General features: G+C 35.7%; 55 protein-coding genes (2 of these 55 only partly in view). 50 read left to right on the top strand and 5 right to left on the bottom strand.

What is annotated here, in order from left to right; genetic code table 11:
• The 5 genes in view from carB to pyrE are tightly spaced (each overlapping or abutting the next) and all read left to right on the top strand, a layout consistent with a single transcriptional unit that may run on beyond the window.
• Positions 1-1,149 carry the final stretch of a carbamoyl-phosphate synthase large subunit gene (gene carB, locus DM447_RS08350; RefSeq protein WP_112180782.1) on the top strand. Its footprint begins 2,052 nt before the window's first position, so only the last 1,149 of its 3,201 coding nucleotides appear in the window; its start codon lies beyond the left edge, outside the window; the stop codon is at positions 1,147-1,149.
• Positions 1,146-1,916: a dihydroorotate dehydrogenase electron transfer subunit gene (locus DM447_RS08355; RefSeq protein WP_112180783.1), complete on the top strand. Its 771-nt coding sequence runs from the start codon at positions 1,146-1,148 to the stop codon at positions 1,914-1,916. The genes carB and DM447_RS08355 overlap by 4 nt, the downstream gene beginning before the upstream one ends.
• Positions 1,913-2,851: a dihydroorotate dehydrogenase gene (locus DM447_RS08360; RefSeq protein ID WP_112180784.1), complete on the top strand. Its 939-nt coding sequence runs from the start codon at positions 1,913-1,915 to the stop codon at positions 2,849-2,851. The genes DM447_RS08355 and DM447_RS08360 overlap by 4 nt, the downstream gene beginning before the upstream one ends.
• The gene (pyrF, locus tag DM447_RS08365; RefSeq protein WP_112180785.1) at positions 2,823-3,536 is read left to right on the top strand and encodes an orotidine-5'-phosphate decarboxylase; all 714 of its coding nucleotides are present in this window, start codon (positions 2,823-2,825) and stop codon (positions 3,534-3,536) included. The genes DM447_RS08360 and pyrF overlap by 29 nt, the downstream gene beginning before the upstream one ends.
• Complete coding sequence (pyrE, locus tag DM447_RS08370; protein ID WP_112180786.1) at positions 3,523-4,146, top strand: orotate phosphoribosyltransferase; 624 nt, start codon at positions 3,523-3,525, stop codon at positions 4,144-4,146. The genes pyrF and pyrE overlap by 14 nt, the downstream gene beginning before the upstream one ends.
• A 254-nt stretch (positions 4,147-4,400) precedes the next feature.
• Here the strand turns inward: pyrE and DM447_RS08375 are convergent, their stop codons facing one another.
• A complete protein-coding gene (locus DM447_RS08375) occupies positions 4,401-4,835 on the bottom strand; it encodes a PH domain-containing protein (RefSeq protein ID WP_332871721.1) in 435 nt (144 codons plus the stop codon).
• 67 nt (positions 4,836-4,902) lie between these two features.
• Between DM447_RS08375 and DM447_RS08380 the strand changes: the two genes are divergently transcribed.
• Entirely contained in the window at positions 4,903-5,376 is a 474-nt protein-coding gene (locus tag DM447_RS08380; RefSeq protein ID WP_112180787.1) for a GNAT family N-acetyltransferase, read from the top strand.
• Between the two features lie 425 nt (positions 5,377-5,801).
• Here DM447_RS08380 and DM447_RS08385 read toward each other — a convergent pair whose 3' ends face one another.
• Complete coding sequence (locus DM447_RS08385; RefSeq protein ID WP_112180788.1) at positions 5,802-7,298, bottom strand: sigma-70 family RNA polymerase sigma factor; 1,497 nt, start codon at positions 7,296-7,298, stop codon at positions 5,802-5,804.
• Positions 7,299-7,442: 144 nt separating this feature from the next.
• Positions 7,443-9,155: an Rqc2 family fibronectin-binding protein gene (locus DM447_RS08390; protein ID WP_112180789.1), complete on the bottom strand. Its 1,713-nt coding sequence runs from the start codon at positions 9,153-9,155 to the stop codon at positions 7,443-7,445.
• 105 nt (positions 9,156-9,260) lie between these two features.
• On the opposite strand from DM447_RS08390, the gene DM447_RS08395 reads away from it, so the two are divergent.
• The 15 genes from DM447_RS08395 (at position 9,261) to spoVM (ending at position 26,283) form a co-directional block, all read left to right on the top strand.
• On the top strand, positions 9,261-11,921 hold the full coding sequence (locus tag DM447_RS08395) for a calcium-translocating P-type ATPase, SERCA-type (RefSeq protein ID WP_255421348.1): 2,661 nt from the start codon (positions 9,261-9,263) through the stop codon (positions 11,919-11,921).
• A 956-nt stretch (positions 11,922-12,877) separates the two neighbouring features.
• Positions 12,878-13,756, top strand: a complete 879-nt coding sequence (locus DM447_RS08405; protein WP_157967302.1) for a YicC/YloC family endoribonuclease — start codon at positions 12,878-12,880, stop codon at positions 13,754-13,756.
• A 107-nt stretch (positions 13,757-13,863) separates the two neighbouring features.
• A complete protein-coding gene (remA, locus tag DM447_RS08410; RefSeq protein WP_112180793.1) occupies positions 13,864-14,124 on the top strand; it encodes an extracellular matrix/biofilm regulator RemA in 261 nt (86 codons plus the stop codon).
• Between the two features lie 44 nt (positions 14,125-14,168).
• Positions 14,169-14,789, top strand: coding sequence for a guanylate kinase (gene gmk / locus DM447_RS08415; RefSeq protein ID WP_112180794.1), 621 nt, complete (start codon positions 14,169-14,171; stop codon positions 14,787-14,789).
• The gene (gene rpoZ, locus DM447_RS08420; RefSeq protein ID WP_112180795.1) at positions 14,786-15,001 is read left to right on the top strand and encodes a DNA-directed RNA polymerase subunit omega; all 216 of its coding nucleotides are present in this window, start codon (positions 14,786-14,788) and stop codon (positions 14,999-15,001) included. Before gmk ends, rpoZ begins: the two co-directional genes overlap by 4 nt.
• Before the next feature lie 108 nt (positions 15,002-15,109).
• Positions 15,110-16,315, top strand: a complete 1,206-nt coding sequence (gene coaBC / locus DM447_RS08425; RefSeq protein WP_112180796.1) for a bifunctional phosphopantothenoylcysteine decarboxylase/phosphopantothenate--cysteine ligase CoaBC — start codon at positions 15,110-15,112, stop codon at positions 16,313-16,315.
• Positions 16,312-18,720: a primosomal protein N' gene (gene priA, locus DM447_RS08430; RefSeq protein ID WP_112180797.1), complete on the top strand. Its 2,409-nt coding sequence runs from the start codon at positions 16,312-16,314 to the stop codon at positions 18,718-18,720. Before coaBC ends, priA begins: the two co-directional genes overlap by 4 nt.
• Before the next feature lie 14 nt (positions 18,721-18,734).
• Positions 18,735-19,673, top strand: coding sequence for a methionyl-tRNA formyltransferase (gene fmt, locus DM447_RS08435; protein WP_112180798.1), 939 nt, complete (start codon positions 18,735-18,737; stop codon positions 19,671-19,673).
• A gap of 1 nt (position 19,674) precedes the next feature.
• On the top strand, positions 19,675-21,021 hold the full coding sequence (gene rsmB, locus DM447_RS08440; RefSeq protein ID WP_112180799.1) for a 16S rRNA (cytosine(967)-C(5))-methyltransferase RsmB: 1,347 nt from the start codon (positions 19,675-19,677) through the stop codon (positions 21,019-21,021).
• An 86-nt stretch (positions 21,022-21,107) separates the two neighbouring features.
• On the top strand, positions 21,108-21,866 hold the full coding sequence (locus tag DM447_RS08445; protein ID WP_112180800.1) for a Stp1/IreP family PP2C-type Ser/Thr phosphatase: 759 nt from the start codon (positions 21,108-21,110) through the stop codon (positions 21,864-21,866).
• Entirely contained in the window at positions 21,860-23,917 is a 2,058-nt protein-coding gene (pknB, locus tag DM447_RS08450; RefSeq protein ID WP_112180801.1) for a Stk1 family PASTA domain-containing Ser/Thr kinase, read from the top strand. The genes DM447_RS08445 and pknB overlap by 7 nt, the downstream gene beginning before the upstream one ends.
• Before the next feature lie 8 nt (positions 23,918-23,925).
• On the top strand, positions 23,926-24,807 hold the full coding sequence (gene rsgA, locus DM447_RS08455; RefSeq protein ID WP_112180802.1) for a ribosome small subunit-dependent GTPase A: 882 nt from the start codon (positions 23,926-23,928) through the stop codon (positions 24,805-24,807).
• Between the two features lie 3 nt (positions 24,808-24,810).
• The gene (gene rpe / locus DM447_RS08460; RefSeq protein WP_112180803.1) at positions 24,811-25,464 is read left to right on the top strand and encodes a ribulose-phosphate 3-epimerase; all 654 of its coding nucleotides are present in this window, start codon (positions 24,811-24,813) and stop codon (positions 25,462-25,464) included.
• A gap of 26 nt (positions 25,465-25,490) precedes the next feature.
• Positions 25,491-26,165 carry a thiamine diphosphokinase gene (locus DM447_RS08465; RefSeq protein WP_112180804.1) on the top strand — a complete coding sequence of 225 codons (675 nt, stop codon included), beginning with the start codon at positions 25,491-25,493 and terminating at the stop codon, positions 26,163-26,165.
• Positions 26,166-26,202: 37 nt separating this feature from the next.
• Positions 26,203-26,283 carry a stage V sporulation protein SpoVM gene (gene spoVM / locus DM447_RS18660; RefSeq protein ID WP_112182698.1) on the top strand — a complete coding sequence of 27 codons (81 nt, stop codon included), beginning with the start codon at positions 26,203-26,205 and terminating at the stop codon, positions 26,281-26,283.
• 118 nt (positions 26,284-26,401) lie between these two features.
• Here the strand turns inward: spoVM and rpmB are convergent, their stop codons facing one another.
• The gene (rpmB, locus tag DM447_RS08475; RefSeq protein ID WP_112180805.1) at positions 26,402-26,590 is read right to left on the bottom strand and encodes a 50S ribosomal protein L28; all 189 of its coding nucleotides are present in this window, start codon (positions 26,588-26,590) and stop codon (positions 26,402-26,404) included.
• A 443-nt stretch (positions 26,591-27,033) separates the two neighbouring features.
• Between rpmB and DM447_RS08480 the strand changes: the two genes are divergently transcribed.
• From DM447_RS08480 to rnc, 11 genes are all read left to right on the top strand, one after another.
• Complete coding sequence (locus tag DM447_RS08480; RefSeq protein ID WP_112180806.1) at positions 27,034-27,396, top strand: Asp23/Gls24 family envelope stress response protein; 363 nt, start codon at positions 27,034-27,036, stop codon at positions 27,394-27,396.
• Between the two features lie 81 nt (positions 27,397-27,477).
• A complete protein-coding gene (locus tag DM447_RS08485; protein ID WP_198663106.1) occupies positions 27,478-29,145 on the top strand; it encodes a DAK2 domain-containing protein in 1,668 nt (555 codons plus the stop codon).
• A gap of 477 nt (positions 29,146-29,622) precedes the next feature.
• Entirely contained in the window at positions 29,623-30,285 is a 663-nt protein-coding gene (sdaAB, locus tag DM447_RS08490) for an L-serine ammonia-lyase, iron-sulfur-dependent subunit beta (RefSeq protein ID WP_112180807.1), read from the top strand.
• 75 nt (positions 30,286-30,360) lie between these two features.
• Entirely contained in the window at positions 30,361-31,245 is an 885-nt protein-coding gene (sdaAA, locus tag DM447_RS08495; protein WP_112180808.1) for an L-serine ammonia-lyase, iron-sulfur-dependent, subunit alpha, read from the top strand.
• Between the two features lie 5 nt (positions 31,246-31,250).
• Positions 31,251-33,284: an ATP-dependent DNA helicase RecG gene (gene recG, locus DM447_RS08500; RefSeq protein ID WP_112180809.1), complete on the top strand. Its 2,034-nt coding sequence runs from the start codon at positions 31,251-31,253 to the stop codon at positions 33,282-33,284.
• 119 nt (positions 33,285-33,403) lie between these two features.
• Positions 33,404-33,997: a transcription factor FapR gene (gene fapR / locus DM447_RS08505; protein WP_112180810.1), complete on the top strand. Its 594-nt coding sequence runs from the start codon at positions 33,404-33,406 to the stop codon at positions 33,995-33,997.
• Positions 33,981-34,982: a phosphate acyltransferase PlsX gene (plsX, locus tag DM447_RS08510; protein ID WP_112180811.1), complete on the top strand. Its 1,002-nt coding sequence runs from the start codon at positions 33,981-33,983 to the stop codon at positions 34,980-34,982. Before fapR ends, plsX begins: the two co-directional genes overlap by 17 nt.
• 1 nt (position 34,983) lies before the next feature.
• Positions 34,984-35,931 (top strand): ACP S-malonyltransferase, encoded by a 948-nt coding sequence (gene fabD / locus DM447_RS08515; protein WP_112180812.1) that lies wholly within the window; start codon positions 34,984-34,986, stop codon positions 35,929-35,931.
• A complete protein-coding gene (gene fabG, locus DM447_RS08520) occupies positions 35,931-36,671 on the top strand; it encodes a 3-oxoacyl-[acyl-carrier-protein] reductase (RefSeq protein ID WP_112180813.1) in 741 nt (246 codons plus the stop codon). Before fabD ends, fabG begins: the two co-directional genes overlap by 1 nt.
• Before the next feature lie 43 nt (positions 36,672-36,714).
• The gene (locus DM447_RS08525) at positions 36,715-36,948 is read left to right on the top strand and encodes an acyl carrier protein (RefSeq protein WP_112180814.1); all 234 of its coding nucleotides are present in this window, start codon (positions 36,715-36,717) and stop codon (positions 36,946-36,948) included.
• 687 nt (positions 36,949-37,635) lie between these two features.
• A complete protein-coding gene (gene rnc / locus DM447_RS08535) occupies positions 37,636-38,313 on the top strand; it encodes a ribonuclease III (RefSeq protein ID WP_112180816.1) in 678 nt (225 codons plus the stop codon).
• A 72-nt stretch (positions 38,314-38,385) separates the two neighbouring features.
• Here rnc and DM447_RS08540 read toward each other — a convergent pair whose 3' ends face one another.
• Positions 38,386-38,607, bottom strand: coding sequence for a DUF1128 domain-containing protein (locus DM447_RS08540; protein ID WP_112180817.1), 222 nt, complete (start codon positions 38,605-38,607; stop codon positions 38,386-38,388).
• A 144-nt stretch (positions 38,608-38,751) separates the two neighbouring features.
• On the opposite strand from DM447_RS08540, the gene smc reads away from it, so the two are divergent.
• The 18 genes from smc to xerC form a co-directional block, all read left to right on the top strand.
• Positions 38,752-42,324 carry a chromosome segregation protein SMC gene (gene smc, locus DM447_RS08545; RefSeq protein ID WP_112180818.1) on the top strand — a complete coding sequence of 1,191 codons (3,573 nt, stop codon included), beginning with the start codon at positions 38,752-38,754 and terminating at the stop codon, positions 42,322-42,324.
• A 26-nt stretch (positions 42,325-42,350) separates the two neighbouring features.
• Positions 42,351-43,340, top strand: a complete 990-nt coding sequence (gene ftsY / locus DM447_RS08550; RefSeq protein WP_112180819.1) for a signal recognition particle-docking protein FtsY — start codon at positions 42,351-42,353, stop codon at positions 43,338-43,340.
• An 85-nt stretch (positions 43,341-43,425) separates the two neighbouring features.
• Entirely contained in the window at positions 43,426-43,752 is a 327-nt protein-coding gene (locus tag DM447_RS08555) for a putative DNA-binding protein (RefSeq protein ID WP_198663107.1), read from the top strand.
• Positions 43,753-43,765: 13 nt separating this feature from the next.
• Positions 43,766-45,118, top strand: a complete 1,353-nt coding sequence (ffh, locus tag DM447_RS08560; protein ID WP_112180820.1) for a signal recognition particle protein — start codon at positions 43,766-43,768, stop codon at positions 45,116-45,118.
• An 81-nt stretch (positions 45,119-45,199) separates the two neighbouring features.
• Positions 45,200-45,472, top strand: coding sequence for a 30S ribosomal protein S16 (rpsP, locus tag DM447_RS08565; RefSeq protein ID WP_112180821.1), 273 nt, complete (start codon positions 45,200-45,202; stop codon positions 45,470-45,472).
• A gap of 14 nt (positions 45,473-45,486) precedes the next feature.
• Positions 45,487-45,714: a KH domain-containing protein gene (locus DM447_RS08570; protein ID WP_112180822.1), complete on the top strand. Its 228-nt coding sequence runs from the start codon at positions 45,487-45,489 to the stop codon at positions 45,712-45,714.
• Between the two features lie 501 nt (positions 45,715-46,215).
• Positions 46,216-46,602 carry a YlqD family protein gene (locus DM447_RS08575; protein ID WP_112180823.1) on the top strand — a complete coding sequence of 129 codons (387 nt, stop codon included), beginning with the start codon at positions 46,216-46,218 and terminating at the stop codon, positions 46,600-46,602.
• Between the two features lie 12 nt (positions 46,603-46,614).
• Positions 46,615-47,133 carry a ribosome maturation factor RimM gene (rimM, locus tag DM447_RS08580; RefSeq protein ID WP_112180824.1) on the top strand — a complete coding sequence of 173 codons (519 nt, stop codon included), beginning with the start codon at positions 46,615-46,617 and terminating at the stop codon, positions 47,131-47,133.
• On the top strand, positions 47,133-47,867 hold the full coding sequence (gene trmD / locus DM447_RS08585; RefSeq protein WP_112180825.1) for a tRNA (guanosine(37)-N1)-methyltransferase TrmD: 735 nt from the start codon (positions 47,133-47,135) through the stop codon (positions 47,865-47,867). Before rimM ends, trmD begins: the two co-directional genes overlap by 1 nt.
• A gap of 140 nt (positions 47,868-48,007) precedes the next feature.
• Positions 48,008-48,352 carry a 50S ribosomal protein L19 gene (gene rplS / locus DM447_RS08590; RefSeq protein WP_112180826.1) on the top strand — a complete coding sequence of 115 codons (345 nt, stop codon included), beginning with the start codon at positions 48,008-48,010 and terminating at the stop codon, positions 48,350-48,352.
• A 128-nt stretch (positions 48,353-48,480) separates the two neighbouring features.
• On the top strand, positions 48,481-49,044 hold the full coding sequence (lepB, locus tag DM447_RS08595; RefSeq protein ID WP_112180827.1) for a signal peptidase I: 564 nt from the start codon (positions 48,481-48,483) through the stop codon (positions 49,042-49,044).
• A 12-nt stretch (positions 49,045-49,056) separates the two neighbouring features.
• Positions 49,057-49,905 (top strand): ribosome biogenesis GTPase YlqF, encoded by an 849-nt coding sequence (ylqF, locus tag DM447_RS08600; protein ID WP_112180828.1) that lies wholly within the window; start codon positions 49,057-49,059, stop codon positions 49,903-49,905.
• 124 nt (positions 49,906-50,029) lie between these two features.
• Entirely contained in the window at positions 50,030-50,797 is a 768-nt protein-coding gene (locus DM447_RS08605; protein WP_112180829.1) for a ribonuclease HII, read from the top strand.
• A 10-nt stretch (positions 50,798-50,807) separates the two neighbouring features.
• On the top strand, positions 50,808-53,054 hold the full coding sequence (locus DM447_RS08610; protein WP_112180830.1) for a hypothetical protein: 2,247 nt from the start codon (positions 50,808-50,810) through the stop codon (positions 53,052-53,054).
• Positions 53,051-53,344, top strand: a complete 294-nt coding sequence (locus DM447_RS08615) for an EscU/YscU/HrcU family type III secretion system export apparatus switch protein (protein ID WP_112180831.1) — start codon at positions 53,051-53,053, stop codon at positions 53,342-53,344. Before DM447_RS08610 ends, DM447_RS08615 begins: the two co-directional genes overlap by 4 nt.
• 260 nt (positions 53,345-53,604) lie before the next feature.
• Positions 53,605-54,531 carry a DNA-processing protein DprA gene (gene dprA / locus DM447_RS08620; protein WP_112180832.1) on the top strand — a complete coding sequence of 309 codons (927 nt, stop codon included), beginning with the start codon at positions 53,605-53,607 and terminating at the stop codon, positions 54,529-54,531.
• Between the two features lie 158 nt (positions 54,532-54,689).
• The gene (topA, locus tag DM447_RS08625; protein WP_112180833.1) at positions 54,690-56,768 is read left to right on the top strand and encodes a type I DNA topoisomerase; all 2,079 of its coding nucleotides are present in this window, start codon (positions 54,690-54,692) and stop codon (positions 56,766-56,768) included.
• Between the two features lie 342 nt (positions 56,769-57,110).
• A protein-coding gene (gene xerC, locus DM447_RS08630; RefSeq protein ID WP_112182701.1) for a tyrosine recombinase XerC crosses the window boundary here: on the top strand, positions 57,111-57,671 show its 5' portion. 360 nt of this gene lie beyond the right edge of the window; only the first 561 of its 921 coding nucleotides appear in the window; the start codon lies at positions 57,111-57,113; its stop codon lies beyond the right edge, outside the window.

Raw genomic sequence — 57,671 nt, forward strand, 5'->3', positions numbered from 1 at the left:
AAAAGTGTTCGTCATTTAGATCAAGCAATAGAGACAGCTAATGAAATTGGTTATCCAGTCTTAGTGCGACCATCTTATGTAATCGGTGGAAGCCAAATGGAGATTGTTTATAACGAGAATGAACTAGCACATTACTTACAAAAAACAACACATATTAAACATAAACATCCTGTATTAATCGACAAATATATGACTGGTATAGAAGTAGAAGTAGATGCGATATGTGATGGGGAGACAACTATTATCCCTGGTATTATGGAACATATCGAACGGGCTGGTGTCCATTCTGGTGACTCGATTGCAGTTTATCCAACACAACGTATCCAACCAAAAGTCAAACAGCAATTAATAGATACGACAATTAAAATTGCAACTAAATTACAAGTCATCGGTTTAGTTAATATTCAATTCGTTGTTCATAAAGATCAGGTATTTGTAATTGAAGTAAACCCACGTGCGAGTCGAACAATTCCATTCTTAAGTAAAATCACTGGGGTAACGATGGCAAATCTTGCAACAAAATGTATTGTCGGTCAGTCACTTAAAGAAATGGGTTATACAAGCGGCTTACTACCTGAACCAAATCATGTTTCTGTTAAAGTTCCAGTCTTCTCTTTTGAAAAATTACGTAGTGTCGATACGATACTTGGACCAGAAATGAAATCAACAGGTGAAGCAATTGGCCGTGACAAAACGTTAGAGAAAGCATTGTATAAAGGTTTACTAGCTTCTGGACTATCTATTCCAATGGAAGGAGCGGTACTATTAACTGTTGCTGATAAGGATAAACAAGAGATTGTAGAAATTGCAGAAAGATTTCATCAGCTAGGTTTTCACTTATACGCAACAGAAGGTACAGCAGAGTTTATTCAGAGTCAAGATTTACCGGTAACAGAAGTTGGGAAAATAGGTGCTGAAGGAAGAAATGTGCTGTCTATTATCGAGAACGGAGAAGCACAATTTGTTATAAATACACTTACTTCTGGGAAACGTCCTAGATCGGATGGATTCAGAATTCGCCGTGAAGCTGTAGAACATGGAATTGCTTGTTTAACAAGTCTTGATACGGCATTAGCAATTTTGAATGTCATTGATTCCACAACATTTACCGCACAAGCTGTCGTTGCGAATAAGGAGGTCATCAGGTGATCACAAAGTCTATTGTTAAGATCGAACAAATAAACGAAATTGCTTTGGACACAATTGAAATGAAACTAAAGACGCCAATTTCATTGGAAGAGGTAAATCCAGGACAGTTTATTCATGTTCGAATTGGCAGTGATCATGCACATCAATTAAGAAGACCTATTTCCATTGCAGACCTTGATAAAGTCAATCAAATCATGACAATCGTATTTAAAATAGTTGGTTCTGGTACAGAAATATTAGCGCGGGCTAAAGTGGGAGAGGAATTAGATGTTCTCCTTCCATGTGGAACTGGCTATCCGATTGATAAACTTGAGGTACCAAAAGCACTACTTATTGGTGGGGGTATAGGTGTCCCCCCTTTATATTATTTAGCAAAACAATTAGTTGAAAAAGGTACAGAAGTAACGGCTATCCTAGGCTTTCAAGCAAAAGAACATGTATTTTATGAAGAAAAATTTAAGGCACTTGGAAATTGTCATGTTGTCACAAATGATGGTAGTTATGGACATCAAGGTTTCGTAACAGATGTGATTGACATAGAATCTCCAGAATTTGATTACTTTTTCTCTTGTGGACCAACACCAATGCTACGTGCAGTTTCTACTAAATTAGAGAATAGTAATGGTTATATTTCTTTAGAAGAACGAATGGGATGTGGAGTTGGTACTTGTTTTGCTTGCGTGATCCCGGTGCCTGGTTCCGCTACTGATTACAAAAAGATTTGTAGCGATGGACCTGTATTTGAAGCAAGTGAGGTGGCACTATGAGTAATCTTGCGGTTGAACTCCCAGGTTTATCTTTAAAAAATCCAATTATGCCCGCTTCTGGTTGTTTTGGGTTTGGACGTGAATATAGTAACTTTTATGATTTGAGCAGGCTTGGTGCAGTAATTATTAAAGCGGCGACTGGAGAAGCACGATTTGGAAATGCTACACCACGAGTAGCAGAAACCGCATCTGGCATGTTAAATGCGATTGGTCTACAAAATCCTGGTGTAGAGAAAATTATTGCAGAACAACTTCCTTTCTTTCGGAATTACGACACGCCTATTATTGCAAATGTGGCAGGTAGTACGATTGAAGAATATGAGTTAGTCGCAGAGGCTATCTCAAATTCACCTGATATTGCAGCAATTGAACTAAACATCTCTTGTCCTAATGTGAAAGAGGGAGGGGTCCAGTTTGGAACTGATCCTGTTTTAGCAAGTGAAGTAACAAGACGTGTGAAAGCAAAAAGTAAGGTTCCGGTATATGTAAAATTATCACCGAATGTAACGAATATCGTAGACATTGCGACAGCAGTAGAAGCGGCTGGTGCTGATGGTTTATCGATGATAAACACTTTAACAGGTATGCAAATAGATTTAAACGCGCGTAAACCAATACTTGCGAACAAAATTGGTGGTTTATCTGGACCAGCTATCAAACCAGTAGCAATTCGAATGATATACCAAGTAAAACAACATGTTTCGATTCCGATTATTGGTATGGGTGGTATTACAACAGCAGAAGATGTGTTAGAGTTTTTGCTTGCGGGATCAAGCGCTGTTGCAATTGGGACAGCTAATTTTCAAAACCCGCTCATTTGTCCAGAAATAATTGAAGCATTACCAGCTGTACTAAAAAAATACGGTTTTTCATCTATACAAGATGCAATTGGAAAGGGGCATGAACATGCAACAGCCAATATATCTCGCACTTGATTTTCCAACATGGGAGCAAACAGATCATTTTTTAAAAGTAAATGAACTAGATGGTGTCCCAGTAAAAGTAGGAATGGAATTATTTTATCGAGAAGGTCCAGCTGTGATCGCTTATCTCAAAAAGAAAAATCATCCGATTTTTTTAGATCTTAAATTACATGATATTCCAACCACGATTTATAAAGCAATGCGTAATCTAGCAAACCTAGGTGTCGATGTAGTCAATGTCCATGGACTAGGAGGAAGTGCAATGGTTGCTGCGGCTAAACAAGGATTGATCGACGGAAGTAATCAAATTCAGACTCCAAAATTATTAGTGGTAACCATGTTAACCTCAATGGATCAAGAGACAGTCGAACAAGAATTGGCGATACAGCAACCGATCGAAACGATTGTCACAAATTTAGCTCTATTAGGAAAAAATAATGGAGCGGATGGTGTTGTTTGTTCTGCACAAGAGGCACGAGCAATCAAACATGCCTGCGGAAACGAGTTTTTAGCAGTAACACCAGGGATTAGATTAACGAACACTGCAAATGATGATCAAAAAAGAATTGCAACACCTACTTTCGCAAAAGCAGAAGGGGTAGATGCACTTGTGATAGGTCGAAGTATAACTGCTGCAGCGAACCCAAAAGAAACCTATAAGCAAGCTGTAAAGGAGTGGAATCATGTCTCTAGCTAAACAAATTGCCAATGACTTATATAAAATAGAAGCGATTCAAATTAAACCAGATCGTTCATTCACTTGGACATCTGGTATCAAGTCACCGATTTATTGTGATAATCGACTAACGATGTCTTATCCAGAGATTCGAACTAATATAGCGGAAGCTTTTGTTGAAAAAATTAAAGCATTACCCGTGCAACCGGATGTAATTGCAGGTTGTGCAACAGCAGGTATTCCACATGCAGCATGGCTAGCAGAAAAGCTGGGCTTACCAATGATTTATGTTCGTGCAAAGGCTAAGGCGCATGGTAAGGGGAATCAAATTGAAGGAAAAATAGAGGCAGGTCAAAAAGTAATTGTTATCGAAGATTTAATTTCAACTGGTGGTTCTTCGCTTAATACAGCGTTAGCGCTTCAAGAAGAGGGGATAGAGGTGTTAGGTGTGATGGCAATTTTTACATACGGACTAGAACAAGCAAAAAACGAATTTGCTGCCAAACAAATAGACTTGTCTACCATAACAACTTTTGATATTTTAATTGGGCAATTGCTAGAAGCAAAAGCAATTACCAAAGTAGAAGAAGAAAGTCTGCTAGAGTGGCGCGATACATTAACACTTGGATAAATATTTCTTGAAAAGTCATAGCGGAATGATCGCTATGATTTTTTGTGGATATGTAAGAGTTAGATTTTATTACCCGCTTCTCAAATGAAATTGACTCCCTTTCCGTAGGCACGGCTTCAGCTGTTCCTACTGGACAAGGAATGCTTCGACAGCATTAACATCGCACGAGAAAATGACTTCATATTTTCGAGGAGTGTCGCTAATTTCATTGGATGCGCTATTTTTATAGATATCTGGATAACTAGTCCTGTAATTTAATCTCTGTATTGGGACATCGCTTTTTTAATTCGGTGATAAACTCGGGATTTATTCTTTGGTGAAATTTTTATACTACCAAGGATTGTTGAACTGTAAAATATTTCAATTCCATTCTTTGATGATAAAATTCTATAACCAGTAAATATATTATTCGTTAGAGATATTTTTGTTATAGCTTGATAAGGGACTTTACTCCTAAATGGTCCACCTTTCACTAATAGATAATCCTCATTAAAAATGTACTTAATAGAAAAGGCTGACCATAATATAAAGCCTACCGAAATAATAAAGATAGCGGACATAATGATTACGATAGATATTGTTGCTTCTTTATCAATTAACAGAGGTAAATACACTACAACACCCATTAGTAACACCGTTATAGAAATAAATATTATGAAATAAGTATCTACTTTTGAACGAAAAATCATATAGTGATCACATCCTTCTAATGCTAAAAGTGGTATACTCATTAAAAATTCAACTGGGGTGATATTGATGGAAATAAGCAAGACTAGAGATTATGCGTTAGTTGCAAAATTAAACAAGCCAGTTCATGATTTGCATTTTTCTCTATATCCAAAGTATTTCAAAGCATATAACTATGAAGAAATCAAAGAAGTATTTAAAGAACTAATAGTTAATGAAAATTTTGCTTTTCTGCTATTAGAAGACTATAAAGAAGCGGTTGGTTATGCTTGGATAGAGATTAGAAATTACCAGGAAAACGCGTTCAAGAAAGGTTATAAATCCGTTTATGTGCATCAAATTAGCATTGTTCAAACACAAAGACAAAAGGGATTTGGAACAAGCTTAATGGACTATATCTATAACTTCGCAAGTGAAAAAGGAATAGACTTGATTGAATTAGATTATTGGTTAGATAATAAAATTGCGAAAGAGTTTTACAAAAAGCACGACTTTGTAAAATATCGTGAGTTTGTATATAAACAGCTCAACTTTCTCACCTGAAAAATAAGCACTGATCGTTGGCTACTATGAGTTTGTAGTGTGTTCATTATAAAGCTTGACACTATTTAAAAAAGTTGTTTAATACTGAATAACCATAGACTATGCGGTAACTGCCATGTTGATTTCCGCTACAGGCAGTCGCTTTCCGCGGGCAAGTCTTCAGCTAACTTCGTAAAGCGGTTTTCTTTACAGAATTAGCTGAAGCCGTGCCTACGGAAAGGGAGTCAATTTCATTTGAGGAGCGGGTAAGAACTTTATGCCTCTTACCGCAGAGTTTCTCTCGAGTATAAACAACAATTTATAAAGAAGTCTAAATAATGATGATGAACACTTAAGTTAATCTCCGTTAATTTTGCAGTTTTAATCAATTAATAGAAGGTTTATGTCAAAGATAATGCTATTCTATTCGAATCTATCATTTCGAATTAGTCCACTTGTTTTAAAAATTCTAATAGCTCATCTATTTCATACGTCTTGTAAATCATTTCTGTGTCATCAAAGACAACATATGCAGGAGATTTTTCTAAATTCAGAAATTGATATTGTTGATTCGCACTTTCCAAGGAATCAATAGTTTGGGCAGAGGTGACATTTTTAACACCCTCTTGATCCAGTATATCGTAGTCAAAAGATGTCCTATTATCAACGACAAAAAGCGCATATTCATCCTCGTTTTCAGCAATTAAAGGATAGACTTCATCAAAATTAAACGCTTCTAATGTTCTGTTGACCTCACCATTTTCATTAAATAAGCTAACCTTAACCGGTTTCTCATTGCTCAAATAGATATAATAATCATCATGGAGATGACTGCTTAGCTTCATATTGCTTGTTTCTATGATCGCTTTCTCTGAAAAAGCACTACCAGAACCAAAGCCAACACCCTCGGTTTCATCATACCAGTGAAAGTAGTCAGCATTATTTTCGTAACTCAGTGTTAACAATCGTTTTGAATAGGCGTTATTTTCTTGTTTCACTTCAATTAATGCATAATAACCTGGAAACGACATTTCAAATTGAACAAGAACAATCCAACGGTCGATTTGTTTAACCGACGTCAACAATGTGATATTATCTATATCTTCTTCGAGCATTTGATCGCCTAATTGTTCTTCTATTACTTCTGCTAATTGGTCTGTCTCAACAGGTGATTCTGCGTATCTGAATGTATCATCGATATTGGTATCTGTACTAGGATCAGTTTGTGTCAAAGGTGAATCATTGAATTGAAAATATAGAAAGACAAAGAAAATCATACAGACAATTCCTACTGACCAAAATTTAATAGCAGCGGGCGATAAAATAAATCGCCGCTTTCTGTTTGACTTTGGCAAATCATCAAGAGTTTGTTCTATAGACTTTTTGATGATTTCAGAAGGTTCATCATTCTCTTTCTCGTTTTTCTCCACTTGATCTATTTTCAAATAGCTTGCAAGGTTATTGTGCGCATAATTAAGTCTTGATTTTACAGTACTTTCATTAATATTTAAAATAGTAGCAATATCTTGAATATTAAATTGTTCATAATAAAATAGAGTTATGATTACTTTATGAGTAATACTTAAATTATCCATGCCTTTGGACAACTGATCATACACTGTTGCTTCTTCTTGATCAATTAATTGTATTGGATAATCTAACGGTTCAGAAGAGATAACTTTATCCTGTTCTTTTAAATGAGCATAGCATTGATTAATTAATAGTTGTGTTAACCAAGTTTTAAAATCTTGTTGTTTCTTTAACTTATCAACAGAATAGTAACTTTTCTTAATCGTTTCTTGAATTACGTCTGCACAGTCATCATCATGCTTTAATATCACTTTTGAAACACGATACAAGGTGTTTTGACATGCAATAATTAGACGTAAAAATGCATCTTTATCGTCTGCTTTTGCTAAATTCACTTCACTCTGATCGATCATGTTAGTTGATTCCTCCTATACATATTAGACTTATTAAAATGATGAAACGTTCCATTTGATTTTCATGAATGATTGAAAACAGATATAAAGTTATTAGAAATATAAAATAACCTCTCCAAGGGCTACACATTGGAGAGGTTATGCTTATTTTTTCGGTCTTAATTGCTTGATTAGGGCGCTATCTGGTGTGACGAATAATGTTTTTTGGTTATCGTATGTCACATAACCTGGTTTTGCCCCGTTCGGTTTTTTGACATGCTTAATTTGTGTGTAGTCAACGGGCACAGATGAAGAATCCTTAGCTTTACTAAAAAGGGCTGCTAACTGTGCTGCTTCTACTAATGTTTCTTGATCGGGATTTGGGTCACGAATGACGACATGCGATCCTGGTATGTCTTTGGTATGTAACCAAATTTCATTACGTGCTGCTAAACGCATCGTTACATACTCATTTTGTTTATTGTTTTTACCAACTAATATAGTTGTTCCATTGCTTGCAATAAATGTTTCAGGCTCAGGTTTTTTCGCTTTCTTCGGCTTTTTACGATGTTTTGTTTTCGTTTTTAAATAACCCTGTTCACGTAACTCTTCTCTTATTTCCTCAATGTCTTGTACACGAGCTTCTCCAATTTGTTGAATCAATTCATCAAGATAAATAATTTCTAACTTAGCTTTTTCAATTTCTAAAATAACCATTTGTTTTGATTTTTTTAACTTTTGGTACGTTTTAAAATAGCTTTGTGCATTTTCACTAGGGGTTTTATTTGGATTTAATTCAATCGTTATTTCCTTTTGATCTGGATCGTAATAGTCAATAACTGTTGCAAGTTTATCTCCAAATTTGATCGCATGCATGTTAGCAGTAAGCAGTTCACCATTTCGTTGATACATGGGCGCTTTTTCAGCCTTTTTTAAAGTTTGCTCTTGTTTTTTTATTTTACGTACATTTTTTTCGCGTTCATTTTTCAGGAAACGCAATAAGTCTCCAGCTTGTTGTTTAACAAGATCTCGTTCTGCTTTACCTGAATAGAATGCATCAAGCATGGCACTTACACTAGGAAAAGTTTCTTGCTCAGCTTTGATGTGTGTTAACGGCAAGACATAGAAATCTTCTTTGACTTCTTTAAATATAATTGGTTGATATTCATGAGCTTGAAGTATAGTTTTTATGTCTTTAAAAGCATTCTCATAGGTTTCAAGTGATCCTAAGTGGGCACGAGAAACTATCTCTTTAGCTAATAAAGGAGATACCCCCATAAAAGTCAGCACTATTTGTTGATCTAGTTTTCCGGCGTTTAAATCCATTTTCTTGCGGAACGTGTCGTTATCAGTCGTAACTGGATTCAATTTCCCTTGATCAGGCGGTAATACATAAGCTTGCCCTGGTAATATTGTCCGGTGTCTATTTTGTGCGGGTGGTACGTGTTTAATGCTGTCTAGAATATGTCCTTTTTCATGATCGATTAATAAAATATTACTGTGCTTACCCATAATTTCAATTACTAACGTTTTTTCCGTTTCATCGCCTATTTCATTTTTCCCTTTAATATGAATCGTGACAATGCGTTCGTTTTCATGTTGTTCTATGCTAGTAATAAAACTCCCTGTTAAGTGTTTTCGTAAAAGCATACAAAACATGGAAGGTTCACTCGGGTTTTGATACGAATCTTCCGTTAAATGAAAGCGCGAATAACTTGGATGCGCGGATAATAGCAATGTTTTATTCTTTCCTTGTGACCGAATAGTAAAAACTAATTCGGTTTGTGTTGGTTGATAAATCTTCAATATTCTTCCCGATTTTAAATCTTCTTGGAGCTCATGTGTAATTGCTCGGGTAACAACGCCATCAAATGTCATAGTTAATCACCTCTTTGTTCTATTGGAACATTTCCTATTATAGCATTTTTTTGCGTATGTCTGCATAGATATGATTACGAGCGAAAGTAGATGGAGGAATGCGATGTGAATTGGTATCAGTTAAGTGAAGGAGAAGTCTTGGACAAGCTCGCAGTGAATCAAAAAGTTGGACTAACAAAAGAAGTTGTAACAGAACGCTTAAAGAAAACGGGGCCCAATCAGCTAGATGAAAAAAAGAAAGCATCTTTAATTTTTCTTTTCATAAAACAATTTCAGGATTTCATGGTATTTGTTCTGCTGGCTGCTACACTATTATCAGGCCTACTCGGTGAATATGTAGATGCAATTGCGATTATTGTAATTGTAGTAATTAATAGTTTTATAGGTTTTTTTCAAGAACAAAAGGCCGAGAAATCATTAACTAAATTAAAAGAATTGTCTGCCCCAGTAGCACACGTTCTACGAGATAAAGAATGGATGACTATTCCGTCCCAACAAGTAGTGATTGGGGACATTATTAAACTAACAAATGGGGATCGAATTGTTGCAGATATTCGAATCTGTCAAGGTGAAGGGTTAGAAATTGAGGAATCAGCTTTAACAGGGGAATCTGCACCCGTGCATAAAAAGGTAGCAAAGATTGCAACGGAAGAACTTGATTATGCTGACCAACAAAACATGGCTTTTATGGGAACGTTAGTGTCAAAAGGTACGGGTGTTGGTGTAGTTGTTGCGACTGGTATGCAAACAGTGATGGGTCAAATTGCTGATCTATTAGTACAAACGAAAGCCCAGCCAACACCGTTAGAAAGGAGATTGGCTGATTTAGGTAAAATACTTATTGTAATTGCTTTAATACTTACAGCTTTTGTTGTTTTTATTGGTGTATGGCAAGGGCATCCATTATACGATATGTTCTTAGCTGGGATATCGCTAGCAGTAGCGGCAATTCCAGAAGGATTACCAGCAATTGTTACAGTTGCCCTTTCTCTAGGTGTCCAACGAATGATTAAGAAGAAAGCAATTGTTCGAAAGTTATCTGCAGTAGAAACATTAGGGAGTACAACCGTAATTTGCTCAGATAAAACAGGAACAATGACTGAAAACAGAATGACAGTAAGACAAATATACACAAATCAACGTTTAATAGAAGTGACAGGCGAGGGTCACGCATTAACTGGTGCGTTTCAGGTAGAGGAAAAAAGTGTACCCGACAGGTTACTACGTGATGTTTTATTATATGGTATGGTCTGTAATCATGCAGCGCTGGCTAAAAAAAAGAAACACTGGCAGGTTGATGGCGATCCAACGGAAGGTGCTTTACTAATTGCAGCGCACAAAGCCCATCTTTCGGAAGACGATCGAAATGATTTCAAAATAATCAAAGAAATACCATTTGACTCAGATCGTAAGCGAATGACTGTTATTGTGGAAGATAAGCAAAAAAGACGTTTTGCGATTACAAAAGGAGCACCTGACGTATTACTTCCTCGTATTAATTATATGATGGATGATGGGGAACGTAGGCCTTTTACAAGTAAAGATAAAAATAGAATAGAAGAAAAATTAGATAGGATGACAGAACAGGCTTTACGAACAATTGCTATCTGCGTAAAACCAATTAAAACTGATATGTCTTTTGATCATACGTCAATTGAAAATAATCTTACTTTCGTTGGCTTAGTTGGAATGATGGACCCACCACGCAAGGAAGTGAAAAAGGCAATAAAGGCTTGTAAAAATGCTGGAATCAAAACAGTAATGATAACTGGAGATCATGCAAAGACTGCAGAGGCAATCGCAAAGCAGTTAGATATACTGCCTTTAGGTGGACAAGTCCTAAATGGATATGAACTAAATCATATGTCTGAAATGGAATTAGCTGACAGAGTTGATAATGTCTACGTATTTGCTCGTGTAACGCCTGCACACAAATTAAAAATCGTCCAAGCTTTACAGGCAAAAGGTCATATAGTAGCGATGACAGGTGATGGAGTTAATGACGCACCAGCAATGAAAGCAAGTGACATTGGTATTAGTATGGGTAAATCTGGTACTGACGTTGCCAAAGAAGCCTCTGCATTGGTATTACTTGACGACAACTTTGCGACGATTGAGGCAGCGATTGAAGAGGGAAGAAATATATACGAGAATATCCGGAAATTCGTACGTTATCTACTAGCCTCAAACGTTGGGGAAATATTGGTCATGTTATTTGCGATCGCTTTAGGCTTTCCATTACCACTAATTCCAGTCCAAATATTATGGGTTAACCTTGTAACAGATGGTTTGCCTGCTATGGCATTAGGACTTGACCAAGCAGAGAATAATGTGATGAAAACAAAACCTCGACCAGTAAAAGAAGGTATTTTCTCCAGAGGATTAGGTGTTAAAATATTAACACGTGGTTTACTGATCGGTGTCGTTACGCTAATAGCATTTATGACTGCCTATCAAAACGATCCGGCACATTTAACGTATGCTAGAACAATCGCCTTTACAACACTCGTAATGGCACAGCTCATTCATGTTTTTGATTGTCGAAGTGAACGTTCAATTTTTTCACGTAATCCATTTCAAAACATTTATTTGTTAGGTGCAGTATTTTCTTCCGTTGTTTTACTGATGGTTGTTATCTATTACCCGCCATTGCAAGTTGTTTTCGAGACAGTCGATCTTCATTTACGTGACTGGATATTTATCTTATCACTTAGTGCAATTCCGACAGTCTTATTTGGATTCACCAAGAACACAGCTAAGTCGTAAGAAATTATAACTTTAAACAAAAAGTAAATAAGGCAATCAAATAACCGAGCTATAATAGATGATAATTCAACTATAGTTCGGTTTTTTGATTTAGTTTAGAAAAGTAGACATTTATTATGAAATACTCAACTTTCTCAATTAAAAAATAAGCACTAAGCGTTTGCTGTTATAAGTTTGGCGTGTGTTCATTATAAGCTTGACACTAATTAATTACTGAATAAACATAGACTCTGTCGTAAATAAGAATTTCTAGAACCGCTCCTCAAATGAAATTGACTCCCTTTCCGCAGGCACGGCCTCAGCTAACTCGGATAAGCAAAGATCGCTTTCCGAGTGGATATTCAGCCCGTGGGATTGCGATTACTCATCCCATCGAAAACATGTGCTGTTCCTGCAGGAGTGTCGTCAATTTCATTTGATACGCTGGTTTTAGTCCATGAATTAAAAATTGTGTAAAATGCTGCTTTATTATTTGTAATTAAAGGGTAACTAAAACACGAGTTAGACTCAATAAACAGCGCTTTATCACCTGTTTCAAAAAAAGGTACGCTATCCAGCGAAGGTAGCAAATGGTTGACACTCCTGTGGGAACAGCGCAAACCGAAGATCCTCTATAGAAGCGTTCTTTGCTTCTATAGATAGCTGAGGTTGTGCCCACGGAAAGGGAGACCATTTGCTACTGTAGCGTGTCTAAGGTTGTAAGATACCTTATGTCACAGTTTCTCTCACGTGCGCCAGATCAAACGCACTTATGATTACCAAAGAGGTGTGAAGTCAACTTTAAGACTATCTTGTTATACCAAGAATTAAGTGTCTGTTTTACAGATTGAAAGTTGAGTTATATATTAAGAATTAGTGAATTTCGTTATGTTCCGTCTCATTTTTATATTCATGCCTTTTTTTGCTATACTACTATTATATATTTAAGAATGAATTATAAAATTGGATGTGATGATGTGACAAATAGTATGACGGGATTTGGTAGAGAAGTTAGAATTGTAGATGGTACTGTCATCGCCGTAGAAATCAGAAGCGTGAACCAACGTTTTCTTGATATCTCACTAAAACTACCACAAGCTTTTTCTATGTTTGAAGATAAAATCAAAAAAAATGTCCAACGTTATTTTTCACGGGGGAGAATAGAAGTCTTTATTTCAATAGAAGGTAAAGGATTTGTCAAACGTGATTTACAAGTGGACTGGAACCTTTTTGATCAATATATTACTATGTTTCACACGGTGCAGTCACGTTATGATTTAGCAGATGATGTGACGGTCGCGATGATACCGAAACTAAATGAAGTTTTAGCCGTTCAAGAAACAGATCAAGAAACGGATGAGTTAAAAGATGCAATTTTAGTCAGCGTTGAAAAAGCATGTCAACAAGTTTGGGATATGCGTATAAAAGAAGGCCAGGCATTAAAGGAAGATATGGTAACAAGAATAGAAAAAATAGAAAAAATCATAAATATGTTGGGTGAACGACGAGAAACTGTTATAATAGAATATCGGGAGCGAATTCAAAATAGAATCAAGTCCTACACACTGGAAATGCTTCCTGATGATAATAAAATATATCATGAAATTGCCTTGTTAGCTGAAAAGGGAGACATAACAGAAGAAGTTACACGATTACATAGTCATCTCAAACAGTTTAGCATGACGGTTGATCAAGAACAGGTAATGGGTAGGAAATTAGAATTTATTTTACAAGAAATGCTTCGCGAAACAAATACAATAGGCTCTAAATCAAATGATTCATTAATTAGCGAGTGGGTTGTGACGTTAAAAACAGAAATGGAGAAATTGAAAGAACAAATTCTTAATGTTGAATAAATATTTTCATCATATGCTAAATTGTACTATAATATATAGGAATACAAAGTAAAAGTAGATTAAGATTAACCGTACACGGAGATGATGTACATAGAGGGGGAGCAAGATTGAGTTTAAGATTGATAAACATAGGATTCGGGAATGTCGTCTCGGCTAACCGTATTATCTCTATCGTATCACCAGAGTCTGCACCAATAAAGAGAATTATTACGGTTGCGCGAGATAATAATAAATTAGTAGATGCAACTTATGGCCGTAGAACAAGAGCTGTAATTATTACAGATAGTGATCATGTTGTCTTGTCAGCTGTTCAACCTGAAACTGTAGGTCAACGTGTTCTAAGTCATGAGGAAATGATAGATGAATAAACAGTAGACATGAATGAAAATTCGTGCAAACAGGAGGATGTATGTTGATCAAGGAGAAAGGTATTTTATTTGTATTATCAGGTCCGTCAGGTGTGGGAAAAGGAACCGTTCGTAAAGCGTTATTTGAAAGAGATACAGCTTTACAGTATTCTATTTCAATGACTACGAGACAAAAACGTGTTGGTGAACAAGAAGCAGTTGATTATTTTTATCGGACAAAAGATGAATTTGAATCAATGATTAAAGACAATCAATTATTAGAATATGCCGAATATGTTGGTAATTATTATGGTACACCACGTGAATATGTAGAAGAGACTTTAGAACTTGGAAGAGATGTATTCTTAGAGATTGAAGTACAAGGTGCACTACAAGTTAAAGAAAATTTCCCTGAGGGTGTTTTTCTTTTCTTATCACCACCTAGTCTAGAAGAATTAAAAACACGTATTGTTAACCGCGGTACGGAAAGCGATGCATTAGTTGCAAATAGATTGGATGCGGCCAAAGAAGAGATTGAAATGATGGACGCTTATGACTATGTTGTTGTAAATGATCAAGTCGAAGTGGCTGTGGATAAAGTCCAGGCAATTGTAAAAAGTGAACATTGTAAGAGAGAACGTGTGGCAAAACAATATAAGAAAGTGTTGGAGGTTGATTCATTATGATGTTAGAACCGTCTATTGATAAGCTACAATTAATCATTAATTCAAAATACACATTAGTAACGTTAGCGTCTCGACGTGCGAGACAAATTCAGGTAACGAAAAAACATCAGTTAGAAAATCCTAACTCATTTAAACAAGTTGGAATTGCTTTAGAAGAAATTCAAGCAGGTAAGCTTACTTACATTGCAACTGATGTTAAGGAAAGAAGATAAACACAGACTATTCTTTAGTATTCCCTCGTTTGCACTCTGCAGGCGAGGGTTTCTTCTATAAATAATCATCCAATAAGATATAAACTGTTTTTTGAAAGGAGAAATGACATGCTAAATGGTTTACATGTTGTACTCGGAGTAACAGGCGGCATTGCTGCGTATAAAGCTTGTGCACTAACAAGTAAATTGGTCCAAAAGGGTGCAGAAGTAAAAGTTATTATGACAGAAAGTGCACAGGAGTTTGTCAGTCCGTTAACTTTTCAGGCATTATCTCGTAATCCAGTTTACACAGATACATTCGATGAAAAAGACGTAGAAAAAATAGCTCATATTGATTTAGCAGATTGGGCTGATTTATTTATTCTAGCACCCACAACAGCGAATATGATTGGTAAAATAGCTAATGGGATTGCTGATGATATGTTATCCACTACTGTTACTGCAACAGAAGCAGATGTTTATATAGCACCGGCAATGAACGTACATATGTATGCACATCCTGCTGTAGTTGACAATATGAAGAAATTAGACGCATGGGGTTATAAATTTATTGAACCAGGTGATGGTTACCTTGCATGTGGGTACGTAGGTAAAGGAAGATTAGAAGAACCAGAAACAATCATAGCTGTTTTGGAAGAAACCAGAAAGACGGGTCAACCGTTAGCAAATCAAAAGGTTTTAATTTCAGCGGGTCCAACGCAGGAGAAAGTTGATCCTGTTCGTTTTTTTACAAATCATTCTTCTGGTAAGATGGGTTTTGCTTTAGCTGAAGTAGCAGCACAATTAGGTGCAGAGGTAACCCTTATTTCAGGACCTGTAGAATTAGATACGCCGGCTAATGTAAATCGTGTGGACATTGTATCAGCTAGTGAGATGCATGAGCAAATGAATCATTATTTTACCGCTAGTGATATTGTAATTAAAGCAGCTGCAGTTGCAGATTATCGACCTAAAACAACGTATGACAAAAAGATGAAAAAGAAAGACGGCGACTTAATACTTGAATTAGAACGGACGACAGATATCTTAAAAGAATTAGGTAGTAATAAAACCAATCAATTTTTAGTGGGATTCGCTGCTGAAACAGATAATGTCCTCGATCATGGCCAAAAGAAATTAGCGAGCAAAAACTTGGATGCGATTGTTATTAATGATATTCAAGCTAAAGGTGCTGGTTTCAAATCAAATACAAATGATGTAACGTACGTGCATCGTTCTGGTGCTGCTACGCATTTTGCTTTGGCGTCAAAAAAGGAAATAGCAAAACAAATTTTAGAACAAATAATCAACGATTTAAAGGCTGATGAAAAGTGAATATTGCTAAAGTAGTAGTTGATGTGCCTGCCTCCCAAACTAACCGTGTATTCGATTACGAGATACCAGAAAAGTTAAATGGGTCGATACATCGAGGCATGCGTGTCATTGTTCCATTTGGACCTAGAAAGATTATGGGGTATGTCCTAGAGCTTACAGACCATTCTGATTTCTCTCCACTAAAGAAGATTGTAGAATTAATGGATATCACCCCTGTGTTAACAGATGAATTATTGGATTTAGGTAAATGGTTGGCTGAACATACGATAAGTTTTTATATTTCCACCTTTCAGGCAATGCTACCACAAGCTTTAAAGGCGTCCTATAAAAAAACGTTGCATCGTTTAACTGATGAGAAGCTATCTGATGAGTTAGAGGTATTGTTTGCTGATCGTGATTACCTAGAGTATGAAGAGTTTGTTGAAAGATCGGGATCCCATAAATACTTGCAACAAGCAATAAAAACAGATCTAGTAGAGATGATTTACCAAGTAAACTCGAAAGAAACATTTAAAAAACAAACAATGATCGAAGCTGGTAAAGATCCGTTAGAATTAGAAGAAATAATTGCTGATTTACCAAAGCAAGCAAAGAAAAAAATAGAAATTCTCCGTTATTTTCAAGATAACAGAGAAATAATCTTAAAGCGTGACTTCTTGAAAAAGTTGCATACAACACAGGCAACAATAAAACCATTAATAGATGAAGGTTTATTAATAGAAAAAAAGCAAGAGATATACCGAAATCCTTTCAATGATGATGAAGTAGAGCGCACCAATGCACTTCCTTTAATGAAACAACAAGTTAAAGTAATGGAGCCGATAGTTGAGTCACTTGATACGGCTAGTCACGACGTTTTTCTTTTGCATGGTGTAACAGGAAGCGGGAAGACAGAAGTTTATTTACAGTCTATTCAGCATGTATTAGAACAAGGGAAAGAAGCTATCGTTTTAGTGCCAGAGATCTCATTAACACCACAAATGGTTACGAGGTTTAAAGGTAGATTCGGCTCACAAGTTGCTGTCATGCATAGTGCGCTATCAAAAGGTGAAAGATTTGATGAGTGGCGTAAAATTCAACGTAAGGAAGTAAATGTGGTTGTTGGTGCAAGATCGGCTATTTTTGCACCATTTGAAAATGTTGGCCTTATTATTATAGATGAGGAGCACGAAACGAGCTATAAACAGGAAGAACATCCACGTTATCATACCCGTGATGTGGCGATTTATCGAGGGGAATATCATCAATGTCCTGTCATTTTAGGAAGTGCGACACCAACATTAGAATCATATGCAAGAGCTGGTAAAGGTATATATCAGCTGTTATCGATGCCAGACCGAATGAATGAAACAAAAATGCCAGATGTACATATTGTTGATATGCGAGAAGAACTTCATGCTGGAAATAGAACAATGTTTTCTAGACAATTAAAAGAAGAAATTGAAAAGCGTATCGAACGAAAAGAACAAATAGTCTTATTTTTAAATCGTCGAGGGTATTCAACCTTTGTAATGTGCCGCGATTGTGGATACGTCATTAATTGTCCGCATTGTGATATTGCATTAACTTATCATCGGAAAACAGAAAAGTTAAAGTGTCATTATTGCAGTTATGAAGAAAAGATGCCTGATAAATGTCCAGATTGCTTAAGTGAAACAATTCGCTATTTTGGTACTGGTACACAAAAGGTGGAAGAAGCAATTCAAGAAATGATTCCTGCAGCACGCGTGATTCGGATGGATGTTGATACGACAAGACGTAAGGGTGCACATGAAAAGTTATTAGATCAATTTGGCAATCATGAAGCGGATATTTTATTAGGTACACAAATGATTGCAAAAGGTTTAGACTTTGCTAATGTTACATTAGTTGGTGTGCTAGCTGCAGATAGTTTGTTACATTTACCTGATTTCCGTGCTTCTGAAAAGACATTTCAACTTTTAACACAAGTAAGTGGACGTGCGGGAAGACATCATCTACCAGGAGAAGTTGTCATTCAAACTTATACACCAGATCATTACAGTGTTGAACTAGCAGCACAATATGACTATGAGACCTTTTTTAAACAGGAGATGTTATTACGTAAGACTTATAATTATCCGCCATACTATTTTCTAACATTAGTAACGGTCTCACATCCAAATGAATTAAAAGCAATGGAAGTGACAAAGACGATTACACAGTTATTAATTAAACACTTATCTAGTCAAGTGCGGGTTTTAGGCCCTACACCTTCACCAATCACAAGGATAAAAGATAGATATCGCTATCAATGCATGATAAAATACAAAAATGAACCAGAACAACGGCGTGTTTTACAGCGAATTTTAGCTTACTATGAAAAAGAGATTCAAAAAAATGATTTACTAATCCAAATTGATTTACAACCATATCAATTAATGTAGAAATGAGGTATTTGATGCAGAATGTCGTATTTATGGGGACACCAGATTTCGCCGTCCCTATTTTAAAACAGTTAGTAGAGGATAAATATAATGTTGTATTAGTTGTCACACAACCAGATCGTCCTAAAGGTAGAAAGAGACAATTGACACCGCCACCAGTTAAAGAGGAAGCAATGAAGCAAGGTATTCCAGTATACCAACCAGAAAAAGTTAAAGATACTTTTCAAGATATCTTAGCTTATGAGCCTGACATTATTGTGACAGCTGCCTTTGGACAGATTTTACCAAAAGCGTTATTGGAAGTTCCTAAATTTGGCTGTATTAATGTACATGCTTCTCTCTTGCCAGAACTTCGTGGTGGTGCACCAATTCACTATGCACTACTCCAAGGCAAAAGAGAAACAGGTATAACCATAATGTATATGGCCGAAAAGTTAGATGCAGGAGCGATTATCTCACAGGCTAAAATCGCCATTAATCACGATGACCATGTCGGATCATTACACGAGAAGTTAGCTGGAGTTGGTGCATCACTTTTACAGGAAACATTACCAACTATTTTAGAGCAAACGGCGCAACCGGTAGAGCAAGATGAAACACTTGTTACGTATGCACCAAATATTAAACGAGAACAAGAAAAAATAGATTGGAACGAAACGAATCACGAAATATATAATCATATTAGAGGACTTCACCCATGGCCTGTCGCAAGTACAACACTAAATGGGAATAATATTAAAATTTGGTGGGGAGAAGTAGACCCTACTACTTATCCAAACAAGCCAGGTGAAATAGTAGCTGTTAGCCCTGAAGGGATCATTGTTTGTTGCGGTAATAAAGAAGGCATTAAGATTACTGAAATACAACCTTCAGGAAAAAAGAAAATGTCTGTTGCAGATTTTGTACGTGGGAGCGGTCAATCATTAAAAGCAGGGGAAAAGTTGGGAGAATAAAATGAAGAAAAAAAATGTACGCGCAAGTTCATTAGATATATTATTACGGATAGGTGATAATGGTGCTTTCAGTCATTTATTAATTGATCATACGATCAAGTCAAATGAGTTATCTACATTAGATCAATCATTATTAACAGAGATAGTTTATGGTACCCTGCAACGAAAACTAACATTGGATTATTTCGTAACCCATTTTGTGAAAAAACCCGAAAAATTAGCGTCATGGGTAAAATGGTTGCTTTATCTATCCTTCTATCAAATGCATTATTTAGAAAAAGTTCCGGATCATGCGATTATTAACGAGGCTGTTACGATTGCTAAAAAAAGGGGACATGAAGGTATTTCTTCATTAGTTAATGGCGTATTACGGAGTGCGCAGCGAAGCGGTTTTCCTTCATTTGATAAGATTTCAGATGATGTGGAGCGTCTCAGTTTAGAAACAAGTCATCCATTGTGGTTGGTAAAACGCTGGGTGAAAACCTATGGTATAACTAAGACAGAATTGATTTGTCATGCTAACTTACATACAAAACCGATGACTGTTCGTGTACAACCATTAAAAATAACACGAGATGATGCAATGAAAGTACTGGAAGATGAGGGCTATGAGGTAGAAGCATCTCTTTTCTCAGAACAAGGAATTGTTGTTGTCAAAGGTAATGTATTAAAAAGTGACTTATTTAGTAAAAATAGTTTGTCAATTCAAGATCAAAGTTCGATGCTAGTAGCGGAAATGTTACAATTAGAAGAGAATCAAATTGTCTTAGATGCTTGTAGTGCTCCAGGTGGAAAGACAACACATATAGCTGAAAAACTAAAGAATACAGGTCAAATTTTCGCCTATGATTTGCTTGAGAAGAAAGCAGACCTTGTTGCAAAAAAAGCAGGTATATTGGGCTTAACCAATATTGAGACAAAGGGAGCTGATGCGAGAAACTTAGATGTCTATCATAATCCGAATACATTTGATCGCATATTAGTGGATGCACCTTGCTCAGGTTTAGGAGTTATTAGAGGGAAGCCAGATATTAAATACAATAAAAGTGAAGCAGATATTAATAAATTAGCAACCATTCAGATGTCATTATTAGAAAATGTTGCACAATTATTAAAAAATGATGGTAAACTTTTATATAGTACATGTACAGTTGATAAGGAAGAGAATGAAAAAGTAGTAGAAGCCTTTTTACTAGCTAATACGGACTTTGAAATAGATAAGTCTTTTTTCGAAACATTACCGACATTCATCCAAAATGCGCCTGGTTTATCTGATCTAGGGTTACAAATATTCCCGGATGATTATCAAACGGATGGTTTTTTCTTAACTCGCTTGCAAAAGAAATGAAAAAGACATACGTTATAAGGACTAGTTTACCGTTACGTATACAATGAATTATAATGATGAAGAATGAATGATACGGGGTGAGATGAATGAAGCAATATTTTATAACGGATCAAGGAAAAGTAAGAGAACATAATGAAGATGCAGGTGGTATATTTCGTAATGCAGAAAATCAAGTTTTAAGTGTTGTAGCAGACGGGATGGGAGGCCATAAGGCAGGTGATGTGGCTAGTCAAATGGTTATCCATCACTTTCAACAAGAATGGCCAAAAACCACTAGCTTAACAACGAAAGAGGAAACGGAAGAATGGTTGACAAACTCAATTAAAGATATTAATCAAAAAGTTTATGATCATGCACAGGAAAATAAAGAATGTGCTGGTATGGGCACAACGGTGGTGGCTGCAATATTTTCTTGTGATTTTGTTTCTATCGCGCATATTGGTGATAGCCGTTGTTATCTTTATCATGATCAAACACTTCGACAAGTAACAGAGGACCATTCACTCGTCAATGAACTTGTTCGATCTGGTCAAATTTCAAAAGAAGATGCTGAATTTCATCCTCGTAAAAATGTTTTGATGAGAGCATTGGGCACAGATAAAAATGCAGAACCAGATGTAAGATCAGAAGAATGGAAAGAAAAGGATCGTATACTGATTTGCTCAGATGGTTTATCTAATAAAGTCAGTGATAAAGAATTCAATGAATATTTGCAGAAGGATGATTCACTTGACCAAATTGGAAAACAATTAGTTAATCTAGCTAATGATCGCGGTGGAGAAGACAATATCACGATTACTTTATCTGAATATGAAACAGTAAGAGAAGGTGATCCATCGTGTTAGAAGGTCGATTACTGAATGACCGTTATAAGGTAATAAAGACGATTGGCGGCGGTGGAATGGCCAACGTATATCTAGGCCATGACACTATTTTAGATCGTGAAGTAGCTATTAAAGTATTGAAACTAGAATATGCAAATGATGAAGAATTTATTACCCGTTTTCATCGTGAAGCCCATTCTGCAACAAGTTTATCTAATCCTAATATAGTTAATATATATGACGTCGGCGATGAAGATAATATATACTACATGGTTATGGAGTATGTCGATGGGATGACTTTAAAAAAATATATTCAATTATACGGTCCAATCCAAGTTGAAGAAGCGATTGCAATTATGAGACAAGTTACATCTGCAATTGATCATGCCCATGAAAATGATATTGTTCATCGTGACATTAAACCCCAAAACATTTTAATTGATCCTTTTGGTCAAGTTAAAGTGACTGATTTTGGTATAGCATTGGCTTTAAGTGCTACCTCATTGACGCAAACCAATTCTGTATTAGGTTCTGTTCATTATCTTTCACCAGAACAGGCGCGCGGAGGGAACGCAAATAAAAAATCCGATATCTATTCACTAGGTATTGTCCTCTATGAATTGTTGACTGGGCGGATACCTTTCTCTGGACAATCTGCAGTTTCGATTGCCTTAAAACACTTACAATCTAATACGCCCTCCATTAGACAATGGAATGAAGAAATACCACAAAGTATTGAAAATGTTGTTTTAAAAGCAACAACAAAAGATCCATTCTATCGGTATGATTCGGTAGATGCTTTTGAGCAAGATTTAATAACTGCTTTAGACCCATCTCGTTTGAATGAGCCAGCTTTTTTCCCGCCTGAAGAAGAGGGCGAGTCAACAAAAGCAATTCCGATCATAACGGAAAAATCTTTTGAAAAAAATAAATCAGCACAAGATACACTCGTTCACACTAAAAATAATGTTGGAAATGAACAACCAACAGAAAATGAAACAGATATAAAAACAGGTAAAAATAAAAAAGCTAAGAAAAAGAAATCCAAAAAAAAGAAAGTTTTTATTTGGTTGATAATAGTATTCTTTGTTCTAATAAGTTCAGGTCTGTTTGCATTATTTGTATTGCCTAATTGGCTCCAACCAGATGATATAACGGTTCCTGAGTTAGAAGGAGAAACATATAGTGATGCTTTACAAGAACTTGTAGAACTTGGTTTAGAAGTAGAACGTGAAGATGATTTCTCAGAAGAAATTCCGGAAGATCACGTAACGAGAACGAACCCTGAGGCAGGCATAAATATTAAAGAAGGCTCCTCGATAACAGTTTATGTTAGTCAAGGAAAAGAAACAGAAGATATTGCTGATTATGTAGGGCAGAATTATGATCAAGTAGAACGAATTCTCCTGCAACTAGGTTATCAAGACGTTCAGAGAAACGATACCTATTCTGATCAACCAGAAGGACAGATTTTAGAACAGGTTGAACCTTCACCAAATAGTGCGGTGGTTCCTTCTGATACTATTGTTATATTCGATGTTAGTGCTGGAGAAAAAATGATCACGTTAGATGACTTAACTGGCATGAGTGAAGATGATGCAAGAGAGTATCTAGCAGCAAATAATTTATCCGCCAATATAGAAGAAAGTAATTCAGATGAAGTCGCTGACGGAGATGTGATTAGTCAATCTCCAAGTGCAGGTAGTGAGGTGGCAGAGGATACTGTTGTCGATCTTGTTGTTTCAATAGGAGAAGAAGAACAGCCTCCTATAACACATAGCGTTTCCTTTACAATACCATATACTGGTGACACTACAAATAACGGTAATGGTGATGAAAATGGAAATGGAAATAATGAGAATGCCACAAGTGAAGCACAAGAAGTGCGTATCTATATTAGTGATATGAATAATGATCTTACGAGCTTGTATGAAACAGAGTCCATTACGGAGGATACGGAGTTTTCTGTTAGACTTACGATCGCACCAGGTGAGACTGCAACTTACAAAGTTGAAAGAGAAGATCAAGTAATCTTGCAAAAAACGATTGCATATGAAGATGTAGAGGGGTGAGTGAATGGATGCCTGAAGGTAAAATTATGAAAGCATTAAGCGGCTTTTATTACGTGAAAAGTGATCAAAATATATATCAATGCAGAGGACGAGGATTATTTCGTAAACAAAAAATCACGCCATTAGTTGGTGATGATGTCCAATTTGATATTAGCAATCCGAATGAAGGCTATATTTTTGAAATAAAAGAACGTAAAAATGAATTAAGACGCCCACCTATAGCGAATATTGATCAAGCTGTTATTGTCGTGTCAGCTAAAGAACCTGATTTTAGTTCCCTACTATTAGATCGTTTTTTATTATTAGTAGAAGCGAATCAAATAGAACCTGTTATATTTATTTCAAAAGTAGACATGCTTTCTGCTGAAGAGCTAGAAAAAATTAATATGTATCAGGAAATTTATCGTTCTACTGGCTATCAGGTTGAAGTGTCATCAACGAAAGATGGTTCTGATCTGCAACAACTAATGCCTTATTTCTCGAATAACATATCGGTTATAGCTGGACAATCAGGTGTGGGTAAATCATCGTTATTAAATAAATTGAATCCACAACTTGATATCGAGACAGACGAAATTTCAACTAGTCTGAATCGTGGTAAACATACAACGAGGCATGTTGAACTTGTAGAAATTGCAGAAGGTTTAGTTGCGGATACACCTGGATTTAGTTCATTGGAATTTGATCAAATTGATTTAGAAACGTTACCTGTTTGCTTTCCTGAAATGAGAAGCAGACAGAATGATTGTAAATTCCGTGGCTGCATGCATATTAATGAGCCGAAGTGTGCCATTAAAGCAGCCGTAGAAAATGAAGAAATCGCATCTTTCCGATACAAACATTATGTTTCATTTTATCACGAAATTCATACAAGAAAGCCGAGGTATTAAAAGATGACAAAAATTGCCCCATCTATTCTATCAGCTGATTTTGCACGATTGAAAGATGAAATTACAGACGTGGAACGAGGGGGAGCCGATTATATTCATGTTGATGTAATGGACGGCCACTTTGTTCCCAACATAACAATTGGACCACTTATTGTTAATGCTATTCGTCCAGTTACTACGTTACCTTTAGATGTGCATTTAATGATTGATAATCCAGATGACTATATTGACGCTTTTGCTGATGCTGGAGCAGATATTATTTCTGTTCATGTCGAAGCTTGTGTGCATTTACACCGCACGATTCATGCGATTAAAGCAAGAGGAGTAAAAGCGGGAGTTGTAATCAATCCTGGTACACCTGTAGAAATGCTCTACCCTATTTTAAAAGATGTCGATTTAGTCTTGTTTATGACTGTAAATCCTGGCTTTGGTGGGCAGTCCTTTATCGCAGATGTATTGTCGAAGGTTGAACAAGCAGCTATTTGGAGAAGAGAATTTGCCCCTCATGTGGAGTTTGAAGTTGATGGTGGTATTAATGAAGAAACTGCCAAATTGTGTACAGATGCAGGTGTCGATGTGTTAGTTGCAGGAAGCGCTATTTTCAATCAACAGGATCGACATGAAGCAATTGAGATCATTCGAAATGCAACAAAATAAAGTTTGTGCATAAAAGGGGTAAGATTATGTATACTGTAGCCATTGTAGCGGGAGGTCCTGCTTCATTTATTCCAAACTTAACATTATACCAGAATCAAGTTGACTACTGGATTGGTGCAGATAAAGGTTCTTACCGTTTAGTAGAGGAAAATATGAGTCTAGATCTAGCAATTGGCGATTTTGATTCGATAACTGAAGATGAATTTAGTAAGGTGAAAGAGCATGCAAAAAAAATAAATGTTTTTTCAATTGAAAAGGATGAAACTGATCTAGATTTAGCTATTTTAGAAGCAATGGCTTTAAAGCCTAATAAATTACTTATCTTTGGTGCTACAGGTGGTCGAATGGACCACACACTGGCTAATATTCAATTACTCTCCCGATTAAAACAGGACATCCAAACTAGTATAATTGATTCTCAAAATGAAATTTCTTTATTTCGTCCTGGAAACTATGAGATTGAGGAAAATCACAATTTACCGATGATCTCCTTTATTCCTTTAACACCTGCTGTAGCAGGTTTATCTCTTGAAAATTTCTACTATCCGTTAGAGGATAAATTAATTGAATGGGGATCAACTCTATGTCTTTCCAATAAGCTTATTCGGAAAAAAGGTACTTTTTCTTTTGATACAGGCATATTAATAATGATAAAGAGCCGTGATGTACTTATTAGGCATGGTAATCATACAATAATATGAAGTATTTTTTGTCATAAGGAAAAGAGGAGGGGTTCTCATTAAATTTTATACCTTTAAACTCCCAAGGTTCATTGGTGGCTTCGTTCGAGTAATCATGGGTTCATTTAAAAAGAATTAATTTGTTCCGTATGTGAAAGTGGCATAACAAAAAAGCACCTAATCATAGGTGCTTTTTTGTTAAATAAGTATATCTTTTATTGAATAGTAAAAACTAATCATTAAAGCACTACTTATAATTATACGCGCTCTACTTTACCAGATTTCAATGCACGAGTAGAAACATAAACACGTTTCGGTTTACCATCTACCATAATGCGAACTTTTTGCACGTTAGCTTTCCATGTGCGTTTATTAGAGTTCATTGCGTGCGAACGGTTATTTCCAGTTGAAGTTTTACGTCCAGTTATAACACATTTTCGTCCCATATTAATCCCTCCTACTTACATCTATCTCATTACATACTTATATAATTTATCACAAATATACGGATAATGCAATCTATAGTTGAATAAAGTAAGAACGATCAAAATGATCACGAATTAATTACTACTAATAAGCAAAACCTTCAATTTTTAGACAAAAAGTAGCTTTATAATAGGAATATAAAGCAGATTCGCTTGACAGAATTTAAGTTTTCGTCCATTGTATAAAGGGGTTTATCAAGGTTATGGAAGACTTAGGTCCTTAATACACGGATTTATTCAAGTACATACTAACCAATGAAACAGTTTTTTGTTAAAGGTACAAGGTGAAACGGCTTTCATAATTAATTTGTTTGTTGTAATATGAAGATAACCGAACTGTTTTATATGTTAAACTGAAATTATAAGTAAAAGAATAGCAAGATATGACTAAGGAGGATAATGTTATGTCTATTGAATTAACTACAAAAGACGGACATGTCACAATTACAAATGAAGTAATCTCTACAGTTGCCGGTGGAGCAGCTATTGAGTGCTATGGTATTGTTGGTATGGCTTCAAAAAACCAACTGAAAGATGGAATTGCGGAAATTTTACGTAAAGAAAACTTTTCTAAAGGTGTTGTCGTTCGTCAAGATGATGACCTTATTAGTATTGATATGTATATTATTGTAAGTTATGGTACAAAGATTTCTGAAGTAGCTCATAACGTACAATCTCAGGTAAAATATACATTGGATAAAACATTAGGATTACCAATTCATGCAATTAATATTTTCATTCAAGGTGTAAGGGTACAAGCAGAATAAAAAATAAAAGTTGTAATAAATAAAATGCTAGCTACAAATTGAAACGTGTTAAGTTTTTCGTTTACGAAGGAGGAAGTTCTAGTGGTTGTAAGAACTATAGAAGGCGCTAAGTTTGCACAAATGGTGCTACTTGGTGCAAACCATTTAACTAACAATGCAACAATGATTGATGCATTAAATGTTTTTCCAGTTCCTGATGGGGACACGGGTACAAATATGAATTTATCAATGACTTCAGGCGCTGCCGAAGTAAAGAAATTAGAGAATGAATCTGTAACAGTAGTATCTGAAGCATTTGCAAAAGGCTTGTTAATGGGTGCACGTGGAAATTCAGGTGTGATACTTTCACAACTATTTCGCGGTTTTGCAAAAGGTGTGAATGGTGCTGAAGTTCTTGATACAAAAACATTCGCAAAGGCTTTGCAAACAGGTGTTAATACAGCTTATAAAGCTGTTATGAAACCGGTTGAAGGGACAATTTTAACTGTAGCAAAAGATACCGCTAAAAAAGCAGTAGAATTAGCTGAAACTACTGAGGACATCATTGTATTTATGGAAGGTGTCTTAAAAGCTTCTAAAAAATCGCTTGCGCATACACCGGAATTATTACCAGTTTTGAAAGAGGTTGGTGTAGTAGATAGTGGTGGACAAGGTTTAGTAGTTATATATGAAGGGTTTTTAGCATCCTTAAAAGGAGAGGCTTTACCTGAATCTGCAAATGCGACGGTTGAAATGGATGATTTGGTAAACGCTGAACATCATAAACTTGTTCAAGATTATATGCGAACAGAGGATATCGAATTTGGTTATTGTACTGAATTTATGGTTAAATTTGAAGATGAAAAATTAAAAGAAAATCCTTATGATGAAGAAGTATTTCGTCAAGAGCTAAGTGAACTAGGTGATTCATTATTAGTTGTATCTGATGATGAAATTATTAAAGTCCATGTGCACGTAGAATATCCTGGTCAAGCTATAGATTTAGGCCAGCGTTTTGGAAGCTTTATTAGTATTAAAGTTGAAAATATGCGTGAGCAACATACTTCTATTGTCGGTGATAAGGTTAAAACGAAAGAAAAGCCAAAGAAAAAGCAAGATTATGCGATCGTATCTGTTGCAATGGGTGATGGATTAAAAGAATTGTTAGAAAGTCTTGGTGCATCAGTTGTCATTCAAGGTGGACAAACAATGAATCCTAGTACGCAGGACATTACACATGCAATTGAAGAAGCGCATGCTAAACGCGTAATTATATTACCTAACAATAAAAATATTGTCATGGCTGCTGAGCAAGCTGCAGATTTAAGTGAAGATGAAGTAATTGTTGTTCCAACGAAAACAATTCCACAGGGAATGAGCGCATTATTAGCCTTTCATCCTGATTCTTCGCTTGAGACTAACAAAGCGAATATGTTAGAAGCAAGTAAGCAAGTAAAAACTGGTCAGATAACATATGCAGTAAGAGATACGCAAATAGATGGGTTAACGATTGAAAATGGAAACTTTATGGGGCTTGCTGATAGTAAGATTATCGCAACAGGTAAAGATAAATTAGATGTTATCAAACAATTACTAGCAGAACTTGTTACAGAGGAAGATGAAATTGTAACGATCTTACAAGGTGAAGATGCTGCTGATGAAGAAATTGAGATCATCGAATCATACATTGAAGCGGAATTTGAAGACTTGGAAATAGAAGTTCATAAAGGAAATCAACCGATTTATTCTTATATTTTTGCTATAGAATAAGTAAGAAGGCTCAGGAGTAAGACCATATCCTGAGCTTTTCTTATGTTAGAAGTTTCGTTATACTAAGTTTACAACTTACGCAAGTATGAAACAGGTATTCAAGTCTTGATATAACAAGGAAGTCTGACAATCAAAATAGAAGTTGACTTCACGCTTCTTTTGAAATCGGCTGACGAACTTTTTGCTTTACTAAGTTAGCTGAAGCCGTGCCTACGGAAAGGGAGCCCATTTCGCTTGAGATGCGAGGCGAAAGCTCTGTTAAATGTCCATTTAACTAAAGATCGTTACGACATAGTCTGTGTTAATTCTGTAATTGACAATAAACTTATAAAAAACAGATCTCTAAAGAATGTCACATAATATAATTCAAACGAAACACATTCAACAATTAACGCTTATTTTTTTGTTGAGATAATTGAGTAAGAAAATATAAAACACGTTTAATAACTGAGGGAATTGAAAGGAGTGTCATTTCGAATGAAATACAAATCAGTTTTTGACATTATTGGTCCTGTTATGATTGGACCTTCAAGTTCTCACACAGCAGGTGCTGCAAGAATTGGTAGGGCTGCGAGAAATTTATTTGGAAATGAACCAGTTTGGGCAGATATTTATCTCTACGGGTCATTTGCTAAAACGTATAGAGGCCATGGTACGGATGTTGCAGTTATTGCAGGCTTATTAGACTATGATACTGATGACAGTCGAATTAGTATAGCATTGGAAATTGCACATTCAAAAGGTATTGCTGTCCACTTTTTTGAAGAAGAAAGTGCCGTTGAACACCCAAATACAATGCGAATTAAAATGGGTGTTGGTAATGAAACTTTTGAATTAGTGGGTATTTCTATCGGCGGTGGGAAAGTTGAAATTACGGAACTGAATGGTTTTGAATTGCATTTATCAGGAAACCATCCGGCTATCTTAATCATGCACAATGATCGTTTTGGTGCAATTGCATCTGTTACACAAATATTAGCAAAGCACGAAATTAATATTGGTAGAATGGAAGTATCACGTAAAGACATAGGCAAAGAAGCATTAATGGTAATTGAACTGGACCAAAACGTAAGTGAAGCGATAGAATTAGAATTAGATCAAGCTGACCACATCTTGCATGTTTCTAAAATTGTCGATTGATTCACATTACATATATACGAACTAGAACTAGAGTTAAATTATTAAATAAATAATAAGAATCAGGGAGGGATTTATTTGTTTCGAAACGTCGCAGAATTATTAACAATCACAGAAGAAAAAAATATTTCGATCTCTGAAGCAATGATCCTTCAAGAGATGAACTTGCATGGGAAATCTAGAGAACAGATAATGGCTCAAATGGAACGAAATCTAGATGTCATGGAAAAAGCAATAGAAGATGGTTTAAAAGGTGTCCGTTCTCATTCAGGTCTTACAGGTGGGGATGCGGTACTTCTACAAAACTATATAAAAACAAACAAACCACTTTCAGGCACGTTATTATTGGATGCTGTTAGTAAAGCGGTCGCAACAAATGAAGTAAACGCTGCTATGGGGTTAATTTGTGCTACACCGACAGCTGGAAGTGCTGGCTGTGTTCCGGGTGCTTTATTCGCAGTAAAAGAAAGATTAGAACCTTCTCGAGAAGAGATGATTCGTTTCTTATTTACATCTGGTGCTTTTGGATTTGTTGTTGCAAATAATGCTTTTATTTCCGGCGCTGCTGGTGGTTGTCAAGCAGAAATAGGTTCAGCTGCAGCAATGGCTTCGGCAGCTGTAGTAGAAATGTCTGGTGGGACACCGAAACAAAGTGCAGAAGCGTTTGCTATAACGTTAAAAAATATGTTAGGACTTGTTTGCGACCCTGTTGCAGGACTCGTTGAGGTACCATGTGTTAAGCGTAACGCAGCTGGAGCTTCTAATGCGATTGTATCAGCAGATATGGCTTTAGCAGGTATTGTTAGTAAAATTCCTTGTGATGAAGTTATAGGAGCGATGTATCGAATTGGAAGACAAATGCCATCAGCTTTACGAGAGACTGCAGAAGGTGGTCTTGCTGCTACACCAACTGGGCGAGCAATTGCTGCAAAAATTTACGGAAATACAGCAGAGAAAGAGTGAGATAATTGGGAGATCATTCGATTGAGCAAGTTAAAGGAGTAGGAGAAGCTTTACAAAAGAACTTTGAAGAACTGGGGATTTATACAGTTAATGATTTGCTCTTTTATTTTCCAAACAGATACGAACATTATGAAATCAAACCTGTCAGTGAATTAAGGCATGATGAGAAAGTATCGATAGAAGGGGAAGTCGTAGGAGATCCTGTGCTCACCTTTTTCGGAAAAAAGAAATCACGCTTAATATTTCATCTTCAAGTTGAAGAAGTAATCATAAAAGGGATTATGTTCAATCGACCTTTCGCGAAAAAACAATTACAACAAGGTGATACAGTAACATTAACTGGGAAATGGGATCAGCATCGCTTACAAATTACTGTCAATCAATATAAAAAGGGTAAAGTGAAACAAGATGATCCGATTCAGCCTGTTTATTATTTAAAGAATATACTAAAGTCAGCACAATTCAAAAAAATAATGATGCAGGCTATCGATCAATTTGCAGGTGAGATTGAAGAAATATTACCAAATCCTTATATAGAATCTTACAAGCTGCCAACAAGGGCTAAAGCATTGAGGGAAATGCATTTTCCATCTAATTTTCAAACGCTTAAGCATGCGAAGCGTCGTTTTATTTATGAAGAGCTTTTATTGTTCCAATTAAAAATGCAATTATTTCGTAAAAGAGATCGAGAGCGTACAAAAGGAAATAGCCAAATATATGATGCGTCTCAAGTTAATCAGTTTATTGAAACGTTACCATTTAAGTTAACAGATGCGCAAAAACGTTCACTTGATGAAATATTAGTAGATTTACGTGCCCCTTACCGAATGAATCGATTATTACAAGGTGATGTTGGTTCAGGGAAAACAGCTGTCGCTGCGATTGCCTTATTTGCTTCTATTACATCTAAAAAGCAGGGAGCAATTATGGTGCCAACAGAAATATTGGCTGAACAACATTATGAATCGTTACAGTCTTTATTCGATGGATACGGAACGATTATGTTATTAACTGGTTCTGTTAAAGGGAAAAAACGAAAAGAGATTCTAGAAAAAATCAAGACGCATCAAGTGGATATTACTATCGGTACCCATGCATTGATCCAAGAGGAAGTGGTCTTTGCTAATTTAGGTACAGTGATTGTCGATGAGCAACATCGTTTTGGTGTTAATCAACGAAAGACGTTGCGTGACAAAGGAATGGATCCAGATGTACTATTTATGACAGCTACCCCCATCCCTAGAACACTTGCTATTACAAGTTACGGTGATATGGATGTATCGCAAATTGATGAGATGCCAGTTGGTCGTAAAACAGTTGAAACCTATTGGGTAAAAGAAAACATGCTCCCTCGTCTATTACAATTCATTCAAAAAGAAGTGGATAGTGGTTATCAAGCGTATGTTATTTGTCCATTAATTGAAGAATCGGATAAAATAGATATTCAAAATGCGGTAGACTTATATAATCAATTACAAAATACATTCCCTTCGTCGACTAAAGTTGGTTTATTACATGGTAGGTTACATAGTGATGAAAAAGAAGATGTTATGCAGCAGTTTGCGGCTAATGAGATTCATGTTTTAGTTTCTACGACAGTTGTGGAGGTAGGTGTGAATGTTCCAAATGCAACAGTTATGCTCGTATATGATGCAGAAAGATTTGGTTTATCACAATTACACCAATTAAGAGGAAGAGTGGGACGTGGGCAAGCGCAGAGTTATTGTATTTTACTTGCTGATCCTAAAGGTGAAGTAGGAAAAGAACGTATGAAAATTATGACCGAAACGAGTAATGGATTTGAATTAGCAGAGCAAGATTTGCAATTAAGAGGACCTGGGGACTTTTTTGGTAAAAAACAAAGTGGCTTACCTGAGTTTAAAGTAGCTGATATTGTTCAAGATTATCGTGCATTAGAAACGGCCAGAAATGATGCACAATCAATTGTTTATCAAGATCGATTGAAAGATCCAAATTATTATGCACTTAAAAGCTACATCACAAAAGAATTAAACAATAATGGATCTTCATTTGATTAAAGGGGCTTGCATCTTTTTCTTTGGTATTATATATTACTATTAGTACCTACTCATAAATTAAAAATTCTCTTTAGTTTTACATTGGAAGTGATGAGAAAACTAGGATGGTGTTTAAATAAATGAAATTACCGAAAAAACATAGACAACAAAAATTACAAGAAACAATTAAAGAGATGCCTTTCATTACGGATGAAGCGTTGGCAAAACAGTTTGGCGTTAGTATTCAGACTATTCGATTAGACAGAATGGAATTATCCATTCCTGAGTTGCGTGAACGAATCAAATCTGTCGCAACCGATCAATGGAATGAAACCGTAAAAGCATTACGAATTGATGAAGTAATTGGAGAAGTGATTGATTTAGAATTAGACAATCGGGCTATTTCTATTTTAGACATTAGTAGTGAACATGTATTCTCACGTAATGATATTGCTCGTGGCCATCATTTATTTGCTCAAGCTAATTCATTAGCTGTGGCAGTTATTAACGATGAGCTAGCTTTAACCGCTAAGGCAGAGATAAAGTTTACGCGACAAGTTAAACAAGGGGAACGCGTTATTGCAAAAGCTAAAGTAGTCACTGCTGTTGAAAATCAACGGACATCGGTTGAAGTAGATAGCTATGTTGATAATGAAATTGTTTTTTCTGGTGTGTTCGATATGTATCGTTCTACAGAACAAAAAGGAGAAGATCGACATGAAGTTAGTAATTGATGCAATGGGAGGCGACCATGCTCCAGAAGCAGTAGTAAAAGGGGCTATGGAAGCTGTCAAACAGATTGAAAACCTTGAAATAACATTAGTGGGAGATCAAGAAAAAATAGCGACTCATTTAACAGATGACAGCAAGATATCGATTATACATACAACAACTGTAATAACTGGTGATGAAGAACCTGTTCGAGCTGTTCGTAGAAAAAAGGACTCTTCTCTAGTTTTAATGGCAAATGAAGTGAAGGAAAAACGAGCTGACGCTTGTGTATCAGCAGGGAGTACCGGAGCGTTAATGAGCGCTGGTTTATTTCAAGTCGGCCGTATCAAAGGTATAGAAAGACCAGCACTAAGCCCAACTTTACCAACTAAAGATCAAAAAGGATTTTTATTATTAGATGTTGGTGCTAATGTAGACGCAAAAGCGAAACACCTCGTTCAATTTGCAATCATGGGTACAATTTATAGTGAGAAAGTCCGGGGGATCACTTCACCTCGAGTAGGCTTACTGAATATTGGAACAGAAGATGGTAAAGGCAATGAACTGACAAAAGCTGCTTTTTCTCTATTAAAACAAGCACCGATTAACTTCATTGGTAATGTAGAAGCACGAGATTTACTTGACGGTGTTGCAGATGTGGTTGTTACAGATGGTTTTAGTGGTAATATAACGCTGAAAACAATTGAGGGTACAGCTGCGACAATGTTTTCTATGTTGAAGAAGTCATTTATGGCTAACATGAAGACAAAAGTAGCTGCTGGATTGATGCAAAAAGATTTAAGGAAACTAAAAGATCAATTAGACTATTCAGAATATGGTGGTGCAGGACTTTTTGGTCTTCAATCCCCAGTTATCAAAGCACATGGTTCTTCAAACGCTCGTGCGATTTTTAGTGCAATTAAGCAAGCATGTCATATGGTGGAATATGATGTCACAAAAAAAATTGAAACAACAGTAGCAGAGTATGACGCCAGTGAGGAGGAATAATATGAAACAAGTAGCCTTTATATATCCCGGACAAGGATCACAACAAGTTGGTATGGGTGAAGAATTATATCAAACGTATCCGGTGGTAAAAGAACTTTTTGAACAGGCTAATGCATTATTGAATTTAAATTTAACGGATCTTATGTTTGTGGGCCCAGACGATAAGTTAAAGCAAACAGAGAATGCCCAACCTGCTTTATTACTTACTAGCATTGCTATTACTAGGGTACTTTTTGAGGAAGGTATTAAACCAGTACGTCTTGCTGGTCATAGTCTTGGCGAATACAGCGCACTCGTGGCAGCAAATGCTTTGCCATTTCAGGATGCCTTACCATTAGTACAAGCTAGAGGTCGGTTGATGGAAGAAGCATATCCAAAAGGTCAAGGACTAATGGCTGCGGTTCTCGGAATGGAGCAAGATACTCTGCAAAAAGAATTAGATCAAATTCAAACGGAAACAAATGAAGTGATTGAAATTGCTAATTTGAATTGTCCAGGTCAAATAGTCATTTCAGGAACTAAAGTAGCAATAGAACATGCCGTTACAAAGTTAAAAGAAGCTGGAGCAAAACGGGTCTTACCGTTAAATGTTAGTGGACCATTTCATTCTAGTTTAATGAAACCAGCTGCTAATGAATTTTCTAAACGATTAGAACAAGTAAATGTTACCAATGCGGAAATTCCTGTCTATGCGAATGTATCGGCCGAAGAAGTGACAGACCAAGTAGAAATTAAACAATTACTAATAGAACAATTGTATTCACCAGTTCGTTTTGAAGAAATTTTACACCGTTTGAATGATGATTCATTGGATGCTATCGTAGAAATTGGTACTGGAAAAGTCTTAACTGGATTAATGAAGAAAGTGAATCGTCGCATGACTACTTTCTCTATCCAAGATCCAGAATCACTTCAGGCGTTTATTTCATGGTATAAGGAGGAATCTTAATGCTTAAAGGTAAGGTAGCACTTATAACAGGTGCTTCTCGAGGGATTGGTAGATCAGTTGCACTAGAGCTTGCATCGCAAGGAGTGAAAGTTGCCGTCAACTTTGCAGGCAACGAAACAAAAGCACAACAAGTTGTTGATGAGATAGAAGCATTAGGCATAGAGGCAATTAAGATTCAAGCAGATGTTACGGTTGAAGCAGAAGTCAAAGATATGATCAAGCAAGTAATAGAAATATTTGGTAGTTTAGATATCTTAGTTAATAATGCCGGTATAACGCGTGATAATTTGATCATGCGTATGAAAGAAGAAGAATTTGATGAAGTAATTCAAACGAATTTAAAAGGTGTTTTTCTTACTACGAAAGCTGTGACAAGACAAATGATGAAGCAAAGAGCTGGTCGAATTATTAATGTCGCCTCAGTAGTTGGTATTAGTGGTAACGCTGGTCAAGCAAACTATGTAGCAGCAAAAGCTGGTGTAATTGGTATGACTAAAACCGCTGCAAAGGAATTAGCTACGCGTAATATCTTAGTAAATGCAGTTGCACCAGGATTTATTGAAACAGATATGACAGCTAAATTATCAATTGAGCAACGCGATGCAATGACTGAATTAATACCTCTTACAAGATTGGGTAGTGGTGAGGATGTTGCGAAAGTTGTGCGATTTTTAGCTTCTGATGATGCAAGTTATATCACTGGACAAACTATACAAGTTGATGGTGGTATGGTAATGTAGAATTTGTTATTCTCTTGCTACTTTGAAAGGGGGTGAACGAAAGATGGCAGATACATTTGAACGCGTAAAGAAAATAGTGATCGATCGCCTAGATGTTGAAGAAGATAAAGTAACTTTAGAGGCATCTTTTAAAGATGATTTAGAAGCAGATTCATTAGATGTTGTTGAACTTGTTATGGAACTAGAAGATGAGTTTGATATGGAAATCGCTGATGAAGATGCAGAAAAACTTCAAACGGTTGGTGATGCTGTAACGTACATAAACAGCCAATCCTAATAAATGGTATCAATTAAAAAGTCTCGCTCAAAAAGCGAGACTTTTAAAATATGGCTCTTTTCGAAAAGATTGTTGCTTTTCAATATGAACTTGATAAAAACTGCGACGTAGTGAAACTTTTTTACCGCTACGCTCCACAAGTGAAATGGGATCGCTTTCCGTGGGCACAACCTCAGCTATCTCTAGAAGCAAAAATCGCTTCTAGAGAGGATCTTCGGTTTGTGTTGTTCCCACAGGAGTCTCACCCATCTCACTTGCTCCGCTAGTTTTTGTTTATAAATAAGTAAAGCGTGTCCTATTTCATACTGAATTTAAATACCAGTAACTATGTTAGTTACTGAAAAACACATCAGTTGTTAATTTATTATAACTAGCGTATCAAGTGAAATTGACGACACTCCTGCAGGAACAGCACATGTTTTCGATGGGATGAGTAATCGCAATCCCACGGGCTGAAGATCCACTCGGAAAGCGGTCTTTGCTTATCCGAGTTAGCTGAAGCCGTGCCTGCGGAAAGGGAGTCAATTTCACTTGAGAAGCGGGTTAGATAATTCGTTACGTCGTAGTTGATGATAATGCTGACGTAAGTATGGTTAAGGGCAGTCTATGGAAATGTTTTAAACAACAATCTTTTAGAAAAGAGCTTAAAAATAAAGGTGTTAAAATAATGAATAGGAGGCGAAGGATATGAATTTTCAACCATTACAAGATCATTTGCAAATTCATTTTAATAATGAATCGATATTGCAACAAGCTTTTACACATTCTTCTTATGTGAATGAAAATCGTGGCAAATCATCTCAAGATAATGAACGGCTTGAATTTTTAGGAGATGCGGTATTAGAACTAGGTGTTTCGCAATATTTATATCGTACTTATCCTAATATGGCAGAAGGAGAGTTAACGAAATTACGCGCATCAATTGTCTGTGAGCCTGCCTTAGTTGGTTTTGCAAATGATTTATCGTTTGATCAATACGTGTTACTTGGTAAGGGTGAAGAACGAACTGGTGGGAGAAAGCGTCCAGCATTATTAGCTGATGTTTTTGAAGCTTTTGTTGGTGCACTTTACTTAGATCAAGGTTTTGATGTTGTATTAGACTTCTTGGATAAATACCTTTATCCAAAAATTGAAAAAGGTGCCTTTTCTCACGCAATGGATTATAAAAGCCAGTTGCAGGAATTGATTCAACAGAATAGAGATGCAGAGATTGTATATGAAATAGTTGAGGAAAAAGGTCCCGCACATGATCGCGAATTCATTGCAAACGTACGTTTGAATCAAGAAATTGCTGGAGTTGGACATGGTAGAACAAAGAAGGAAGCAGAACAACGAGCTGCTAAAAAGGCATTAGATCAAAGGTAGAATAAAATGATTGATGGTTGGCTCGTCTTTATGAATAGCTATTCGTAAAAACAAGCCAACAATCACTCTATTTTATTTACGGATACTTGAAAGTTCTTGAATAAATGCTTGTGTTTCAGAAACGCTTAATTGACCTTTTTGAATTAAAACATCATATAACGCTTTTAGATCATCATACTTCTCTAGATTGTAATCATCTGGATCCATAATTGATTCATTTACCACGCGTAACTGGCTAGCAATTTCCTTTAGAATATAAGTAAGGTTTTCATTTGTTGCTTCATTTAAATTCAAACGAACACTCCTTTGGTAATCTGACCTTCTATCTCTCCTCTCTTTATGATAAAATAGTTTAGTTGAAATGCAAGCTTTTAGTTGAAATTGTAGTAAAATAATTAATGAGTTAAAAAATAGTAGCGACTTAATAGGAGAATGTATATGTTCCTAAAAAAATTAGAATCAGTTGGTTTTAAATCATTTGCTGAACGCGTTTCAGTAGATTTTGTTCCGGGTGTTACTGCAGTGGTAGGACCAAACGGAAGCGGAAAAAGCAATATAACAGACGCAATACGATGGGTTTTAGGGGAGCAGTCTGCTAAATCATTGCGTGGTACAAAGATGGAAGATATTATTTTTCAGGGTAGTGATACACGAAAAGCTTTAAATGTCGCAGAGGTTACCCTTATTTTAGATAACCATGATCAAGCATTACCGATTGATTATGAAGAAGTAAGTGTAACTAGGCGTGTATATCGTTCTGGTGAAAGTGAATATTTATTAAACAAGCAATCTTGTCGATTAAAAGATATTGTTGATTTATTTATGGATTCTGGTTTAGGACGAGATGCATTTTCTATTATTAGTCAAGGGAAAGTTGAAGAAATATTAAGCTCGAAAGCAGAAGAAAGACGCACAATTTTTGAAGAAGCTGCAGGTGTTTTAAAATATAAAAACCGTAAAAAGAAAGCCGAATATAAACTTGCAGAAACTCAGGAGAATTTAAATCGAGTTGAAGATATTACACATGAAATAGAAAAGCAGTTAGAACCTTTGCAACAACAGGCTTCCACTGCTAAAGAATATATAGCTAAAAAAGAAAGTTTGAAAACGAAAGAAATTGCGTTATTAAACGCTGAAATTGAAACGCTTCATAAGCAATGGTCCGAGTATCTTGAAGATATTAAAGAAAATAAAGATGAGGAGATCGCTTTTACGACATCTATTCAGCAAAAAGAAGCTGTCTTAGAAAGAGAAAGACAAGATATGCAACAGTTGGATCAATCTATAGAAGTTTTACAAGAAAAACTATTAGCTTCAACACAAGAATTAGAGAATTTAGAAGGTAACAAGAAGCTAATGGAAGAGCGGTCCAAACACTTTACAGAGAATAAAGAAAAATTAGAAACAGAACTAGAAACACTACAAGTTAGAATTACATCTATTGAAGATGAATTGAATACACAAACCGAAAAACTTACTGAACTTGAGTCTGTACGCAACCAGACAAAGCAACAGACCAACATAGTGAAAACGCAACTAGACCAGTCTTCTGAAAATAGCGAAGAAAAAATAGAAGAACTAAAAAGTGACTACATTGAATTGCTTAATGAACAAGCAGCGAAAAGGAACGCCAAACAATCGATTGAGCAACAGTTAAATCAAATGGATTACAGACAGAAAAATCAGGAATCAAAATTTGAAGATCAATTGGCACAAAGAGACACACTAACAAGTGTATTAACGGATTATCAAGGACAATTAGAAGTACAACACGCAAATCGAAAACAAAAAGAAGATGGTTTACATGCTGATAAAGAAAAAATTGAGCAAATAAAAGAAGAATATCAAGCATCACAAACCAAACTCAATCAAGGTTATCAATATATTGAAAAACTAAAATCTAAGAAAGAAATGCTTGAAGATATGAAGGAAGACTTTCAAGGTTTTTTCCAAGGTGTTAAAGCGATATTAAAAGCAAGAGAAGAGAAGCGTTTATCAGGCGTACATGGAGCTGTAATCGAGTTACTTGATGTTCCTAAGGAATATGTTACTGCAATGGAAACAGCGCTTGGTGGGCAAACTCAGCATATTGTAGTAGATGATGAAGGAATAGCAAGACGAGCAATCGAATGGTTAAAACAATCGAATAATGGTAGAGCTACTTTTTTACCACTAAAAACAATGCGAGCAAAATCGCTTCCATTAAACCTGAAACAAAAAGTGGAAAATCAATCTGGATTTATTGGTGTTGCTAGTGATTTAATACATTTTGACGAAAAATATGATGGGGTTATTCGTTATTTACTTGGAAATACGATATTTGCGAGCACATTAAAAGATGCTAATGCAATAGCTGGAACGTTAGAACGTCGCTACCGCGTTGTAACGATAGAAGGCGACATTGTTAATCCTGGTGGGTCTATGTCTGGTGGGGCGCGTAAAAATACGAATCAATCACTATTTACAAGAGATAATGACTTGCAAGATGTAACCAATAAGTTAACTAAATTCAATCAAAATATTATTGAATTTGAAGAGAAAGTTAACAAGCAAAAACAATTAATCTTTGAAAAAGAAGTAGATTTAGAGCAAGCAAGAACAAGTATTCAAACGATGCAACAGGAAGAAAATAAGTTGCGGGAACAAATGGCGGAGAATCAAGCAAATATTCGTCACATAAATAGTAATCTAAGTATATATGATCAAGAAAAAGCTCAATTTGAAAAAGATAAAAAAGAATTAACAGACAAAAAACATCAAATTGAGGAAACGCTTATCCTATTAGAAGAACAATTAGCAAGTAGACAGGCCGAAATTAATCGTTTAACGAGTGAGAAAAATACGCATCAAGAAAATTATACGGATTTAAAAGAAAACTATCACCGTTTACAAGTGAAGTTGGCTGAACAAGAAGGACAAGTGCAACATCAATTAGAGAAAACAGAAATTCTGGAGCAAACGTTTAGAGAATTACAGACTTCAGAAAAGAATATAACGCAACAATTAAATGAGTTAATAGCCTTTCATCAAACAGATGATAAACAACTAGCTTTTGAAGAGAAAGTAGTGCAAAAGCAAGCCGAAAAACAAGAAGTAACCGAATCCATTCAATCAAATCGCCAAAAGAGACTAAAACAAACGCAATTTATTGAAGATGCTGAAAGAGAAATTAAAACGCTTCTTAATCAAAGACAAGCAATAACAGAGATGATTCAACAGAAGGAAGTGAAAGCTACCCGTTTGGATGTAGAATTAGAAAATCGTTTAAATCATCTACAAACAGAGTATGTAATCACTTATGAAAAAGCAAAAGCAACCTATCCAACAGCCGAAGATATAAATCAAGCAAGCCAGGATGTAAAGTTGATTAAGCGATCAATTGAAGAGTTAGGAACCGTTAACTTAGGAGCAATTGATGAATACGATCGAATTGCAGAACGTTATGAATTCTTAACAGCGCAGCAAACAGATCTATTAGAGGCTAAAGAAACATTATATAGTGTCATTGGTGAAATGGATGACGAGATGAAACGGAAATTCGAAACAACCTTCTATCAAATAAAAGAAGAGTTTTCTGTTGTGTTTGAACAATTATTTGGTGGAGGACATGCTGCTTTAATCTTAACAGATCCAACAGATATGTTAGAAACAGGGGTTGACATTAAGGCGCAACCTCCAGGCAAAAAAGCGCAACAGCTGGGCCTTTTATCTGGTGGAGAAAGAGCTTTGACAGCAATTGCTTTGTTGTTCGCTATTCTGCGTGTTCGACCAGTTCCGTTTTGTGTATTAGATGAAGTGGAAGCAGCATTGGATGATGCAAACGTAAATCGATTTGCGCGTTATTTAAAAGATTACAGTGAAAATACGCAATTTATCGTAATCACACATAGAAAAGGAACAATGGAAGAAGCGGATGTTCTTTATGGCGTAACCATGCAAGAATCCGGTGTTTCGCGCTTGGTATCAGTTAAATTGGAAGAAACAAATGACTTAGTGAAGACGACAATATAATGAATTAGCTAGAGAGGAAGTAATATATGAGTTTTTTTAAAAAGTTAAAAGAGAAATTTACTACAACAGAAGAAGAAAGCAATGTATCAGATAAGTACAAAGAAGGTCTATCCAAAACAAGAGATTCTTTTTCTAGCAAGATTAACAATTTAGTTGCACGCTATCGGACAGTTGATGAAGATTTCTTTGAAGATTTAGAAGAAATCTTAATCCAAGCAGATGTCGGTGTGATGACTGTAATGGATTTAGTAGAAGAATTAAAAACAGAAGTGAAACGACAAAACATTAAAGATACAGCTAATTTGAAAGAAGTTATTTCTGAGAAATTAGTGGAGATTTATGCTGGTGATGATGATGTTAACACGAAACTAAACATACAAGATGATGATCTTTCTGTTATTCTTTTTGTTGGGGTCAATGGTGTAGGTAAAACAACAACAATTGGTAAAATGGCTCATCAACTAAAAGAGCAAGGGAAAAAAGTAGTATTAGTAGCAGGTGATACATTTAGAGCTGGCGCTATTGAACAGCTTGAAGTATGGGGAGAACGTGTTGGAGTTGATGTAATTAAACAGACTGCAGGAAGTGATCCTGCTGCCGTTATTTATGACGGTGTTAAAGCAGCGAAATCTCGCGGTGCAGATGTTTTGCTTTGTGATACAGCTGGCAGATTACAAAATAAAGTTAACTTAATGAATGAGCTCTCGAAAGTAAAAAGAGTAATTGAACGGGAGATTCCTGGCGCTCCACATGAAGTGCTCCTTGTGTTAGATGCAACAACTGGACAAAATGCATTAAGTCAAGCTAAAACATTCTCTGAGTCAACGGATGTTTCTGGAATTGTCTTAACTAAATTGGATGGTACAGCTAAAGGTGGGATTGTGCTAGCAATTCGAAAAGAATTGAAAATCCCTGTTAAGTACGTTGGATTAGGTGAAAAAGTCACAGATCTAGAAGAATTTGATGCTCATGCATTTGTTTATGGTTTATTTGCTGATATGATTGAAAAGGAATAGACAATATAGAATCCTTGACAGACAAGTAAGCTATCGTCTACTATTTTAAATGTAAAGGTCTTTCACTTAACAAGGAGTGTTTATATTGTTAGAAAAAACAACAAGGGTTAATTTTTTATTCGACTTTTATCAAGCATTATTAACACCAAAACAACGTAATTACATGGAAATGTATTATTTAGAAGACTATTCATTAGGTGAAATATCGGAAACATATACGATCTCAAGGCAAGCTGTCTACGACAATATTAGACGAACTGAAGCAATGTTAGAGGCATATGAAGAAAAACTCGAGCTGTATGATAAATTTATATCTCGACAAAAGTTACTTAATGAATTACAAGAAATACCAGAAATAGATACACATGTACAAGCAAAAAAAATCGTGAATGATTTAAAAGAATTAGATTAGGAGGACACCCTCTATGGCATTTGAAGGTTTAGCAGATCGTCTGCAACAAACAATGAAAAAAATGACTGGCAAAGGGAAAGTTAGTGAGCAAGATGTAAAGGAAATGACCCGGGAGGTTCGTCTTGCTTTATTAGAAGCCGATGTAAACTTTAAAGTAGTAAAAGACTTTGTCAAACGGATTAAAGAACGTGCGGTTGGCCAAGAAGTAATGAATAGCTTAACCCCGGGCCAACAAGTAATTAAAGTAGTAAAAGAAGAACTAACCGAGTTAATGGGTGGAGAACAGAGTAAGATAGCAGTAAGTGAAAGATCACCAACAGTTATTATGATGGTTGGTTTACAAGGTGCAGGTAAAACAACTACATCTGGTAAATTAGCGAACCTACTTCGAAAAAAACATAATCGCAAACCAATGTTAGCAGCAGCTGACGTTTATCGTCCAGCAGCAATTAACCAATTGGAGACGATCGGTTCACAACTAAGTATTCCTGTTTTTTCAATGGGTACAGAAGCAAATCCAGTTGATATTGCTAATGAAGCTATTGCAAAAGCGAAAGAAGAACATCATGATTACGTTATTATCGATACTGCAGGTCGATTGCATGTAGATGAAAATTTAATGGATGAATTAAAACAAATCAAAACAAATGTTTCACCAGATGAAATATTCTTAGTTGTTGATGCAATGACTGGTCAAGACGCAGTTAATGTTGCGGAGAGTTTTGATGAGCAATTAAATATCTCAGGTGTTATATTGACCAAGCTAGATGGTGACACACGTGGTGGTGCAGCCCTTTCTATTAAGGCTGTCACAGATAAACCAATTAAATTCGCAGGTATGGGCGAAAAGTTAGATGAGTTAGAGCCGTTTCATCCTGAAAGAATGGCCTCTCGTATTCTAGGTATGGGAGATGTCTTGTCATTAATTGAAAAGGCGCAAGATAATGTCGACGAAAAGAAAGTGAAAGAGCTTGAGCAGAAAATGCGTTCCTCATCCTTTACATTTGATGACTTCCTTGATCAGATGGCACAAGTCAAAAACATGGGACCGCTAGAAGATATACTTGGTATGATACCAGGTGCGAACAAAATGAAAGGTCTTAAAAATGTGCAATTGGATGAGAAACAACTTGTACATGTAGAGGCTATTATTCAATCTATGACAAAACAAGAACGCCAAGAGCCTAGCATCATGAATGCCAGTCGTAAAAAACGTATTGCTAAAGGAGCAGGACGCCCTGTATCTGAAGTGAATCGGTTATTAAAACAGTTTGATGAAATGAAAAAAATGATGAAACAAATGACCAATACACAACCAGGTAAGAAGGGTAAAAAGGGAAAAGGATTTAATTTTCCGTTCATGTAATGTAAAAACACTTTACAGACAATAAAATTTCTGATAGAATCAAAACTTGAGTAAAACATTTATAAATGGAGGTGCGAAAGCATGGCAGTAAAAATCCGCTTAAAGCGCATGGGGTCAAAACGTAATCCCTTTTATCGTGTAGTAGTAGCTGATTCTCGTTCTCCTCGTGATGGACGTTTAATTGAGCAAATTGGCACATACAATCCGGTTGCTAATCCGGTTGAAGTGAAATTAGATGAAGATAAAGCATTAGACTGGATGTCAAAAGGTGCAAAACCAAGTGACACAGTTCGTAACTTATTCTCTAATGAAGGCATCATGAAGAAATTCCACGAGTCTAAAAACCAAAAGTAAAGGTTTGTGATTAATTGGAAACTTTAATTCAAACAATCATTGAGCCATTAGTTGATCATCCAGAAGAAATTCAGGTTAACGTCAAGGAAGAATCCAGTAAGATGGTTTATCATCTTACTGTTCATCCAGATGATGTTGGAAAAGTGATCGGTAAGAATGGGCGAATTGCTAAAGCGATTCGTACAGTGGTTTATGCCGCAGGATCAGATACAAATAACCGTATTTATCTTGATATTATGTAAAGCAGGGAAGGGATATTTTAAACCTTCCCTGTTTCTCTATATACAAGTAAATATCTAAACTTTCTCAACCTAAAATAAGCATGCTGTCTAAACGACTTTTGTTTATTACGAAACAACAATTAATTCTGAGGTAACACCCTCGCTATGGAAGCGAATGGGCTCTCTTTCTGGTGGGGTGGGAACAGCGCGGGCCGAAGTTAGCTGAAGCCGTGCCCACGGAAAGCGAAGTATATTTCCAAAGCGGTATGCTGCATTTTCTATCAATTTCGTAAAATGTATCGCAAAGATGCTTACGAGAAGAGCATGAAGTCAACTTAACTTTTGATTGTGAGACTTTTTAAGTTTAACAAGATTTAAATGTCTAGTTCAATCTGCAAAAGTTAAGTGAAGAACTTTTTAAAAAATACAAATTAAAATATATCTACATAGGCTTTAAATAAGATATACTAGTATAAGAATAGGTGTCATAACTTTGTACAAGATAAGAAAGGTTGATAATCTGTGCAGATTATTCAAAAAATACTAGTAAAACAAGTTATAACAGAATCAAGTAAAACATTAATTCAAAAGAATTTCAAAAAGAAATTACAACAACTTGAACAAGAAAGTCAGCAATTAATTTTTGAACGTAAAAAATTAGAACATAAACCAGGCGTTGATAAATATAAGGTGAACAAACGTTTTCAGGATGAGATACAAAAACGTGAGGAAAGAAAAAAACAGATCCACTTTCAATTGGATCAATTAGAAATAGTACCAATTGGAACAGAAATCGTAGAGAATGAAGTAGAAGCACTTGTTGACGTTTATGAAGGTATGAATTGGCAGGAAGTGATGAAAGAACAAGCAATTATCATCCAAGATGGTATGGTTATTAGAATAGATTAAGAAGGTGAAAATATGGAGAATAAATTTTATAATGTAGGTAAAATAGTGAATACACATGGAATTAAAGGTGAAGTGAAGATCATCAGGATCACAGATTTTGATGATAGATTTGATAAAGGTAACACACTGTTCTTTTTAGGGAAAAACGAGAAAAAGCCAACTAAATTGACTGTTGTAAGTCATCGTATGCATAAACAATTTGATTTAGTCCAATTTGAGTCTTATAACACAATTGAAGCTGCCGAAAAACTAAAAGAAGGCATGCTAATGATTAAAGAGGAACAAAGAGGCACTTTAGATGAAGGTGATTTTTATTACCATGAGATTATTGGTTGCACAGTCTATACAAAAGAAAATGAAGAACTCGGTTTGGTTAAAGAGATTCTAGCACCTGGTGCAAATGATGTATGGGTTGTTACTAGACCAAACCAAAAAGATTTATTAATTCCGTATATTCCGGATGTCGTAAAAGAAGTAGATACGATCGAGAAGAAAATTATCATTGATCCGATGGAAGGATTGCTAGATTAATGCATATTGATATACTAACGTTGTTTCCAGAGATGTTTGATGGCGTTATGCGATCATCAATATTAAGAAAAGCTCAAGAAGCGGCTGCATTTAACTATCAAACAATTGACTTTAGAGAATATACGGCCAATAAACATTATAAGGTTGATGATACACCTTATGGTGGTGGTGCTGGTATGGTGTTAATGCCACAACCAATATTTGATGCGGTTGAGGATGTCGCTAAAAAGTCAGATAAAAAACCTCGAATTGTTCTGTTGTGTCCACAAGGCGAAACGTATACACAACAGAAGGCGGAAGAATTCGCCAGGGAAGAACACCTCGTATTCATTTGTGGTCATTATGAAGGTTATGATGAAAGAATAAGACAAGAATTAGTTACGGATGAAATATCTATTGGTGATTATGTCTTAACAGGAGGAGAACTTGGTGCGATGGTTATAATTGATAGCGTTGTTCGCCTTCTTCCAGGTGTTTTAGGTAATGAAGCATCTGCAAGTCAAGATTCATTTTCGAATGGATTGTTAGAACATCCACATTATACACGCCCAGCAAACTTTAGAGGTATGGAAGTTCCTTCTGTGTTACTATCTGGTCACCATAAGAATATTGATGATTGGAGAAAAAAACAATCTATTCAACGAACATTTGAAAGAAGAAAAGATTTGTTGGAAAAGTACCCTTTGTCAGATCAAGAAAAAGAATGGATAAAAGATTTCGAAGACGATAAATAAGAAAGAAGTAATGGTTGAACTGCAGAACAAAATGTGTTATATTATTTGTTGTGCTTAAGTGAATACTTAGGTCGTATAAACGATGTTCCGCTGTTAAGGTATCTAGGATATGAGCATTAGTTTGGAAGGAGTGTGACATAATGCAACAGATAATTGAGCAATTAACTAAAGAACAACTTCGTTCAGATCACCCTGAGTTTCGTCCTGGTGATACAGTGAAGGTTCACGTTAAAGTTGTCGAAGGAACGCGTGAACGTATTCAGCTATTTGAAGGTGTTGTTATTAAACGCCAAAATGGTGGAATTAGTGAAACATTTACTGTTCGTAAAATTTCTTATGGTGTAGGTGTTGAACGTACTTTTCCAGTACATTCTCCACGTCTAGATAAGATTGAAGTTTCTCGTCGCGGTAAAGTACGTCGTGCGAAACTTTATTACCTACGTGAATTACGTGGTAAAGCAGCACGTATTAAAGAAGATCGCTAATTTTAAATGTAAAAGGAGCTTGCTCAGTCAAGCTCCTTTTTCTCATCTAAAAACAATATTAATTATTCTATATTTCACTATACTATACATAACAATAGGAATGAGATTCGTATCGGAGGAGAAACCTAATGGCAAAGAAAAAGAAAAGCGAGTGGTTTGAATGGCTTAAATCATTAGCGATTGCAATTTTACTAGCTTTCATTGTGAAAACTTTTCTATTCTCGCCAATAATAGTTGATGGACCTTCTATGCAGCCAAATCTAGAAGATGGCGATCATATGATTGTAAATAAGCTAAACTACAAAATTAATGAACCAGAACGATTTGATATTGTTGTCTTTCATGCAACAGAGGAAAAAGATTATATCAAGCGTGTAATTGGATTACCTGGGGAAACTGTAGAATTGGCTGATGATACCCTTTATATAGATGGCGAAGCAGTGGAGGAAACATTCTTAACGGATGAAAAATCGCAGCTTTCAGATGGACAAGTATATACAATGAATTTTTCTATGGATGAAATACCAGGTGGATCACTAGTAATTCCAGAAGATCACGTTTTGGTACTAGGAGATAATAGAAATAACTCTACAGATAGCAGAATGCTTGGATTTATCTCATATGATCAACTTGTTGGAAATGCTGTCTTTATCTATTGGCCATTAAATCGATTTGGCTTTGCAAATGAATAGGAGGTTTTATTTATGACCATTCAATGGTTTCCAGGCCATATGGCAAAAGCTAGGCGTGAAGTGCAAGAAAAACTGAAGCTTGTAGATTTCGTAATTGAATTGGTTGATGCTAGAGCGCCGTTATCATCAGAAAATCCAATGTTACATCAAGTGATACAACAAAAACCGAAGATGCGTGTCTTAATGAAACGAGATTTAGCTGATCCAACTGCAACAAAACAATGGATTAAGTATAATGAATCCAATGAAATACCCACTATAGCTGTCGATGTACAAAATAAACAAGATATTCAACAAGTAATCGAAATGGCTAAAAAGATGAGCGAAGAGAAGATGGCACGATTAAAACGTAAGGGTGTCCGACCCCGAGCTGGACGTGCAATGATTATTGGTATTCCTAATGTTGGTAAGTCAACTTTAATTAATCGACTTGTCAATCGAAAGATTGCAAAAACAGGAGATAGACCAGGGATTACCAAAAGCCAACAATGGATTAAGATAAATAAGGATTTTGAGTTATTAGATACGCCGGGTATATTATGGCCAAAATTTGAAGATCAATTGGTTGGTTATCGGTTAGCCGCAATTGGTACTATTAAAGATCAATTGTTACCTATAGATGATGTAGCTGTTTTTGTATTAGAATATCTCCAAGAAAACTATTTTTCATTGTTAGAAGCACGCTATCAATTATCGGAGCCAATAGATGACATGGAAAAGTTGTTTGAACATATTGGTAGGCTCAGAGGTTCATTAGAGAGTGGCGGTTATATTAACTTAGAAAAAACAGCAGAACTTATCATACATGACCTTCGAATTGGGAAGATCGGTAGAATTACCTTGGAAAGACCCGAAAATTAAAATTGTTACGTTTTTTCTTTAAAAGTACAATAATAGTAGAGAAATAAAGACATTCCAATTGCGGATGTCTTTATTTTTTGAAATAGTAGACGATATAAGATATATATGTGAGAGGAAGATTGTGATGGGGAATAAACAATCAATCGCTGAAATTAAGGCGATGTTAAATGAAGGAGCTGCTACGGCAGAGGAAATAGATAACTATAAAATGGATCCAAGAAAAGGCGTTCAGGCAGCTGTAAAACAATATGATCAAAAATTGGCAAAAGAAGACGAGCTGTCTGCACAATTTGAACAAATGATGACATATGAACGTAAAAACTATCAACTGGGAAAGAAGTTAATTGCAGGAATTGATGAAGTAGGTCGAGGACCTTTGGCAGGACCAGTTGTAGCTGCGGCAGTTATCTTACCAGAGGATATTTATCTCCCAGGTATTAATGATTCAAAGAAAATGTCTAAAGCAATGAGAGAAACCCTTTACGATAAGATTAAAGAACACGCTATTTGTTATAGTATAGGTATTATTGATAACAATGAGATAGATCGGATTAATATTTACCAAGCAACAATAAAAGCGATGATGCAAGCAGTCAGTAAATTAAGTCATGCTCCTGATCATGTATTAATTGACGCCATGTCACTTCCAAATGTGTCGTTTACAACCGAGTCCATAATTAAAGGGGATCAAAAAAGTATTTCAATAGCAGCAGCTAGTATACTAGCTAAAGTGACACGAGACAAATTGATGCTCGATCTACATAGAGAATTTCCCAACTATTGCTTTAATAAAAACCAAGGCTATGGTACGAAAGATCATATTAAAGCATTAGAGGAATATGGGATCACACCAATTCATCGGCAATCATTTGCACCGATAAAACGAAAGTGAGGGGATTTAGATGGCTTTTCAATCAATGGATGTGTCATCAATACTTCGGTCAGCTTCATCCTCAAAAGTACAGCAAAATCAAATGGTCTTAAGACCAGGCCAAATCTTATCAGGTAAAATACTAGAAATCTATCCAAATCAACGTGCGTCTGTTCAATTGGGGAATCAGCAATTTGTTGCCCAATTACAGACAGCATTGAATCTTGATGGCGAGTATTTCTTTCAGGTGCAAACTGGTAATAAGTTAGTGCATCTAAAGGTTTTAACAGACATACCTGCAAATCAAACATCACAAAACCAGGCGTCTGCACTATTAAAGCAACTACAGTTACCAGTGACAAAAGAAAATCTCCAGTTTGTAAAACAGTTACTGACATCTGATATTCCTTTTCGTCCATCCGAGTTAAAGCAAGCATTGCAAATGCAACAAGGAAAAGGTAGTAAAGGAACTGTATTGCTTATGGATATGATGCGTCGTCAATTGCCGATTACCTCAACAATGTACGGTGCAATGTCTAGTGAGGGAAAGCAGTCTTTAAATACACAATTGCAAAATTTACAGAATATTTTAGGGGAATCAGTCGAAAACGAACCGTTACTTAATCGCATTAATGCACTACTACCAGATCGATCTAAAATAACGAGCCAAAATGATTTATCTAACGTTCTTTTGAGACAAATCAAAAATGGTGATCAAGCTATTATACAACTAGTAAGACAGGCGGGTATTACTGACCAGCAACAAGCGAGATCGAACTCAAGTCAACAAATGCTTTTAACAAAATTAACTACATTAGCACAGTCTCAATTAGGTTTAACCGATCAGCATGTTGAGCAGTTCCAAAAGATAGTGCAGTATTCTACTACAAATGGTGGAACAATAGCACCGCAACAACTACAAGACTTGCAAACATTTTTGAATGAACCTGGTACTTCATCTAAAATAGCTGATAGTTTAACAGGGGGTGCAAAACAAAAGTTCTTGAATTGGCAACAGCAACCCACCTTATCAAATTTAGTGCCACTCGTAGCTGCATTAAAAAAGGTTGCAGATCAACAAGTTACGAAAAGTGTAGAAAGTAAATTAACAGATCTTCTAGCCTCATATTCAAAAACAAATAATCAGGTGCAATCGAACATACAAAATGATTTGTCGACTTTACTTTCTAAACAAATTCAAAATGGTGATCAAGATGTTATACAATTAGTGAAGCAAGCGGGTATTCTTTCAAAAGAAATAAATCAGCAACAACCGAATGGACTAAGTTCTTCTATTAATAATCAATCGGCTTTTGCAAGCTTAAAAGCATTATTTCAAGTGCAATTGCCACTAACTGATACACAAGTGTACCAATTTCAAAAATTGGTTCCAACGAATTCTAGTGAAACGAAAGTGTCAGCACAGTTACAAACATTTTTAGAACAACCAGGTGTTGCGTCAAAAATAGCCAGTGTCTTAACTGGAGAAGCAAAACAAAATTTTATCAATTGGCAGCAACAAGGTTCAATAGCAAACTCAGAAGAAGTGTATTCTGATTTAAAAAGAGTCGCAGAACAACAACTCCCTAAAAATATGGAGAATAAATTAACAGATTTGTTAGCACCTTTATCTAGGGAAAGCGGTAATTTTTCAACGAAAGAGCAGTTCTTGTTACACGCGAAGCAGTTCCTATCATTTTCTGGATTAGATTATGAACACCAACTTCTTCAAGAAAATAGTAAGAACATCCAACAAGAAAATAGTTTAAAGCAATTAGTATTACAGTCGTTGCAAACTGGTCATATAGGAAAAGCAGAATTAGAATCGCTCTTACAAACACTAAATGGCATGCAATTAGCTAGTGTAAGAGAAGAAGCGGGTTTTCTTCAAGCAAGTATGCAATTACCAGGTTTATTTGGATTAGAGAAAGATGTCAAAATAGATTTTGAAAGCAAAAAAGGAGAAGATGGCCAGATAAATCCTGATTTCTGCCGCGTAGTGTTCTATCTATCATTAGAAAAAATGGGAGATACGATGATAGATATGTCGATTCAGAAAAGAGTTGTACAGTTAACGATTCATAATCAACATGAAGAGGTCGCTTCGTTGTTGGATGGGGTAAAACCCTTACTTCAGCAAGGTTTAGAGAATAATGGGTATCAGCTTTCCACAGTGAAATACAAACAACTACCAGTTGAAGTTGAAAATAATAACCCTATATTACCAAAAAAAGAGGTGCAATCATCCCTTCACCAAGGAGTTGATTATCGAATATGAATGATGAATATAAATCTAAAAGAGCAATTGCACTACGCTATGATCAAAAGAGTGAACAAGCACCGAAAGTTTCTGCGACAGGAAAAGGATATGTTGCAGAACAAATTATTGAAAAAGCAAAAGAAGCTAATGTACCAATTCAAGAAGATCATAATTTAGTTGAACTATTAGGAGAACTAAATATTAATGAAAAGATACCAGAGGAACTATATCAAGTAGTCGCGGAAGTTTTCTCTTATATCTACCATGTAGATAAAAACTTAGAATTAGATCGACGAAAAAGTAAATAAGTAAACCCCCAATCTTTTAAAGTAGAGTGGGGGTTTATTATTTATGAAAGATAGATGATTTAAATATTCAAAACCTCAATTTCATTTGAGGAACGGGTAATGAAGATAACTTGGATGATTAGCAAGGTCTATCTTTGAGGTCGTATAGTATTGTTTATAGTAAAAAACATATGGACAATTACCTACCAATTTTATACTATAGAGTTAATGCTTCCATTGGATTACTAGATAACCTAAATTTAAAAAAGGAGTGCTGTTTATTGTATAATGCTCGTTTTCGACTTATTCACCTTCATCGATCTACCGCTACAACAAGAGCCCTTATTCATAACATACTAAAAATTGACCCTACCCTCACAACTTTATATGATTTGAAGCCAACTGATTTCATTTCACTTTTATCGTTATCATCTGATCGCGCAAACAAATTACACCAAGATCTACATAATAAGACGTTAATTGAAACCATACAGCAAGACCTGGATCAGTTTCATATATGGACAATTTTAGATCCAAATTACCCGTTAGCACTTAGGATGATACCAGATCCACCACTTGTATTATACGGATTAGGAAACTCGGAATTATTTAAGCATACACCAGCTTTAAGTGTAATTGGAACTAGAAATCCTTCGTCTGAAGCTAAACGAAAAATGCACTACATACTAACGCCATTAGTTAAAACGGGTTGGTTGTTTGTTAGTGGTATGGCATTGGGTATTGATGGTTATGCACATAAAATGGCATGCCATTTTGAAGGTAAAACAATAGCGGTGTTAGGTGGTGGACTTCGACATGTTTATCCTAAACAACATAAAGAATTATTTAGACAATTAGTAGAAGAACAATTGGTTGTTTCTGAGTATCCTCCTAGCTTTCCACCTCAACGCTATTATTTCCCCGAACGCAATCGAATAATAAGTGGCTTAGGATTTGGAACAATTGTAATAGAAGCTAAAGAAAAAAGTGGTTCTTTAATTACAGTAGATCAAGCCCTAGAACAGGGCAGAGAGGTATATGCCGTTCCAGGAGCTCCTTGGTTTATCCAAACGAATGGGTGTCATAAAATGATACAAGATGGCGCTAAATTGGTACAAAATACCTATGATTTGATAGAGGAATGGGAACGAATTGAGAAGAATTGGTGTCAAACTTTAAATGAAATTGGCCAAATATATGCTGATTAAGAAGATAAGTTACTTGCTTATGTTTGACAAATCAACAAAAAGTATTTAATAATAGTGAAGATTTATTAATAAAATGAACCTATTGTTAATTTTAGTGTATAGTGTGATTATAATCGAAAAAAGAGTAGAAGAAATGAAACCTCTTGGGAGGAAAAGAAATGGCAGATTATCTTGTAATAGTAGAATCACCAGCAAAAGCAAAAACAATTGAACGTTATTTAGGTAAAAAATATAAAGTGAAAGCATCAATGGGACACGTACGTGACTTACCGAAAAGTCAAATGGCTGTAGATGTAACCGATCACTTTACCCCGAGATATATCACGATTCGTGGTAAGGGTCCTGTCTTAAAAGAACTAAAAGCTGCAGCCAAAAAAGTTAAAAAAGTTTACCTAGCAGCTGACCCCGACAGAGAAGGGGAAGCAATTGCATGGCACCTTGCTCATAGCTTAGGTATCGATGAAACATCTGAATGTCGTGTGGTATTTAATGAAATAACAAAAGATGCAATAAAAGAATCATTTAAACATCCACGAAGTATTAATATGGATTTAGTAGATGCGCAACAAGCGCGCCGAATTCTAGATCGATTAGTAGGTTACAATATTAGTCCGCTTTTATGGAAAAAAGTAAAAAAAGGGCTTAGTGCTGGTAGAGTTCAATCAGTAGCAGTAAAAATGATTATTGATAGAGAACGTGAAATAGAGAAATTCGAACCAGAAGAATACTGGTCAATTGATGGATTATTTGACAAAGATAGTGAAATATTTGATGGCGCTTTTTATGGTATCAATGGTAAAAAGACCGCATTACCTAACAAAGATGAAGTAGATAAGATCTTAGCAGAATTAAAAGATAAATCATTCTTAGTAGACAAAGTGAAAAAACGAGAAAGAAAACGAAATCCATCAGCACCATTTATAACGTCATCAATTCAACAAGAAGCAGCTAGAAAATTGAATTTCAGAGCTCGAAAAACAATGATGGTTGCGCAACAGTTATATGAAGGAATTGATTTAGGTAAAAAAGATGGTGGAATTACCGGTTTGATCACATACATGAGAACAGATTCAACTCGTCTATCTGATACGGCTAAGAAAGAAGGAAAAGATTTTATTATCGAGAAGTACGGATCAGAATTTGTCGGAGATGTGAAACAGAAGAAAAACGCTGAAGGTGCACAAGATGCACACGAAGCAATTCGACCAACTGCAGCATTTCGTGATCCAGCTTCATTAAAAAGTATGTTATCAAGGGATCAGTATAGATTGTACAAGTTAATTTGGGATCGTTTTATTGCAAGCTTAATGGCTCCAGCAGTAATGGATACCATGACAGTACATTTATTGCAAAATGGTGTGGAATTTAGAGCCACTGGTTCTAAAGTCAAATTTAAAGGTTTTATGAAAGTATATGTAGAAGGTAACGATGATAACAAATCAGATGCTGATAAACTTTTACCAGACTTAGAAGAAGGTATGCAAGTAGAAGCAACTGAAATTAAACCGAACCAACACTTTACACAGCCACCTCCGCGCTACACGGAAGCACGGTTAGTCAAAACAATGGAGGAACAAGGTATTGGTAGACCATCAACCTATGCTCCTACGCTTGATACCGTTCAAAGACGTGGTTATGTTACATTAGATAATAAGCGATTTGTACCAACGGAACTAGGTTACATTGTACTTGATCTTGTTGAAGAATTTTTCCCGGAAATAATTGACGTTGATTTCACTGTTAAAATGGAAGGTGATTTGGATTCGGTCGAAGCAGGTACAACGAATTGGGTAAATATTATCGATGATTTTTACCAAGGATTTGATAAACGATTGAAGATAGCCGAACTTGAAATGGAAAAAGTTGAAATACGTGATGAACCAGCGGGTATTGACTGTGAATTTTGTGAACATGAAATGGTTTATAAAATGGGAAGATACGGAAAGTTTTTAGCGTGTTCCAATTTTCCAGATTGCCGTAACACGAAACCAATTTTAAAAGAAATTGGTGTGACGTGTCCTAAATGTAAAACGGGTAACGTAGTAGAAAGGAAATCGAAAAAGAAAAGAACTTTCTACGGATGTGATACGTATCCAGAATGTGATTTTATTTCATGGGATAAACCGGTATCACGACCGTGCCCTAAATGTGAAAGTCTTTTGGTTGAGAAGAAAGCTAAAAAAGGAACACAAATTCAATGTACAGCTTGTGATTATAAAGAAGAAACACAAGAATAGGCCATACTTAAAAGCAGTTTGTGATATATCGCAAACTGCTTTTTTTCAATGAATTATATGATTTTATTAATAGATAAGGATATATTTCGCAATAGTAGGATATAAATGATACTAATAGAAAAATTATAATAATGAGAAAAATGAACCAATTGGAAACAGTTCAAAATATTGATTGACATTCTCTTTTGAAACAGCTATAATTTTTCGGTGGTAAGTAATTATACTTGACAGGATAAAAAGTAATTGTACATACCTTTAAAACAATTCAGAATTTTCAATTGCATCCTTACATGTAATATGTTAAGCTTTAACCGCCTATGATGAGGTGAATTTATGGAACTAATGGATGAAAATACAAAACTACTGCAACAATTCCAGGAATACTTGCAAATCGAAAAAAATGCATCGCCTTACACATTAATTTATTATACAAAAGATATTGAAACATTTTACAAATTTCTTTCAGAAGAATCAATTGATTTCTTACCTGATATTGATTACCATGTAGTTCGTTTGTTTTTGACAAAACAATATGATCTACAGTTATCAAGACGAAGTGTATCTAGAAAAATATCAAGTTTACGTAGTTTTTTTCGATTCTTAGAGCGGGAAGAAAAAGTACAAACAAATCCTTTTTTAAACCTTACACTTCCAAAAGCAGATAAGTTAGTGCCAGACTTTCTATATCAACAAGAGCTAGAAAAGTTATTTGCGATTTGTGATTTAGAGACTCCGTTAGGGCAAAGAAATCAAGCGATCTTAGAGCTAATGTATGCTACAGGAATTCGTGTTAGTGAATGCACAACGCTAACGAAAGAGGCAGTTGACTTTAGTTTAAAGACGATCTTAGTTATAGGTAAGGGACGGAAGGAACGGTATATACCTTTTGGTTCTTTTGCAGAA

This window comes from Paraliobacillus zengyii, assembly GCF_003268595.1.
In the GTDB taxonomy this organism is placed as follows: Bacteria; Bacillota; Bacilli; order Bacillales; family Amphibacillaceae; genus Paraliobacillus_A; species Paraliobacillus_A zengyii.

Excerpts from the sequence above, each read along its gene's own strand:
- DM447_RS08360 (WP_112180784.1), top strand. The coding sequence starts at position 1,913 with ATGAGTAATCTTGCGGTTGAACTCCCAGGTTTATCTTTAAAAAATCCA.
- pyrF (WP_112180785.1), top strand. The coding sequence starts at position 2,823 with ATGCAACAGCCAATATATCTCGCACTTGATTTTCCAACATGGGAGCAA.
- pyrE (WP_112180786.1), top strand. The coding sequence starts at position 3,523 with ATGTCTCTAGCTAAACAAATTGCCAATGACTTATATAAAATAGAAGCG.
- DM447_RS08375 (WP_332871721.1), bottom strand. The coding sequence starts at position 4,835 with ATGATTTTTCGTTCAAAAGTAGATACTTATTTCATAATATTTATTTCT.
- DM447_RS08380 (WP_112180787.1), top strand. The coding sequence starts at position 4,903 with ATGGAAATAAGCAAGACTAGAGATTATGCGTTAGTTGCAAAATTAAAC.
- DM447_RS08385 (WP_112180788.1), bottom strand. The coding sequence starts at position 7,298 with ATGATCGATCAGAGTGAAGTGAATTTAGCAAAAGCAGACGATAAAGAT.
- DM447_RS08390 (WP_112180789.1), bottom strand. The coding sequence starts at position 9,155 with ATGACATTTGATGGCGTTGTTACCCGAGCAATTACACATGAGCTCCAA.
- rpoZ (WP_112180795.1), top strand. The coding sequence starts at position 14,786 with ATGATGTTAGAACCGTCTATTGATAAGCTACAATTAATCATTAATTCA.
- coaBC (WP_112180796.1), top strand. The coding sequence starts at position 15,110 with ATGCTAAATGGTTTACATGTTGTACTCGGAGTAACAGGCGGCATTGCT.
- fmt (WP_112180798.1), top strand. The coding sequence starts at position 18,735 with ATGCAGAATGTCGTATTTATGGGGACACCAGATTTCGCCGTCCCTATT.
- rsmB (WP_112180799.1), top strand. The coding sequence starts at position 19,675 with ATGAAGAAAAAAAATGTACGCGCAAGTTCATTAGATATATTATTACGG.
- DM447_RS08445 (WP_112180800.1), top strand. The coding sequence starts at position 21,108 with ATGAAGCAATATTTTATAACGGATCAAGGAAAAGTAAGAGAACATAAT.
- rsgA (WP_112180802.1), top strand. The coding sequence starts at position 23,926 with ATGCCTGAAGGTAAAATTATGAAAGCATTAAGCGGCTTTTATTACGTG.
- rpe (WP_112180803.1), top strand. The coding sequence starts at position 24,811 with ATGACAAAAATTGCCCCATCTATTCTATCAGCTGATTTTGCACGATTG.
- DM447_RS08465 (WP_112180804.1), top strand. The coding sequence starts at position 25,491 with ATGTATACTGTAGCCATTGTAGCGGGAGGTCCTGCTTCATTTATTCCA.
- rpmB (WP_112180805.1), bottom strand. The coding sequence starts at position 26,590 with ATGGGACGAAAATGTGTTATAACTGGACGTAAAACTTCAACTGGAAAT.
- DM447_RS08480 (WP_112180806.1), top strand. The coding sequence starts at position 27,034 with ATGTCTATTGAATTAACTACAAAAGACGGACATGTCACAATTACAAAT.
- sdaAB (WP_112180807.1), top strand. The coding sequence starts at position 29,623 with ATGAAATACAAATCAGTTTTTGACATTATTGGTCCTGTTATGATTGGA.
- fapR (WP_112180810.1), top strand. The coding sequence starts at position 33,404 with ATGAAATTACCGAAAAAACATAGACAACAAAAATTACAAGAAACAATT.
- plsX (WP_112180811.1), top strand. The coding sequence starts at position 33,981 with ATGAAGTTAGTAATTGATGCAATGGGAGGCGACCATGCTCCAGAAGCA.
- fabD (WP_112180812.1), top strand. The coding sequence starts at position 34,984 with ATGAAACAAGTAGCCTTTATATATCCCGGACAAGGATCACAACAAGTT.
- fabG (WP_112180813.1), top strand. The coding sequence starts at position 35,931 with ATGCTTAAAGGTAAGGTAGCACTTATAACAGGTGCTTCTCGAGGGATT.
- DM447_RS08525 (WP_112180814.1), top strand. The coding sequence starts at position 36,715 with ATGGCAGATACATTTGAACGCGTAAAGAAAATAGTGATCGATCGCCTA.
- rnc (WP_112180816.1), top strand. The coding sequence starts at position 37,636 with ATGAATTTTCAACCATTACAAGATCATTTGCAAATTCATTTTAATAAT.
- smc (WP_112180818.1), top strand. The coding sequence starts at position 38,752 with ATGTTCCTAAAAAAATTAGAATCAGTTGGTTTTAAATCATTTGCTGAA.
- ftsY (WP_112180819.1), top strand. The coding sequence starts at position 42,351 with ATGAGTTTTTTTAAAAAGTTAAAAGAGAAATTTACTACAACAGAAGAA.
- ffh (WP_112180820.1), top strand. The coding sequence starts at position 43,766 with ATGGCATTTGAAGGTTTAGCAGATCGTCTGCAACAAACAATGAAAAAA.
- rpsP (WP_112180821.1), top strand. The coding sequence starts at position 45,200 with ATGGCAGTAAAAATCCGCTTAAAGCGCATGGGGTCAAAACGTAATCCC.
- rimM (WP_112180824.1), top strand. The coding sequence starts at position 46,615 with ATGGAGAATAAATTTTATAATGTAGGTAAAATAGTGAATACACATGGA.
- trmD (WP_112180825.1), top strand. The coding sequence starts at position 47,133 with ATGCATATTGATATACTAACGTTGTTTCCAGAGATGTTTGATGGCGTT.
- rplS (WP_112180826.1), top strand. The coding sequence starts at position 48,008 with ATGCAACAGATAATTGAGCAATTAACTAAAGAACAACTTCGTTCAGAT.
- lepB (WP_112180827.1), top strand. The coding sequence starts at position 48,481 with ATGGCAAAGAAAAAGAAAAGCGAGTGGTTTGAATGGCTTAAATCATTA.
- ylqF (WP_112180828.1), top strand. The coding sequence starts at position 49,057 with ATGACCATTCAATGGTTTCCAGGCCATATGGCAAAAGCTAGGCGTGAA.
- DM447_RS08605 (WP_112180829.1), top strand. The coding sequence starts at position 50,030 with ATGGGGAATAAACAATCAATCGCTGAAATTAAGGCGATGTTAAATGAA.
- DM447_RS08610 (WP_112180830.1), top strand. The coding sequence starts at position 50,808 with ATGGCTTTTCAATCAATGGATGTGTCATCAATACTTCGGTCAGCTTCA.
- DM447_RS08615 (WP_112180831.1), top strand. The coding sequence starts at position 53,051 with ATGAATGATGAATATAAATCTAAAAGAGCAATTGCACTACGCTATGAT.
- topA (WP_112180833.1), top strand. The coding sequence starts at position 54,690 with ATGGCAGATTATCTTGTAATAGTAGAATCACCAGCAAAAGCAAAAACA.